This is a genomic window from Salinivibrio sp. MA440 (assembly GCF_001996265.1).
Lineage (GTDB): Bacteria > Pseudomonadota > Gammaproteobacteria > Enterobacterales > Vibrionaceae > Salinivibrio > Salinivibrio costicola.
The window spans coordinates 1-57,671 of the sequence record NZ_MUFI01000017.1 but is presented as its reverse complement, the minus strand read 5'-3'; the positions used below and the strand labels follow the sequence as shown (position 1 = coordinate 57,671).

Genomic DNA, 57,671 nt, shown 5'->3' with positions numbered 1-57,671 from the left:
CAGTAAGTACGAGTGTCAATGACATTAATGCGGCAAGAAAGATATTTTTTTTCATGGTGATAGATAGTGTTTATATAAAAAGGGACACTATCCTAATCAACTTATTAGGCAAATTGGAATCTTTCTATTACATTTGCTTTCTGTTTGGTGATCGAGGTCATGTATTTTTGACACCAAAATGACATATCTGTTTTTTTTTGAAAATGTCATGGTGGTTAAAATATAAAAAAGGCGCCCCTGAAGACGCCTGATCTCATTCCATCTTTATCGACACAGCGATTAGATGCGGATGAAGTCCATGTGTTCAACTTTTGGCTTGAACGGGTGACGTTGGATGTCTTGTGGCTTCACTTTTACTTCTTGGCCATCAATAACCAGGATGATGCCTTCGTAGAATTCAGGCTTATCCATTTGGTTAACCACAACAGGGTGGTTCAGTGCGATAGATACAGGCTCTTGGTTGCCACCGTAAACAATCGCAGGGAATTTTTTCTGATGACGTAGGCGGCGGCTCGCACCTTTACCCTTTTCTGTACGTACTTCAGCTTCGAATTTAAACATAATTAATAACTCTCTTTAGAGTGAAAAAATAGCACTGAGCGTAGCGACCTAACTCAGTACCCAAAAACGAGCGCGGATAGTAGCACTGGTTGCGCGCGAAAACAAGCGTCATCGGTGCGCAGAAGGCCTGCTTGCGCGTGTTAGTCGGCTTCTGCAAAGGCTTGCCCACGACTTTGTGCCAACATCGCCTGCAATCTGTCTTGGCTAATAAAACTATCGACATCAAAGATCTTCTGGCGCAGATGCCAAAAACGGCCTTGTTTGCGTGCAATGACAAAATCAGGCGGACGAAATCGATGTTGTGACGCTGTCACTTTAGTGGGCGCGGTATCGGTGAAGGGACGATGGCGATCGACTAAATGTGGGCGAACAAACCGCGCTAAAAAGTCGTGTTTCTGTTTCTTGGTCGCAAGTGGCCAGACTTCGTGTAAATCGTTGCCATCGTTGGTGTGATAGGTCACTTTTAACTGCGGTTTTTGGTAGCGATTTTTGCCCGCTGTGAGGGTCATATCGGCACACGCCACCACAAGCGCGTCTTTGAGTTTGAGTGCCTCACGCAGTTTTTTATCTGGATCGATTAACGGCGCGTCGCATTGGTGGCAGCGGCGGGCGGCAATATCGTTATCGGCGCCGCATTCATCGCAAAATTTAGCGCGAAACCGATAGCCGCAGATTTCACGCTCCCCGGTCTCGTCTTCAAAATACCCTTGGCATTGGCGACCGTAATGCTCAAGTAAAAAGCCATTGTCATCCAGTTTGCCCCAAAAGCTATTGTTAAACCCGCACGCAGGGCAAGGAATGGTGACTAACTCGCTGTCGCTATCGGGTTTAGGCATACCAATTTCGGGCTGATACAGGTCGTAAACATTGCCGGCATAATCAAGGATAAGACAGTCTTTTTTTCCGGGCGCTAATCGCAATCCACGACCGGCTATTTGCTGATAAAGGCTCACTGATTCCGTGGGACGTAATATTGCAATTAAGTCCACATGAGGGGCATCAAAGCCAGTGGTCAACACCGATACGTTCACTAAGTACTTCAGTGCTTTTTGTTTAAACGCCTCTATAAGGCGATCACGTTCAAGACCAGGGGTGTCGCCGATGATCAGCGCGGCGCTGTCTTTAGGAAGATAAGTGATGATTTCTTTGGCATGGTTAACGGTCGCAGCGAAAATCATCACCCCTTGGCGCGGGCGCGCATACTCAAGGATTTGTTCGACAATTTGCGGGGTGGCACGCGGGGCATTGGCGACGACCTTATCGAGATCCGCGTCACGGTAGTAGCCGCTGGCAGTGCGTGAGACTTGTGAAAAATCATAGCTAAGAAGCGGTGCATCCAAAACATGGGCCGGGGTTAAAAACCCTTCATCCAAAAGATGGCTGATGGGCAGTTCGAAGACGCAATCGCGAAAAAAACGGGTGTCAGTGGTGCGGACTTTACCACTAGTGTGGTACTGATAAATCCAACCTTGCCCCAACCGATATGGCGTAGCGGTTAACCCGAGTACTTTTAGACCGGAATTGACATGTTGTAGGTGCTGAATAACACGACGATAACTGCTGTCTTCGTTGTCAGGAACGCGGTGGCACTCGTCGATCACCAGCAGCGAGAATTGGTCGGCAAAGGCGTCGAGGTTGCGCACGACCGATTGTACCGAGGCGAACACGACCTTTTCATTTGATTCCTTGCGTCCTAAACCAGCGGAGAAAATACCGCCGGTGAGCCCATAGCCTTCATACTTGGCGTGGTTCTGCTCGACAAGCTCTTTAACATGCGCCAAGACCAGAACTCGGCCTTTGGCAATACGCGCTAATTCAGCGATCACCAAACTTTTCCCGGCGCCCGTGGGCAGAACAGCAACGGCAGGCGATGTATGACGGCGAAAATAGTGCAGGACGGCTTTAACAGCGTCAGACTGGTACGGACGTAAGGTATACATAATCAAAAAACGGCCTAAGTGAGGCCGTTTAGTTTACTGACTTGTTCGCTCAGGTACAGACTATTTATACCCAACCGATAAATTTATCCCTAACCGATAAATCACGGTCCATTATAGCCGTTTCGTGAAAATACAATGCTGACGGCGTGGTTGGTAATCAAACTGCTCGTAAAACAGGCGAGCGCCTTTGTTACCAATGTTCATTTCTAAAATCACGGCCACACACTGCCTTGTTTTGGCTTGCTTTTCTACCTCAGGGATCACTTGCGAACCCACGCCTTGACGGCGCCAGGTTTGCTGAATGAAAAACTGATCGATTACACCGACGCTACCGCCATTTTCGACACTAAAACTATAGGCTAAGACGATAAACCCGATCGTATCCGTTCTTCCTTCGTGCTCAACATCAATCAGAAATACATCGCCACGCTCGGGTTGTGACAATAATGTGTTAAAGGTAGAAACCACCGGCTCGCGATCAAACGGCAAGGCCTCATGCTCATGTTGTTCGCGCGAGAGTGTGAATAAGGTTTCCAGGGTATCGACGTCAGGGCGGCGAAGAGAGACAATCATGGTGTTTCCTTTTTATCACTGATTGGTCAAGACGACCGTATCATACTCGCCAAGCCGGTAGGCTCAATCTCGGTGCGTTTTTCGATTAGCACGATGTGACAGACTCGGCGTCTCAACAAAAAGCGTTTGGTAGTGCTTGCATTATGACTAACGCATGTCACCGACAATGAGAGTGAGTGTATCTTATTGCTTTCAGTTTTGCCGCCAAATCTAGCGAAACTTGATCTGTGTCTTCGTGGCGATGTGACGTATAATCGTCGCAAACATAGGTGTAATGAATGGTAATATGCGGATAGATAAATTTTTATGTGAAACCCTAGGGGTAACACGAAAGCAAGCTGGCCGAGTGCTGAAAAGTGAAAGCGTCACCATCGATGGTGAGATCGTAAAATCTGGCGCCATCAAAGTTGGTAAAACCGCGGATGTGCAATTTGAGGGACGATCGTTAACCTTGTCTGGCCCACGCTACTTTATGATGCATAAACCTGCGGGCGTGGTGTGTTCACACGAAGATGCCTTTAATCCCACGATATTTGTTTTGCTCGATGAAGTGAACGCAGAAAAGCTGCATATAGCGGGTCGCCTGGATGCAGACACAACAGGCTTATTGTTACTGACCGACGATGGCCAATGGTCTCACCGTATCACGTCACCCAAGCATCAGTGTACAAAAACGTACCGGGTGTGGTTAGCCGATCCGATCAGTGCAGATACGGCTAGTCAGTTTGAGCAGGGTGTGATGTTACGCAGTGAGCAGCAAGCGACATTGCCCGCTAAGCTCGAGCAGGTGGGTGAGTATGAAGCCTTATTGACGATTCAAGAGGGTAAATATCATCAAGTGAAACGTATGTTTGCCGCAGTCGGTAACAAAGTAGACGCCTTGCATCGCGAATCTGTGGGTGCGCTTGAGCTCGATGACACGCTCGAGCCTGGCGAATATCGCCCTCTCACCGATGAAGAAATTGCCTTGTTAGCATAATCTTGTTGGCATAATTAAGTGTGACACCTTAGATCCCACCTAGGGCAACGATCGACCCGAAAGCACAGTTCTCGCTGTGCTTTTTCAATGTGAGCGAAGTAATTTTTTAAGCGGGTTTTGAACATTGTTTTTAAAGACTGGTGTTAAAGATTGGTGATGAAAAGAAAGACATTCTTTCCCACTACGCAATAATAAATTGTTACACTTTGACCGATCTCACGTTATTTCCCTTTTTCCTGTCTTTTACGTTAAGGAGTGTTATGTCGCAATCATCGGCTGTTACGTCGTCCCCAGCGCAGTTAAGTTGGCTGTTAATCCTGGTGCTTGGGGCCATCGCGGCATTGACCCCATTGGCGATCGATATGTATTTGCCCGCCATGCCGGCCATTGCCGCGGATTTAAACGCGCCCAGTAGCGCGGTAAAGTCGACGCTGGTGGCCTATACCGCTGGCTTTGCGATTGGACAGCTTTTCCACGGCCCAATTTCGGACAGTTATGGCCGTAAACCTGTGATGCTTGGTGGCGTTGCGCTCTTTTTTATCTGCGCTGTGGTCAGTGCGATGGCCCAAGATATTGATGTATTAATGATTGCGCGTACTACACAAGGCTTTGCCGGTGCAGCGGCGGCAGTGATCATTCAAGCCTTGGTGCGCGATATGTTCGAGCGCGAAGAGTTTGCGCGTACCATGTCGTTTATTACGTTGGTGATGACGATTGCACCTTTGGCAGCGCCAATGATTGGCGGTTATCTGCTGACTTGGTTTGACTGGCGTGCGATTTTTTGGGTCCTGGCAGGATGGGCCTGCTTTGTGACCTTGTGCATTATTTTTCGGATCCCCGAAACGTTACCGCGAGAAAACCGTCCGCCCATGCGGATTGGTGCCTCGTTGCGTAACTATGCCCGCATGCTAAAAACCCCCTTTGCGGTAGGGATGATCTTTTGTTCTGGGTTCTCGTTTGCTGGGATGTTCTCGTTTTTAACCGCGGGCTCGTTCGTCTATATCGACTACTATGGCGTCAGCGCCCAGATGTTTGGCTATCTTTTTGCGCTTAATATCGTTTGCTTGATTGTGATGACGTTTATCAATGGGCGCTTGGTCCGCAAAATGGGATCACATTGGATGCTGCGGCTCGGGTTGGGTATCCAGCTGGTGGCGGGCATTGCCATTGCTGTTTTTCAATGGTTAGACATGGGGCTTTGGGGCACGGTGATCCCGGTGATGACGTATGTCGGTGTGATTTCAACCATCGGCAGTAATAGTATGGCGTGCTTGCTGGCGTGCTATCCACAAATGGCAGGTACTGCATCATCATTGGCGGGTACCATGCGTTTTGGTATTGGATCCCTAGTCGGTGCAGGCGTTGCCGTGGTCTCTGATGGAACACCTTGGGGGATGATTGGCGCCATCGCGATTTGTGCGATACTCTCTGCCGTTTTCTACTGGACGCTAGCACGTAAAGAACCATGAGTTATGTCATCACCATTCAAACCGTTATGGCTGCGGCCTTCGATGAGTTAGCTGCCGCCATCGATGCTAAAAAAGTGGCTGATGCGCCAGCCGCTCGCGAGGTGTTTTTAGGTCGTTGGGTGGCGCAAGCGGTTAAGAAACAGCGTTTTCACCACAGCGTAAAAGCGGATTTGCAACGTTGGACGCAGCGTGCCCGTAGTGCCGGCACTCAAGCCGGATTAGAGGCCGAATTTCGACACATTCAGCAACTCTATACGCAGTGGTTTCCGGTCGATGAGCCGGCAAGCCCGGTCCAGCACACCCAATTACAACAGATGATTGATAGTGCCCGCGAGGCGGGTTGGATGCTGCACACCCAGACGCCGATTGATCGAAAGGTCAAGATTGTCTCTGAAGGACAGCATTCACTGGTGGTATGTCCTGAGGCAACTCAGGCGGCATTCAATGCAGAAGGGCACTTAGCTCATCCTCTTAGCATTTATGTGCGTGGACCAGAAATTGATGTAATGAATTGGGCGCATCAAGCCAAACTAGCACCCACGAAAGTCACGGCCTATAAGTCGATCGTTAAATATCATGCTGAATATCGACTTTGGCCCGACAATCATGCGGATTGCTTAATGGTGATGCCGCGGCAATCTATGGTGAAAGAATACCGCTGATGAGCATTGAGAAACCGTCTGAGGGCGGTTTTTTCTTGTTTGAAAGCCACGTAAACTAGGCGCGTTGCCTTATCGGTTGGAGTCTGTTGTGAGCGCTGTTTCTCGTCCTTTTTTTGATGTGGTGTTTTTAAAACGCTTACTGTTAATTGCCATTCCCATTGCCCTCCAAACCATGATGTTTTCCAGCCGCAGTTTGGTCGACATCCTGATGGTCGGTCAGTTAAGTGAGGCTGATGTCGCTGCGATTGGGATTGCAGGGAAAGCAATGTTTGTTTCCACCCTGTTAATTTTTGGGGCGATGACCGGTGGCTCTATGTTGGTCGCGCAATACTGGGGCGCGGGCGACAGGCAAGGATTTCGAGAAAAAATTGCGCTGACCGTGACCCTAACTAATGCCACTGCGGCGTTAAGTGCCTTTGTTTTTTGGGTCTATGCGGACGTCATTATTGGCTTTGCCAGTGATAACCCAACGGTGATTGCCTTGGGGCAAGACTACTTGCAGATCGCGGGGTTATCGCTGTTTTGCTTGGCCAGTGTGTCAGGGCTGGCGGCGGGGCTGCGTGCCATGCATAAACCGGGGATCAGCACTTTTTTTAGTGGCGTGGGGATCAGTGTGAACATCCTACTCAACTGGGTGTTTATCTTTGGTCACTTCGGCGCGCCAGAGCTCGGATCAAAAGGGGCCGCAGTGGCAACGGTTCTCAGTGGTATTGTGGAAGTTGTCGCCTTGTATACCTATTTGTACCGTCGCCAACACCTTGTTGCCTTTTCCCTTGCTGAATGGCGCACGTCGCTCTCACTGGTGGCAGTAAAACGCTTTTTGGCGCTTTCTTTGCCGACTGCGTTTAACTTTTTAATGTGGTCGTCCGGCTTGTTCATTTACCACGCCATTATTGGTCATGTGAACGAAGCAGGGCTAGCCGCGATAGCGGTGATCACTCCGGTTGAGTCGTTATCGCTCTCTTTTCTGATTGGCACAGCCAATGCCGCCGCGGTGTTAGTGGGGAACAATCTGGGTGCTAAACAAACCGATACCGCCTACCATCAAGCATGGCAAGTGGCGGTGTTTAATTTGATTGCAGGCGTCTTTATTGCCACAGTGATGCTGCTGATTAAACCTTGGGTCTTGGGTTTTTTCCCCGCATTGACTGGTGAAACGGCACAAATTACTGAATATTTCTATTGGGCAATGTGTGCGCTGATTGTGGTTAAAACCATCCCAATGGCGATGATCGTTGGTGTGCTGCGTGCCGGTGGTGATGTGCGCTACTGTTTGGGGCAAGACTTTGTTGCGCAGTGGTTGATCGGTATTCCCGTGGTGCTCGCTGCTGCCGTGGTGTTTGAATGGCCGGTTTATTGGGTCTATGCGTTATTGGCGACAGAAGAAGTCGTCAAATGGGTCGGCTCTGTCATTCGAGTTAAATCGGGCGTATGGCTAAACTATCTTGTCGATGATGCCCGTTGATTGAAAAGAAGACGCAATGGGAAGCTGTCTACCTAGTTTTGCCCTTTTCTCAGCCTCTTAATTGGGGTACATTGCCAAATTAGTCAAACAGTGTGACCTAGTTCTCGTTTATTGCTGTTTTAAAACACTATGAGGGTGTGCATTGGCATGTTAGCAATTAAAGCGCTGTGCAAGGGATATCAGGACGGGGGCGATTTTCATCCTGTGCTTCAAGGCGCGGCGATGTCGCTGTCTTCCACCAGCCAGCTTGCGCTGATGGGAGAGAGCGGCTCAGGCAAGAGTACCTTACTGAACTTAATTGCTGGGTTGGATAAACCCGACAGCGGTGAGATCTGGCTGGATGATACCCCTTTACACGCGTTAACCGAACGAGCGCGTACTCAGTTCCGTCGTCAGAACATTGGTCTTATCTTTCAGCAGTTCAACTTGCTTCCTACGCTATCGATTGCCGACAATATCCGCTTTTGTCGCCAGTTAAAAGGGCTCAAAGACGATGCGAATTTGTGGCGGCAAATTGTCTCTCAGCTTGATTTAATGCCGCTATTAAATCGGTACCCGGAAGAAGTGTCAGGCGGGCAGCAACAGCGTGCCGCGATCGCCCGTGCTTTATACATGGCCCCCAAATTATTGTTGGCCGACGAACCTACCGGTAGCTTGGACGAGCGCAACGCGGATGCGGTCATGCGTTTGCTAACCACGTTGACACGTCAGCAAGGCTCGAGCCTTTTATTGGTCACGCACAGTGATACGGTTGCCAGCTACTTACAGGGCAGCATTGGGCTGCAAGGAGGCGTGCTCAGTGTTCGGGCCCGTCGCTAATGCACTATGGGGGCACTATCGCCGCCATCCTTTTCAGATTTTGCTGGTATGGCTAGGGCTAACCCTTGGGGTCGCTCTGCTTGTTGGCGTGTTATCGATTAACCAACACGCCCAGCAAAGCTATCGGGAAGGTGCCAAGCTGTTTAGTAATCCTTATCCGTTTAGCATTCATCACACCCAGCGGACCCAACGTGTGCCGCAGGCGTTTTATATTGATTTACGCCGGGCAGGCTTAACGCAGTGTGTTCCTGTTGATCGCTTGCAAGTCGTGACACCGTCACTTGATGATCTCAATCTTATGGGCGTTGATACCATTGCCATGTTGCCGCTGTTAGCTGAACGTGGCGGTGATAAAGGGCGTGCAAACAAGGGGATATCACCGGTCAATGCAATCACGCCGCCTTATCCGGTTTATGTTGGTGAGGCGATGGCGAACCATAAAGGCTGGAAAGATGGGCAAATGATTGATCTGCTTGATTATCCAGCTATTGGCCCCTTGCGAGTACTCGACAACGATGCCCTGAGTATGGGGACGTATTTAGTTGCCGATATGGCGTTGCTACGTACCTTGTCCTCACACGCCGGTATCGCCGACATCCTGTGTGGGTCTTTAACGCAAGCGGAGCGCCAGCAGATTCGCAATGTGTTACCACCTGCACTGACATTGACCAAAACACAGGCCACACAGTTAGGGCCGCTCACCCGTGCTTTCCATCTTAATTTACTTGCCATGGGATTACTGGCTTTTGTGGTGGGCCTGTTTATTTTCTATCAAGCGATTTCGCTTTCAATGACACAACGGCAACCGCTGGTGGGGGTGCTACGCCAACTCGGTGTTGATGGACGTCAACTCTCTTGGGTTATGCTTGCTGAGATTCTCGTATGGGTTGTGCTTGGCGTGATGAGTGGCAATGTGCTGGGCTTGATGCTAGCCAATCAATTACTCCCTGCCGTCGCTACCACCTTGTCTGACTTGTATGGCGCTGATATTGACTTGGTGATGCATTGGCAATGGCAATGGGGATTGGCGAGTCTGTTGCTCGCGATCTTAGGGGCGATGATGGCATCAGCCTGGCCGCTGGTGCGCTTACTTAACACATCGCCGGGGCGCTTATCCCAAAGAATGACACTAATTCGAGGGACACACCAAGAGTATGCGGTGCAAGCGATCATCGCGATACTATTGGGCGTAACAGCTTGGGGCGTGTCTTACTGGGAAAGTAGCCAATGGCAAGGCTTTACGCTGATCGCATTAACCATGTTAAGTGCCGCCCTAGCGTTGCCCTATGCCTGTGGCTGGTTGTTTCATACCTTGGCGCGCGGCTATGCGGGCGCACGTTGGCGTTGGTTCTTTACCGATGCGGCGGCCAGTTTAAGCTACCGAGGTGTTGCCGCGATGGCCTTTATGCTTGCTGTTTCTGCGCATATAGGTATGGAAACCATGGTGGGGAGCTTTCGCACCAGCACCGAAACTTGGCTGCAGCAACGGTTAGCCGCGGATGTGTATGTTCGACCCGGCAATGCTTTGCTACCCAGAATCGAATCCTGGCTTGAACAACAAGAAGACGTGTCGCAATTTTGGGCCACTTATCGACGTGAGTTGGTCGCGCCCCAAGGACGCCTTGAGGTGTTATCGGTTGGTGATCGAGCACTAGAAAAGCAATCGTTAGCCGTCAAATCGGCCCAACCCCAATATTGGTCGCAATTACACCAGCAACGTGCGGTGCTTTTAAGTGAATCACTCGCCGCTAAATTTGACGTAAGTGTCGGTGAAATGGTTAATCTGCCCGCACCGATGGGCGAACGCTGGCACGTGGCAGGGATCTATTACGATTACGGTAATCCTTACGGACAGTTGGTGGTTTCAACGCATAGTGAGGCGGGCGAATGGCTAGCACAAGGACGTCCATCGTTGGCGGTGGTACTCGATAAAGAAGCTCCAAGTGATCATTTTGTTGATCAAATGAATACACGGTTTAGCCTGAGCAATGGTCAGGTGCAAAATCAAGCCGACATTATGCGTTATGCCATGCGCATTTTTGATCGAACGTTTACTGTCACCGAAAGCTTGTGTGTGCTGATGTTGATCGTGGCGATTAGCGGCTTGTTTTTCGCAACGTTAGCCACGGAGCTATCGCGGCAACGCCAGTATAGCTTGTTGCGTTATTTGGGCCTATCAGGGCGAGAGCTCATTGCTCTGGAGGGCGGGCAATTGGTGATCCTTGGGTTAGTCAGTGCCCTTATCGCGATCCCGCTTGGCTTGGTGTTAGCGAGCATGTTAATTCATGTTGTTCTCAAAGCGTCCTTTGGTTGGACAATGACTATGAATTTTTTCCCAATGACGTATGCAACGACCATTAGCCTTTCAATGCTCGCCTTGATGGTGGCCGGGGCGTGGCCGGTTTACCGTATGCTTAAGCGGACAGCCGCCGCGTCGTTACGTGATGCGCAGTAGGAGAGTCGCCGTGAGATCAAGTCAGCGAAAGTTAAGCCCTATTGGCCGTGTAGTGTTTGGCTTAATCGGAGTGATGGTGTTGGGGGTCTTGATTGGGTTGGGAAAACAGCCTTCATCGTCGACCGACTTAGCGGATGGCTTTGATGTGTTTGGCCAACAAAGTGGCTTTGCCGCTGTTACGCCTGATTATACACCTCTTTATCCGCAGGATATGGCCTCTCATCCTGCATTTGCCACGGAATGGTGGTATTTGACAGCCACACTGACGGATAATGCGGGACAAGAATACGGTGTGCAATGGACCCTATTTCGCCGTGCGCTGAGTCCTCGCCACCAAACAGGATGGGCAAACCAGCAGCTTTATATGGCGCATGTTGCTATTACGCGTGCCGATCAACAGTGGGAAGCCGAGCGTTTTGCCCGTGGTGGTATTGGTCAGACTGGCGTGACGCTGTCACCATTTCAGGCTTGGCTGGATGATTGGCAATGGCAGGGGGGCGATCAACCTTTACCGGCGCAAGTCCGTGCATCATGGTCCGATAAGGATGCAACATTGGGGTTCGCACTCCAGGTGGCTGACGGTGGCTTGCGCGTGAAACAGGGCGAGCAAGGATACAGTATTCGCCATGCCAATGAGCCGTCAGCGTCTTATTACTTTTCTTTGCCACAATTGACCATTGAAGGTCAGCTTACCATCGACGGTGAGACAATACCCGTTTCGGGAAAGGGGTGGTTCGATAAAGAATGGTCTAGCGGTGCGATGGCATCGGATCAAAGCGGATGGGATTGGTTCGGGCTTAATTTAGACGATGGTCGCGCGTTAATGGTCACCCAAATCCGAGGCAGTCAGCCCTTTATGTTTGGCTCATTAACGTATCCAAATGGGCGCATTGTGGTCTTAGCGCAATCGGATATTCGGATGTTACCTATTAGCCATGCCAAAATGCGCGAGGGGATCAGTTTGCCGATAGCCTGGCAGATACAAGTACCAGACGAAGGGATTAACATCACTACGCAGCCACTCAATGCGCAAAGTTGGATGGCGCTGAGTGTGCCGTATTGGGAAGGGCCAGTGCGCGTGCAAGGAAGCGCAACAGGCCGCGGGTTTATGGAAGCGACGGGCTATTAATTGAGGCCAACCCAGGCCTGGGTTTGATGTGGGCGCCATATTGGCTGACGCTCGACGGTAATCACGCCAGGCTGGTTATCGCCTTGAGCGGCAGACACCGCAAGGCTTAAGGCAGCATCGCTGATCGCTTCAAATTGCTGCGGCAAAGACTGCACACCAAAAGGCAGAAAGTCTAAGATACGGCTATCACCAAAAGTGGCGAAATACAGGGCGGTGGGGGCGATGCCGGTCTGACGAATCGCATCCAGCACACCCTCGCAAAGGGTAAACGATGTCGTTAAAAGCGCATCGGGTAAATCCCCAGCGTCTATCCATTCGGTCATTAATCGCTGTCCTTCTGAACGGCTAAAGGCATTGCCATAGCGTACTTGTCCCTCGACGTGCTGTGCGTGTAATGCCTGAAAAAAACCTTGCTCACGATCTTGAGATATCGCCAGAGCCGGTACTGCACCGATTAACCCAGCTTGATAGACATCGGTTGGGCTGATCAAGCGATCTGTCAGCTGATAAGCCCCTTTCGCATCGTCCGTTAAAACGTTGGCAAATTGTGTGGCATCTAAGCCACGGTCAATCGCGATAATCGGGGTGCCTTGCTGCTGTAGTTTCGGATAAAAGGCATTATCGGCCGGTAAACAAGAGGCCACAATTAAGGCATCAATCTTTCTGGATACTAGCGTCTGTGCAACCGTTTTTTCTCGCTCAGGATCGTCGTCTGATCCCGTAATAATCACCTGATAACCCTGATCATGCGCTTTGCGTTCAAAGAGTTTGGCTAACGTTGCATAGCTGGTATTAGCAAGATCCGGAACCACTAAGCCCAGTGTATGGGTCGTGCCTGCTCGTAATGCCGTCGCTGCGCGGTTAGGTTGATAATTATGTTGCTCGACCACCGCCATCACGCGTTGACGTGTTTGCTCGCTGATCCGGTAACGGTCGGCTTTACCATTAATCACATAACTGGCTGTTGTGCGTGACACCCCAGCAAGGCGGGCTATTTCATCTAGCTTCATAAACGAATCCTTAGTGCGCCGATCGTTATTGATGGCTTTGTGAATGCGATCAAAGTTTGCACATACCCGATCAATAATAGGCTTGCATTATAAGCTAAAACGATTCAGCCTTAAAGCTGAAAGGTTTCAGCTTTGGATGTAAATCGCGTCACCATCACACGAATGTTATTTATTGCGTCGTGTTTCGATAATCGTGGCTAGAATGAATCGACAGTAACGATGAGATTCATTTCATCGATAACGCGGGTAATTGCCGCCAAAAGCTGAAACGATTCAGCCAAATGGTATAGCGAAAGACTGTACACAAAAAAACATTATTAGGGTCTGAAGTAACGTGAATGAAGACCAATCCCTGATCCCGATATACCGTCATGACAGCGTGGTCTGGCGTGACAAAAACGATTAACCCGTGCACTTGGCACTGACCCTTTGCACTTGGCATTGACCCTTTGCACTTGGCATTGCCCCTTTGCACTTGGCATTGATATAAGAGGAAAGCCCTCATGCTGGCACTTAACGCACAAGATATTCATATGCAGCAACATGCTGCCTCCAAGCAAGACGCGATTAAAGCCATTGCCGGTTTGCTGACGCAAAAAGGACTGGTAGAGGCCGGCTATCAAGACGGCATGTTAGCGCGAGAAGCACAAACCAGTACCTATTTGGGCAGTGGGATTGCCATTCCACACGGCACAACCGGTACCCGTGATCAGGTTAAACAAACGGGGGTGCAGGTTTTTCATTTCCCTGATGGTGTGGATTGGGGAGACGGAAATCTTGCTTATGTGGCCATTGGTATTGCCGCTAAGTCTGATGAGCACCTTAGTATTCTACGCCAGTTAACCCGTGTGCTATCTCAAGAGGGCGTTGAGGAAGCATTGCAAAAGGTTGAGCGTGCTGAAGAGGTCGTTGCGATCCTCAATGGTGAAACAACCGGCGCACAAAGCCTAACCTTTAAACCAGAGATGATACTGAGCGGCTTTCCAGCTTCAGACATGACTACCCTCCAAGCGGTGGGAGCCGGCCTGCTCAAAAACCATCATTGTATCAATCACGAGGGCGTGAGCCAGTTAGTGGCAGGCAATCCTATTCATTTGGGTCAAGGGCATTGGCTGCTTGGGGTTAATCAAGGCGTTGAACAAACAGGCGTATCCGTTGTGATGCCAGCAACGTCATTGACGCATCACGCGCAGTCTGTCAACGCACTTTGGTGCATAGCAGCGAATAATGCGGCCCATCTTCCTGTCTTGAAAACCTTAACGCAGTGGAAAGCCGACGATCAATTGGCGACCTGTATTGACCTCTCGCCACAGGCGCTGGTTAACGCATGCAGTCCCCAGACGTCAACAGGGGCATCGCCAGCGGCGGCGTCGACCGATGAACGTCAAAAAGCGACCGATAAAGCGATTCAAGAAGGTGAAAACGGTACATTTACCATCACCAATACGCATGGTTTGCATGCACGTCCAGGGGCAATGTTGGTCAACACTGCGAAAAAATTTGATGCGGATATTCAAGTTGCCAATGCGTCGACCCAATCAGACTCGGTTAATGCGAAGAGCTTGATGAAAGTGATTGCCTTAGGGGTAAAACATGGCCATCAGTTGCACTTTACCGCGCAAGGTTCGGATGCAGCGCAGGCGATTTCTGCACTCGGGAATGCCATTAAAGACGGATTAGGAGAACACGCATGAGTGCCATCTTAACCGTCACCTTTAATCCAGCTCTCGATATGACAGGAAGTGTCGGGGTATTGCAACCGGGTGATGTCAACTTGGTGCAAAACTATACCCTGCATCCTGCAGGAAAAGGCGTTAATGTTGCACGTGTGTTAAGCGATTTAGGGGCCACTGTGTCGGTCTCTGGCTTTCTCGGTGCAGACAATCAAGACCCATTTTCCCAGCTTTTTGCTGAACAGGGCGTTGCCGATCACTTTTTGCGCGTGCCAGGGGTAAGCCGTACCAATGTCAAGCTGGTAGAAAATACAGGCCGGGTAACGGATTTAAATTTTCCCGGCATGGCGGTAGACCCGACCCATATTGATGCGTTGACCGAGACCTTGCACGCACTGGCACCAAGCCATGAATGGATCGTATTGGCGGGCAGTTTACCGCCAGGTGTCACCACTGAACAGCTGGTGATGTGGATTAGCACCTTGCGAGAAGCGGGCAAAAAAGTGGTCGTCGACACCAGTCAACACGCGCTTCGTGCTGCCATTGATGCAACGCCTTGGTTGGTTAAGCCCAATGAAGCGGAGTTAGCACAGTGTCTTAATGAATCTATCAGTAATGAGCAATCTGTTTTATTAGCGCGTGGTGAACAGCTCTTTAACCAAGGGATCGCTAACGTGGTCATTTCGCGTGGGGTTGATGGGGTATTGTGGCGCGATCATCAAGGCTGGTTAAAAGCCGTAGCGCCGGCCCAGCAGGTGGTGAGTACCGTTGGTGCGGGGGACTCCTTGGTCGCGGGTCTGGTCTCTGGCTGTCAAGCTGGGCTGAGTAAAGAAACGGCACTTCGCCAAGCCGTTGCCATATCGGCGCTTGCCGTCACTCAAGTGGGAGTGGGGGTGAGCAATCATGAAAACGTGAATCAATTATCCGAACAAATCAGCGTGTCGCCTGTTGAGTTGTCAGTGCATGCGCAATAAAAACCAATCCATAAGTGGGGTAGAAGGTATGAATCTGGTCATTGTTACGGCATGCCCTAGTGGTGTCGCCAATACCGTTATTGCGGCGGGGCTTCTCGAGCAAGCCGTCGATGCAAAAGGATGGACGGCACAAATAGAGTGTCAGTCGAGTGTCCAATCGACAAAAGTATTGTCAGCCGCAGAGATAGAACACGCCGATCGCGTGCTGCTCGTTGGCGATCCGAATGAGACGGCGCGCTTTAATGGTAAACCTGTTTACCAGGCAAGCCTTGATGAAGTCATGGTGGACGCACAGGCCGTGTTGACGGCGGTATCGAATCAGGCGCAGCCTTATGAGGCTTCCGTATCCAGTGAAAGTGGTGACAAACAGCCGGTTCGTATTGTCGGGATCACGGCGTGTCCGACGGGCGTTGCCCATACCTTCATGGCCGCTGAAGCGATTGAAGAAGCCGCGAAGGCGAAAGGGTATCAGGTTAAGATCGAGACACGTGGCTCGGTGGGGGCGAAAAATAACTTAACTGACCGAGACATTGAACAAGCGGATCTTGTCTTTATCGCGGCGGATATTGAGGTCGATCTCAGTCGCTTTGCCGGTAAACGTTTATATAAAACCAGTACTGGGAGCGCGTTGAAAAAAGCGGCACAAAGTTTGGATGATGCTTTGGCGAACGCCCATGTTCACCAAGCCGGACAAACTAATACCGCGAATAGCGCTGCAAACCAAGGTGAACGGAGTGGCGTTTATAAACACCTTATGACCGGGGTGTCACACATGTTGCCTTTGGTTGTGGCCGGGGGGCTAGCCATTGCGCTCTCGTTTGTGTTTGGTATTGAGGCGTTTAAAGAAGAAGGGACGCTTGCAGCGGCCTTAATGGAAATTGGCGGTGGTAGCGCGTTTGCGCTGATGGTCCCGGTACTGGCGGGCTTTATTGCCTTTTCTATCGCGGATCGTCCGGGCCTGGCACCAGGGCTTATCGGTGGTATGCTTGCAGCCTCAACAGGCGCGGGTTTCTTAGGGGGTATTCTGGCTGGTTTCATTGCCGGTTACAGCGCTAAATTCGTTGCGGACAAAGTCAGCTTACCGGCTTCAATGGAGGCGCTCAAACCCATATTGGTGATCCCGTTATTGGCCAGTTTATTTACCGGTTTGGTGATGATCTATGTGGTAGGTGGCCCCGTTTCGGTGGCGATGGAAAGTTTAACAACCTTCTTGCAAAGCATGAATTCAACCAATGCCGTCATCTTAGGCGTGTTACTCGGCGCCATGATGTGCTTTGATCTCGGTGGCCCGGTGAATAAAGCCGCGTATACGTTTGGCGTTGGATTGATTGAAAGTGGTACCTACATGCCAATGGCTGCCATTATGGCTGCAGGAATGGTGCCGGCATTAGGAATGGGTTTATCGACTTTCCTTGCCAAACGCAAGTTTAACGATGCCGAACAAGAAGCAGGTAAAGCGTCATTCGTTTTAGGACTGTGCTTTATTTCAGAAGGCGCGATTCCGTTTGCAGCGAAAGACCCGATGCGTGTTATTCCATCGTGTATTGCCGGTGGCGCATTAACGGGGGCGATCTCAATGTTGATTGGCGCGAAATTAATGGCGCCGCACGGTGGATTGTTTGTCTTGCTCATCCCAAATGCGATTAGCCCTGTCTTGCTTTATCTCGCTGCTATTACGGCCGGTACCTTGGTGACAGGTTTAGTCTATGCGTTGATTAAGCCGGTGAGCCAAGCATCACCATCGATGGCAACCCAGTCGTCTTAGTCAGACCTAAAACGCGCACGTAAAAAAGGCCCTTGATGGGCCTTTTGTTGTTTATGATAACGCTGTGTTGCTTATGATAACGATTCCGGCTGAGGGACCACAGGATAGCGAACCCCCATCATTTTCTCCATACAATGGATGACCTGACAGCTGTATCCAAACTCGTTGTCATACCAAATGTACAGTACGCAGCGGTTACCCTCGGCAATCGTCGCCTGGCTATCTACCACGCCAGCAAAGCGAGATCCAATCAAATCACTCGAGACGAGTTCGGTGGATTGGGTATAATCGATTTGGCCTGAAAGCGGCGAGTAGAGCGCGACGTCTTGCAGGTACGCATTGATTTCATCTTTGTTGGTGGCGTGATTGAGGTTGAGGTTTGCAATCGCCATCGAGACATTCGGGGTTGGGACACGCACTGAGTTGCCAGTGAGTTTTCCTTTTAGTTCCGGCAATGCTTTTGCTACCGCGCTTGCTGCGCCCGTCGACGTCAGTACCATGTTGAGTGATGCTGAACGACCACGTCGATCGCCTTTGTGGTAGTTGTCTATTAAGTTTTGATCATTGGTAAACGAATGGACGGTTTCAATATGACCACTATCAATGCCAAATTTATCCTGCATGGCTTTGAGCACTGGGGTAATCGCATTGGTGGTGCAACTGGCGGCGGAGATAATTTTGTCATCGTGACCAATGACATCATGATTGACACCGAACACCACATTTTTAAGCGCGCCCTTACCTGGGGCGGTTAGCAAGACTTTGTCTGTCCCTTTGCTATCAAGATGCTGACCGAGTCCTTCTTCATCACGCCACATCCCCGTATTATCGACCACTAAGGCATGGTGAATGCCATACTGGGTATAGTCGACCTCAGTTGGGTTATTGGCATAAATGACTTGAATGAAATTACCATTGGCGATCAGAGCATTACGGGTCTCATCCACAGTAATGCTGCCATTAAATGGACCGTGCACCGAATCACGACGCAATAAGCTGGCGCGTTTTTCCAAATCGCCTTCTTTGCCACCACGGACCACTATCGCACGTAAACGTAATGGATAGCCTGGCCCACTTTTCTCAACCAGTAGACGTGCGAGTAACCGGCCAATACGGCCAAAACCATAAAGCACCACATCTTTGGGCTCGACGCTGTTGCCAGTGCCGATTAAGTGATTCAATTGGCTATGAAGAAAATCAGTAATCCCATGCTCACTGTCATGTGATTGCCAGTACGTCCACGCCAGCTGGCCAATATCAATTTTACTCGGGGCCAGGTCGAGTTCGGCCATCGCTTCGATTAAAGGGAGGGTTTGGCTCGGGGCTAATGTGTCGCCAGTGTAACGACGTGCGACGCGGTGAGCTTTAATAATATCAATGGTACTAGCGTTGATAAGCTGACGGCCAAAGAGTTGAATCTCTACGCCTTTTTGGCGATAGAGCTGGCTCAACAGCGGATACATGGTTTCAGAGTGAGTTTGACTGGTTTGCCAGTCGAGTAGGTAGTGTTCTGGACTCATGAATCGACCTTTTCACGAATGATTGTGGGTGGGCAGGGTGCCCAGTAGGGTAATGGACTGATCATTGCCAGCCTTATTATTTTGTTGCGCAGTCTAAATGACCCAGAATTATTCACCTACTAAAAATAAGTCCTAAAATTCAACCACTCATAGACGATTAAGAACGAGTAATAGAGCGGGGAGGTTGTGATCAATGTTGTAACTTATATGAAACAAAAGCGATAAATTCAATATTATTGTGAGCGGGAAAAGATGAAATGTTATTTTGTTTTTTGTCGAAAATTAAGTGGGTGAAATACAAAAACATCGCGAACAAGCAACAATAATGGCTACTTGTTCACGAATTGAGGCGTAACTCGCTGATTTTTAAGTTCGATGTTAATTTATATGGGCGTTCGTGCTCAGATCCCGAGTTCATCTAACAAGTCGTTACTGCCATTGTCTTTCTTTTCATTTTTATCGTTAGGTTTTCCTTCCAGCTGACGCACGGTTTCTGCCTCTAAAATAGAATCCGGGTCGACTTCTTCGCCTTCTTCAAAATCTTGCAGCTGAATGAATTCAGTGCGTTCCATCGCGAGTTCTAGATAAAAAATATGATTATTTTCGGTGGTAAAGCTGACCCGGCGCGCTTGAGGTTTATCAATATTGCTGTCGACAGACACGGAAATATTTTTGTTCACCGCCATCATCTTCGGCTGGTTTTGCGTGATAGACGTCTGAATTGAGCGCTTAATCTTGCCTGTGAAGTCACCGATGATTTGGTTCATCAGTTCGCCAAGTACATCACCGACTTCATCCGCTGTATGTTGAGTGGCAAGCTCTTCTTCGGGGATCCCCATATGCTGCATATAGTTGCGATAAATCTCTAACGCCGCTTGTGAGGAGAAGTTAATCACGACGAGTCCCGAAAAGCCGCCATCAAATAATACAAAGCACCCGATATCCGGCTTAAGACTGGTTTTGACTATTTTTTGCACCATTGCGGCATGATGCACGGGAGAGTCCGTGGCTTTGGTTAACACTGCTGTGGCAGATTGACACAGTTTGAGCAGGATGTCCTCGGAGGTGACAACTTTGGTTTTTCTCATTATTCACTACCGTTTTGGTTGCTAATACTTACCTTGAGTGTGGCACCGGAACGCGAGGTTTGTACACCGATTTTCTAGATATTCGGATAAGGGATCACACCGATTCATTATTTTTGATGTTGGACACATTAAGTCTCAAGCGTGTCGAGCGCACGAGTCAGACGTATGATCGCCGTTTGCATCTGCGCTAACGCTTTGACAAGTGCTTGTGTGTCCTGTGTGTTGGCAGCATGTTCGGCGTCAAGGCACGCTTGATGCAATTCTGTTGCGCCAATACTGCCTGTCGCGGACTTCTGTTTATGTGCTGTGTCTTTGATATCTTGCCAATCTGTAAACGGCGGCGCTAACTGGCTCAGCGTGTTGATGCTCGGTAAACTGCGTCGGCGAAATATCGCAATGATATCAAGATAAGCGTGTTTCTGGCCGGCATAGAGTCGTTCGATAACACTTAAATCTAAAACGGTTAGCGAGCTCTCGTGTTGCACAGAGAGGGTAGACGTTTCCTCTTGCGCCTTGTCGGTGGTTGAATGGGAACCTTGGTGAAGCCAGTGACTTAAGCGGCTTTCGAGCTGCTCTAACTCAATGGGCTTGGTGATATAATCATCCATACCCGCTGCAAAACAACGTGCGTCTTCACCACTGAGTGCATTGGCAGTAATAGCGATAATAGGGACGTATCCCGTGGATGACTGCTGCTCTCTCAATGCGGCTGCGAGTGCATAACCATCTTTATTGGGCATATGGCAGTCTGTTAAGACCAGATCAAAGCGCGTGCTTTGGTAAGCCTGCAATGCTTGTTCACCATCATCAACCATCACAACGTGATAACCGAGATAATGGAGTTGTTGTGTCAAAACGCGTTGATTAGTGGGGTTGTCTTCGGCAACCAGTATATGTCCACGTATCGATTTGCCATGGCGCTCTCTTGCTTGCATATCGGGGATAATATTTAGCTCGAGAGATTCCCCCAACATGCTAACCTCTGGGCTGTCTAAGCCTAAACACACACGGATCCCATGCACTAAGCGGCGATAAGTGAGCGGTGAGGCAAAAAGCTCGACCAGGTATTTGTTAGGATGGGTATTCAGTGACAGCTTCTCTCGTAGTGCAATGATGTGTTTCACCCCAAGCGCATCAAAACGCGTCTCGTCACTTGTATCTTGAGTGATCAAGAGAACATGTCTGGCAGCGACAAGCGCAGGCGTGCTTGACGCCTCCTTTTGTAGGATAAGCGTCTCGTTTGGATTAGCTGTCGCATGTGCAATACCTAAATGATTGAGATAGAGGTTGATGGCGTGTTTTAGCTCGCCGTCGGGTAAATCAAGGTAAATAAACAGTGTGTCGATATCGTCACGACTAAGTGGCGCAGGATGAGGTGCACCCAATCTGTCAGTGGTGTAACTTAAGCGAACTTGAAATTCGGTTCCTTTATCCTGTTCACTCTCAACCGTTATCTCACCATCGAGTAAATCGATAATATTTTTACAAATCGCTAAGCCGAGTCCGGACCCACCATACTCACGCGTAGTGGATGATTCTGCTTGGTTAAAGGGTTGAAATATGGTGTCTAATTTGTCGGGGCTGATGCCTATACCATTATCCGCTATTGTGACGTTCAATCCTGTTTTTTCCGGTGTGCCTGTGTCGAACGGTGTGATTTTGACATCGACTTTTCCCAGCTTGTCACGGTGACTGCCAGAAAACTTAATTGCATTGCCCACAAGGTTATAAAGGACCTGTTTAAGCCGGTTAGGATCGCCAATCAGTGAGTCAGGCAGTTCAGGATCAATAAATAGTGACAATGTCACATTTTGTTTTTTGGCATTGTGGCTCACCGTGTCCATTACTTGATCAACCGTTTCAGAGAGAGAAAAGGTAACCTGCTCCAGCTGCAGTTTTCCTGATTCGGTGCGGGAGAAATCAAGAATATCGTTAATAATCGAAAGCAATGAAAGGGCTGATTCTCTTACTGTGCTCAGCAACCCGTGTTGGGATTGGGTTAGCGAAGAGCGACGCAGTAGATCCAACATCCCGATGACCCCGTTCATGGGGGTGCGTATTTCATGGCTCATGGTGGCAAGAAACTGCGCTTTAACCCGAGATGCACTTTCAGCTCGTTCCTTTTCTGCTATCAACTGCTCACGTGCTTGGTTGCGCGAGATAATGTGGGCTCGGAATATCACTAAGCTCTGCGCAATCTTTCCGACTTCATCGGTTCTATCTTGAAAATGACTAGACGGTGGTGTCATGTCACCCGCGACCAGTCGCTGCATCGAATCTGCCAGCGCGGCGATTGGCTGAGTAAAAGACTGATAAATATAAAAATACATGCCGCTACTGACAAACAAAATAAATAACAATAAATAGCCAAGATTCAATTGATTCGAATGAAGAATAGATTGTAAGTCGGTCATTGAGCGGGTAACTTCATTACCTGTGCCTTGTGCAAAACGGGAAAGTGCATTCTCTAGCGCATGATACTCATGATCGCTGAGCGTGCGCACTGCCTTCATGGCAGCGACTTTGGCGTTCGGTTGGTAATTGTTAAAAATGGCAATACCGCTGCGCTTAAAGCTAGTAAAGTGATTGTTTAATCGCGCAATTTTTTTGAGTGAGGCAGGGTCATTAAGCTCGAACTGTGTTAATGACAAATATTGCTCAAAGGTAACCATATCTTCCATAAAGTATTGACGGCTACTCGTGCGACCTTCTAAATACTGATTTAGCTCGGTAAGCATATCGCCGTTTTCATCGACGAGCTCGTCAAGGTATTGTAATACCGCTAAGTTGTCAGGTTGCTTTAACTCCTGGGTGGCTTTGAGTTCGGCAACGAGGTTATCAATTGGGCGAGCGACATCAATGGATAATCGCATCAATTGCTTGCGTGCCCATTGCTCAGCCACCGGATCAAACTCGGTTAATACTTTTTGATGTGCGATGCGTTGAAAGCGTTCGTAGAGTTGACTGACTTTTTCGAGTTGTTGTTTTTCATCGGGTTTGATGGTTTTTAGTTTTTTTAGCGCGTTTTCAAAGTCTTGTTGATTCTCTAGAAACACTGATAGCGATTCGTGCCGTCCCATGACATATTTAAGCATGCTAGCATTCATGTCGCTCACCGAACGTAGCATCTGCATCGTAATAATGGCGCTAGGAATTTCGTGATGGGTAGCGCGCTCTACATCACGATTGACACGCTCTTGCATGATATAGCTTGAAACCGATAATCCGAGCACCATCAGCGTGATAAACGTCATGATTAATCCGATTTTGCTGACAATGCTCTTACTAAATGGGCGCGGACGGTTTACCTTCATGGTTTTTTCCTACATCCTTGTGAGCGATTGATTCGGGCGTATCCGTGAAAACAGCTCAGTGTGTGGTTTATTTTCATCACTGCAAACCAAAGCTATACTGCAAAGAAGAGTGGGTCAGCAGTTTGCATGAGTAAAGTGTGGCATGGATAAGCAAGAAAGGCTTACCATTCACAGTTTTGCCACTGTATGTACACGAGCAATAAGCCAGTACGTGTTATTGCGCATGCTATCTTATACTATAAGGCGTGTGGAATCGTATGTAAGGTGCATCGAATAGTACAAGATGCATCGAATCGTATAAGGTGCATCGAATCGTATAAGGTGCATGGAAACAGTATAAAGCACGTGATGTGCTGTGAAGCGTGACTCGCTTTCTAATTTCGTCCTCTGGGGGCGCACATCGCGGATGTTCGCGATACAATAGCGATATATGAACAGTCTAAGGACAAGTAACCATGGTAGTAGATTCAGACGGGTATCAGGCACTGATCGAGCACTTTGCGTTCAATCTCACCGTCTTTGAGCAACCCGGTGAAGCCATTGGCGATGAAACCATTGCAGATATCGTGCACGATCTCGTCGCCTCTAACATCATGACCATTTGTGAGCAGAACCCTGGGCTCTCATCCGCGTTAAGGTTTACCATACTCCGTGAAGCCGATCGTGTGGTTGAAGATATGGAAGAAGTCTTAGCCGGGCGATGGGAGCAACCTGTCACGGCGGAGCAAGTGGGCTTTTTAGAAGAGTATGTGGCGCTAGTCAAAAATTTATTTGATGGCGCCATGGTTGAATTTCGTTAGTACTCAGCCACTAATAACCTAGATACTTTGATGTCAAAAATAGCGATGTCAAAAATAGAGCAGAATCACGCGATTCAGCGCCTTTATAAAGCACGCCTCTCGCGTGCTACCCGCCCTTATCTAGCCCGTGGTGCCGGGGTTGATCGTTGTCAGCAGTGCATGCTAGTTCGTCATTATTGTATCTGCGCCCACCGAACGGCTCACAAGACACACGCCGCTTTTATGCTGCTGATGTATGACGATGAGGTCTTGAAGCCAAGCAATACCGGCCGGCTGATTGCTGACTGTATCGCCGATACCTATGCGTTTATTTGGTCACGAACAGAGCCGGACCCTGAGATGTTAGCGCTTCTGTCCCATCCCGATTATCAACCTTTTGTGATTTTCCCGTCTCAATACACGACGCCTGAGCGTGTCGTGAGTGTCCCGACTGTGGGCGTGTCAGGTAAACGTCCGCTGTTGATTATTATCGATGGGACCTGGCGAGAAGCGAAAAAGATTTTCAGAAAGAGCCCTTGGCTTGATCGTTTTCCGGTTTTAAGTATTCAACCTCAGGCATTATCACGCTATCAAGTGCGTGATGCTCACGGCGAGAATCAGCTTGCAACAGCAGAAGTGGCTGCAGAGGCACTGATCGCAAATCAAGAGCAAATGGCAGCCGCATATTTGAATCAATGGTTTGATGTATTTAGCGAGCGCTATATGGCAGGTAAACGACAAAAGGCGTTGCCAGAGCGAGACGCGTTGTCCCTGCTGCTTCATCGTCAGGCTTAATGTGAAAGACACAAAAATGCCGATGGCTAACGTTTGGTTAAAAAACTACGAAACTTGGCCAGAATCACGGACTTGACGCTATTTTTGGTGGATAATCTGGTTATATAACGACAAACAAACACGAAGGTGACTTAGCCATGTATTACGGCTTTGATGTGGGCGGCACAAAAATTGAGTTCGGCGCGTTTGACAAACAACTCAATCGTATTGCGACCGAACGTCATCCAACCCCCACGCAGGATTATGCGGCGTTGGTTGAAACCATCGTCCAATTGGTAGAAAAATACGATGTTAAATGGGGAGGGCAGGGAACCATTGGTATTGGTATTCCTGGCTCACAAGCAGAAGATGGAACGGTTTTAACCGTCAATGTGCCTGCAGCCAATGGACAATCGCTACGTGCAGATTTAGAAGCACGCCTTGGTAGAGAAGTCCGTATCAGTAATGATGCTAACTGTTTCGCGTTATCGGAAGCCTGGGATGAGCAAGCGCAGTCGGCGAAAACAGTCTTGGGTTTAATTCTTGGCACTGGCTTTGGTGGTGGTTTAGTCATTAACGGTAAGGTGATTAATGGTAAAAACCAGATGGCTGGCGAGGTTGGTCATATGCGGATGCCGATTGATGCTTGGTTGCGTCTTGGTGATCACCCACCGATGTTTGATTGTGGATGTGGCAACAAAGGATGCTTAGATAATTACCTATCAGGGCGCGGATTCGAACAATTGTATGGCCACTTTTATCAGCCTCTATCAGCGATTGAGATTATCGAAAACTACCGAGCGGGTGAATCCGATGCAGTGGCATTTGTAGCGTGCTTTTTTGATGTGTTGGCAATGTCTTTAGGCGGTATTTTAACTGCGTTCGATCCTGACATGGTTGTGCTTGGCGGCGGCTTATCTAATTTTGATGAGCTTTATGACGCCATTTCCGAGCGCTTACCTCAGCATTTACTGTCAGCGGCAAATGCGCCTGATATAGTCAAAGCACAGCATGGCGATGCGGGTGGAGTGCGTGGCGCGGCATTCTTGCATCTGACTTAATGGCTCAATGAAACTAACCTAATGCCTCAATGAAACCCTGCTAAGAAAAAGCCGACATCTTGATTGTCGGCTTTTTGACTCTTAGCCTTCGCGCGTCGCTACTTGTTCGACTTTTGACAGTGATTAATTGCGTCGTCTAATAGCTCGAGTGCCGTTTTATCGGTGGGTGGTAGGTCTGCATTTGATTGCGCGATAGGTGTGGTTCGCTCACCCCAGCGAATCAGTCCTGCGCCCCAGGTAAGCCCAGCGCCAAATGCCGCGGTGAGCAATTGACTGTGCGGCTTGACGACGCCTTGTTCTACCGCTTCGCACAAGGCGATAGGAATTGTTGCGGCAGACGTATTACCGTAATGCTGGATATTGATAAATGCTTTATCCAGTTCAATACCGGCATGCTCACACAAGGTTTCAATAATCCGTTTATTCGCCTGATGAGGAACAACAAGATCGATGTCGTCGGCGTTAAGTTGATTGCGGGCAAGCACTTGATTTGCCGCAGAGCCCATACCTTTCACCGCGCGTTTAAAAATATCGCGACCGATAAAGTCAAACGAAAAATGCCCATTGTCGGGATCAAAACGATCCATAGCGGTGCCAAATGCCGGGATGGCTAATACGTCTCTTCCTGCTGAATCACATCCGAGTTGCGCATCCAACAAGCCTACTTCTTGATCGCTTTTGCTCACCACGACTGCCCCCGCTCCGTCACCGAATAACACGGCGGTATCGCGTTTGCTCCAATCCAAGTACCAAGTAAGGTGTTCTGCACCAATAATCAGTGCGTGCTGGTAATGGCCAGCTTGCAACATTTTGGTAGCCGTTTCTAATCCATAAAGGAATCCAGTACAGGCGGCATTCATATCGAAAGCGGCTGCATGTAGGGCGCCAATATTTCCTTGAACCTTTGAAGCGATGTTAGGAATTAAGGTATCTGGCGAGCATGTCGCGACAATCAATAAGTCTAACTGGCTCGCGTCGATACCTGCAGCCGCCAGGGCTCGATGGGCAGCAACGGTTGCTAAGTCCGAGGTTTCTACATGACTCACTCGACGCGCCTCAATGCCAGTGCGCGAGCGGATCCATTCATCATTGGTTTCTAAGATGGTGCTGAGGTCATCATTACTCAACACAGCAGGCGGGAGACATTTACCCCAGCCAGTAATTTCTGCAAATGCCATAGTCGTTTACGGGTTATTAAGCGTTGCGCTAGTGTAAACCTGAAACTCAATTGAAACAATTTTGATAGACGAGAAGACGCGAAAAACACTACCTGGCGCAAATGCCAGGTAGTGAGCGAGATTACCAGAATAAACGGGTAAAAATGGCAAGAACCACAATACAAACAAGGTTTAAGTACATGCCAACCCGCATCATATCACGTTGTTCAATATGCCCAGATCCAAACACAATGGCGTTAGGAGGGGTGGCAACGGGAAGCATAAAGGCACAGGATGCTGCAATGGCAATTAACGCCGATAGTGCCACGGGGGACACGCCTAAGGCTTCAGCAATGGTCGCGAAGACGGGAACTAACAGTGCGGCGCTGGCGGTGTTACTGGCAAACTCTGTGAGGAATATAACAAACGCGACGACACCAAGCATGGTAAAGAACAACCCGGAGCCGGTCAGCGCGCTACTGAGGTGATTCGCCAAGAATACACTGGTGCCTGTTTCTTTGAGTACGTTGCTTAAGCAAATACCGCCACCGAACAATAATAGAACGCCCCAATCTGCGGTTTTTTCCACTTCCTTCCACTTTACCACTCGGGCAGCACCCAGTAATACGATCGCAGACAGCGCGACGATCGAGTCAAATTTACTGAGACCACCGAGCATAGCATTTAAGGGTTTACTGAAGATCCACGCCGACACCGTAAGCGCAAAGATAGCAATGGTGATTAAACGTGGCGTGGTCCACTCAAAGCCGCGTTTGTCGGCATCAAAGCTGTAGTTAAGATTCGGTTTGGTTAAAAAATACAACACAACAACAGCCACTGGCAGTAGGATAAGCGTGACAGGCAGTCCGAGCTTCATCCAGTCTGCGAAACTGAGGCCTGCTTCTGCAGCGGCGATGGCATTTGGTGGGCTACCGACAATGGTCGCGATGCCACCGATACTGGCACAGTAAGCAATCCCCAACAGAACGAAAACATAGGTGCCATGATCTTTTTGATTATTCACCTTATGTAAGATACCGAGTACCAAAGGAAGCATCATTGCTGTCGTGGCTGTATTACTGATCCACATCGATAGACCGGCGGTAACACCAAAGAGCATCATGACTGCCACTGACATTTTTCCTTGGGCGATGGTTAATACTTTATTGGCAATCGCTTGATCGAGCCCTTGAGCTTGCAATGCCGCCGCTAATGCAAACCCACCTAGAAACAGAAAGATAATAGGATTAGCAAAGTTTGACAACGCCGCCGGTGTTTCAAACACACCGAGACCCACTGCCATGATCGGCACCAATATCGCTGTCATGCTGACATGGATGGCTTCGGTGAGCCAAAGCACGGCGATAAAGACCAGTAAGCTGAGGCCAGTTGTTACGTCGGCGGCAAAAGGTAAGCTGTGATATAAAACGAAAAACAACGCAATATCAGCCAATAAAATCCAGGCTTTTCGATCGAGCTTCCAGGAGTGTAAATAAAGGGATTGCAGGTTCATAGGGCGTCCTTTTACAAACGTTATCAGGTATTGTACTCATTTATAATATTTGTGTGATTCGCTTGATAACGGGGATTTATAAGCAAAAACAAGCCATAACAGATTACCAAGCGATGGCTAATATACGCTTTATTGGTCAGGGTGTTAATCGATTGCAGGCAGGTTTTTAAACAAATGATTAAAACAATGTAAAAATTGTGATTCGGGCAGCATCGATGGCAGAACGCTTGGTCATAACGTCAGAAGGGAGTTATCGGTTTGAGAGGCCATCTATCGGTGCTTTAGGTCCGGTAAATTTTGGTTTCACATTGAGAATAAAACTGTCTAGTACCGCTTTAGTGCGTGCCAGTATTTCTCTGGCGCGGATCTTGGTACCGGCCCAGCCTCTGGGGCTTGGTACCGCGTAACAGATGGCATCAATATCGTTTACATCCGCAAGAAACAGCGCACGTTCACAATGAAATTGCTGCGTGATGACGGTAAAACGAGCAAGACTAAAAACCGTCTTGGCGCGAACAACGGAATCGAGTGTCCGAAAGCCGGCATAGTCAAGATGGATCGCCTCTTCCGCGATGCCCCTCTCGCGTAAATCTCGTTTCATCGTCCAGGGTTCGTTATACGACCGATGAGCGTTGTCGCCGCTAAGAAGCAGGTGGTCAATCTTTCCTGCATGATAAAGCGCCTCAGCCGCTTCAATGCGATAGGTGTAATAAGGATTTGAGGTTTTGCCGATATATTTACTGGTGCCGAGTACGAGCCCCACTTGTCTTTTGGGCAAGACATCGACATCTTTATAGACACGCCCTTTGGCGTTAAGCGTGATTGCGATATCGCTAGCCGCCATGAGAATAACAGTAAGGGCTGTGAGTATAGCCGATGTGATTATCGCCTGACGAACGAGGCGCCGGAGAGCCATGGTGCGTTGTATCCCTTTTTTGACGGACAGCACTCGATAATAGCGGGTGCGGCAAGTAGATGGAATGGTAGCAAAAAAAGCGCCTGAGTAGGCGCTTTTTCTGTCAGTCTTTGGTTAAAATGAGGTGCGTTTGTAAGCGCGGTATTCAGGTGACCAAAAACTCTCCTCGATGCGCTTTTTCAGTGCCTCATCAGAGAGCTCGGCGGCGACGCCTTCAATAATCGCTTCTTTAGCCACCTCAAACGCAATGCGTTTTGATACTTGGGTAATATCCTCCAACGGTGGGAGCAGGGCGCCGATCCCTCGCTTCGCCAGAGGAGAGCATTCGGATAGTGCTCGCGATGAGGCCATTAGCATGCCATCGGTAACACGAGAAGCCCCGACGGCTAATACGCCAAGCCCGATGCCTGGAAAAATATAGCTGTTGTTACACTGTGCGATGGGGAAGGTTTTGCCATTATCTAAACGGACGGGCTCAAATGGACTTCCTGTGGCAACTAACGCTTGACCATCGGTCCAACGCAAAATATCAAATGGCGTCGCCTCGACCCGGCTCGTGGGGTTAGATAAAGGAAAAATAATCGGGCGTGGACAGGTGGCATGCATTTGTTTAATGACATCTTCAGTGAATAACCCTGGTGCCCCCGATACGCCGACGAGCACGGTGGGTTTCGCGTTTCGAACCACGTCTAATAGTGAGATGTTGCTATCTTCTAGCTGCCACTCCGATAGAGCCTCGCTTTTTTGTACCAGCTTTTGCTGGAAGTCGAGCAAGTTTGGCATTGCATCGACTAATAGACCCCAGCGATCGACCATATACACGCGTGAGCGAGCTTGTGCATCTGAAATGCCCTCCGCGACCATTTGTGCAATGATAGCTTCTGCAATACCACAACCGGCAGAGCCCGCGCCTAAAAAGGTGATCCGCTGTTCAGACAACTTGGTGCCAGCCGCTTTACACGCGGAAATTAATGAGCCCACGGTGACTGCTGCCGTCCCTTGGATATCATCATTAAAGCAGCACACCTTGTCTTTATAGCGTTCTAGGATTGGCATGGCATTTTTTTGCGCGAAATCTTCAAATTGGATCAATGCTTCAGGCCAGCGGCGCTGTACTGCTTGGATGAACTCTTCAATAAATGCATCGTACTCTTGGCCGCTAATCCGAGTGTGGCGCCATCCCATATACATGGGATCGGAGAGCCGTTGTGGGTTATTAGTTCCTACATCCAGAACAATGGGAAGCGTATAAGCCGGACTGATCCCACCGCACGCGGTATAGAGCGATAGCTTTCCGATAGGGATGCCCATGCCACCGATCCCTTGGTCGCCTAATCCCAGAATCCGTTCTCCATCGGTGACCACTATCACTTTGACATTGTGACGAGACGCATTGTTTAAAACATCATCAATACGATCGCGGTTTGGATAAGAAATAAATAACCCGCGTCCGCGGCGATAAATATTGGAAAAGTTCTCACACGCCGCCCCAACCGTGGGGGTATAGATGATAGGCATCATTTCGGTGATGTGGTTCGATACCAGTCGGTAAAACAGCGTTTCGTTGGTATCTTGAATATTTCTAAGATAGATATGCTTATCGATATCGTTTTCGAAGCGTTGGTATTGCTGATAGGCGCGCTCGGTTTGTTCTTCAATGCTTTCTATCGCGTCTGGCAATAATCCTTCAAGGTTAAAGAACTTACGCTCTTCAACACTGAATGCGCTGCCTTTGTTTAATAGTGGCGTTTCTAGCAGAGCTGGCCCCGCGTAGGGGATATAAAGAGGACGTTTTTGATTATTCATGAATGATCAGACTCGATGGTTCTTTTCGTTGGGTCGATGACGAATATTGGGCGTTATCAGTGCCTTCGTGGCGTTTTTATGTCCTTTGCCGAACGCTTTTTGTGCGTTAGGTAGCGATAGCCCCAGGCGATTTGCAATAAAGGGTAAAGTTTAGGCATGAATGGTGACCTAATTCAACTTTTTTACCTCAATGTGCGGTGTGGGTATTAGCAAAGTTGCGCAAGAGAAGAGCGAGGGGTCTACACTTTGCCTGTAGGCCACAACGCAGTGCGGTTTAAACTTGCTACTCGGTGACCGACAGCAATTGATTGAAAGCTAATAATAAAGATGTTGGCTGTACACATTTAATGGAAGGTAAAAAGAGGTAGTCCAATGAAGTCACTTATTGCCGCCAGCTTGCTGGTTTTTTCGACCACGACTCTCGCTGCTAATTTAAGCGATTTAGATTATATTACAGAGGTGTATCCCCCGTTCAATTATGAAGAGCGTGGTGAGTTAAAAGGGATTGCCGTTGATTTTCTAGAGGCTGCGACTAAGGCGGCGGGTGAGCCAATTAGCCGTGATCAAGTGAAATTGCAACCGTGGGCGCGTGGTTATGCGACCGCGTTGTCTGAACCCAATACGGTCCTTTTTTCAACCACACGCACCGCAGAGCGTGAAGATAAGTTTAAATGGGTTGGGCCCATTACCGATACCAAAGTGGTGGTTTGGGCGCCAAAAAGCAAAGAGATAACAATCAATAACGCGAGTGACTTTGCTGACTACAAAGTTGGCGTGGTACGAGATGATGTGGGTCAACACCTATTAGAAACGATGGGCGTTGGCAAGAAATCAATTCGTTTATCCCCGAAACCGGACTTGTTGGCAAAACAATTAGCCGCTGGGCGGATAGATATGTGGGCTTATGAAGAAAATGTGAGTGCGTATATCATGAGCCAGAGTAATATCGATACCAGCCAGTTTGAGGTGGTGCATGTGTTAAATGAATCACAGCTTTATTACAGTCTAAGTAACAATACACCAGACAGCTATGTTGAAAAACTGCAAGCAGGCGTTGACCAGGCGATCATGGATGGCACGCTCGATGAGATAAAAAATAACTACAAGTAGCGCGGGGCATCACAAAGAATAAAAACGGGCGCTTCAGGCGCCCGCTTTTAGATAGTTCGAGGCTTAAACCGTTAGTCGCGGAAGTTCTCAAACTGAAAAGGTTGCTCAAAATCACTGTCTTTGATCAATTGAATTACAGCCTGTAAATCGTCGCGTTTCTTACCGGTAACACGGACTTGCTCACCTTGAATTTGCGTCTGGACCTTCATCTTGGCATCTTTGATCGCTTTGGTGATCTTTTTCGCCACTGGCGTCTCAATGCCATTTTTGAACTTCACCTGCTGTGAAAAGCTCTTACCGGAATGGACCATTTCCTGAATATCCATCGCGCGGGCATCAACACCACGCTTGGCCAAATTGCTGCGAAGCATATCCATCATTTGATTCACTTGAAAGTCAGCCTCAGCAATCACTTTTACCGCTTCTTTATCCAAGTCAAAATTGGCTTCCACACCACGAAAATCAAACCGTGTTGCCAGTTCACGATTGGCATTATCAACGGCATTTTTGAGTTCCACTTTGTCAATTTCAGACACAATATCAAATGAAGGCATAGTCTCATCCTAGTTAGGGGCATGCTCTGGACATGCCCATGTTCAATCAATGGTTATGTATTTTTTCGCGCCATGACAGCGTTGGCAAGTTGAGCCAAAACCTTTTCGGTATCTTCCCAGCCGAGACAAGGATCGGTAATCGACTGACCATAGGTGCGTGAATCGGCACTCCCCATTGCTTGATTACCTTCTTGTAAAAAACTCTCAGCCATAATGCCAGCGATCGCTTGCTCGCCACCATGGATTTGCGCGGCAATGTCTGCACACACCTCTAATTGACGACGGTGCTGCTTTTGGCAATTACCATGGCTAAAATCAACCACAAGCTTGGTAGGTAAGCCAAAACCTGCCAGCGTGTTCGCGGCTGCCTGTACATCATGCGCGTGATAATTCGGCTGGTGTCCGCCGCGCAAAATAACATGGCCGTCAGGGTTGCCGGCAGTGCGATAGATTGTCATGGCGCCATGTTTGTCCGGCGAGCAGAACAAATGCGATTCACGGCTCGCACGAATCGCGTCGACGGCAATAGTAATATTACCGTCGGTGCCATTTTTAAACCCAACAGGGCTTGAGAGCGCTGACGCCATCTCGCGATGAATTTGGGATTCGGTCGTTCGAGCGCCGATCGCGCCCCAGCTAATTAGGTCAGCAATATACTGACCGGTAATCATATCGAGAAACTCGGTCGCCGTCGGTAAACCCATTTTATTGATATCGAGCAGTAACTCACGCGCGGTGAATAGCCCCGCACGAATGTCGCCGCTACCGTCGAGGTGGGGATCGTTGATCAAGCCTTTCCAACCGACAACGGTGCGCGGCTTTTCAAAATAGGTGCGCATCACCACCAATAATTGATCTGTGTATTGATCGGCTAGGGTTTTGAGCTTTGCTGCGTAATCACGGGCCGCGGCTGGATCGTGAATCGAGCAAGGGCCGACGATCACGAGTAGTCTAGGGTCTCGGCCATTGAGAATATCGCTAATCGCACGTCGTGCGGTGGTTATGTGGTGAGCAACACTGTCAGTAACGGGGTGGGCAGCTTCCACCTCTGCAGGCGTAGGCATGGTATCGACCACACGGGTTCGAAGCTCGTCGGTTTTCAGTGGCATAGAGGACAGCCTTCCTCACATTTTTATCTGTTGCGAAGCCAGTAAGATAGCAAAAAAAGCGGCCTGTGAAAGCATCAATGTGATATCTGTTGGATTTTTTCTTCCAGAGCGGCAAGGTGTCACGCCTACCAACAGGTTACGCGTGACGATGATTGACGGATTGAATGAAGGTTATTATGTTACCCTGTCACTCAATCCCTTGATCAATCTGTGTGTTTAATACTCAGCACTAGGATGAACAACTCAAGGTGAGATCTTTGTCTTCTTCCGCGGGCCGTTGTGCGAGATGGGCCAATGCCGGATGTGCATCAAAGGGAGCGGCTAATACAGTGATAAGATCGTGCGTAGGTTGCATGTTACCTTGTTCTGCGGCATCAATGGCTTGCTGAGCCAGAGAGTTACGCAAAATAAATCCAGGGTTTGTTGCTCGCATACGGTTTAGTCGTTCAAGCGAATCAAGATGATGGATACGTTGATGGTAATCGCTTAGCCATTCACTCAAGCTGTCGGTATCGGCAATCATGTCTGAAAACTGACTGAGGCTTGGTGCGGTGAGTAGGGCGTCGTTTTCAATCTCGCTGAGCCGGCGAAAGAAAAGGGTATAATCGACCCCTTCGCTCTCAAGCAATGAAAAGAGCGCATTAAATAAATGGCTATCACCCTGCTGTGCGTCCGATAAGCCCAATTTATCACGCATTGCTTTGCTGTATGCCACTTGCAAATGATGTTCATAGCCGCCAAGAATGTCGTTGATCACCGCGCTGTCGAGAAGTGGCGTGAATGCGTAACCCAATGCGGAGAGGTTCCAAAGTCCAATGGCGGGTTGTTGGTTGAAGGCGTAGCGTCCGGTGTGATCCGTATGATTGCAAATATTGCTGGGATTGAAATCATCTAAAAATGCGTAGGGGCCATAGTCAAAGGTTTGGCCCAGGATCGACATATTGTCGGTATTCATCACGCCATGGTTAAAACCAACGGCTTGCCATTGAGCGATCATTCCAGCGGTGCGCTCGACAATTTCTTGCAGCAATGCCGCATACGGTTGCTCGGCTTTGGCAAGTTCAGGGAAATGACGCGCAATTACATAGTCGGCCAGTGTACGCAGCGCGTCATGTTGTTGGCTAAAAAATAAATACTCAAAATGACCAAAACGGACATGGCTTTCTGTCACCCGCAATAACGTTGCTGCGGTTTCCATTCGCTCACGCATGACGGGCGTGTCGCTCGTGGCCATGGCGAGGGCGTGCGTGGTTGGGATGCCAAGTCCGCGCATTGCTGCACTGGCTAAGTATTCACGGAGCGTTGATCGTAACACGGCCCGACCATCACCATGGCGACTATAAGGTGTTTTACCGGCCCCTTTTAGATGCCAATCCCACAGTGTGCCGCTGTTATCACGCCACTCGCCCAGTAATACGCCACGCCCATCACCGAGCGCTGGATTGTATTGACCAAACTGGTGCCCCGTGTATTTCATGGCAAAAGGCGTGCGGCCGGCCAAGGGTTGCTCTGCCGATAATAACGCGCGAAAGGTATCGCTTTTGATGTCTGCATCGGTTAAGCCGAGTTTTTCCGCCAAGGTGGCGTCATAGGTTAAAATTCGCCCGTTATCTAGCGGCGTTGGTGTAACGGACTTACCGAATGCGCTGCCCAACTGGCTAAAACTAAACCGAATGTGTTCGCCATTAAATACTGCCATGTTTCCCCCTTATTTGCTTTAGCCAGCCTAACAGGGTTACGACGACTAACAAGAGACAGAAAGTAAGGGTATTTTTTCTGCGACGCGTCGGATCAACAACGCATCTTACGTGCAAATTGCGTATACTTGGGGGCATTATTTTTTATCGTGTTGAGACAATGATTAAACTAGGCCAATTTAATACGCTTACTGTGGTCAAACAGGTAGACTTTGGGGTGTTTCTGGATGGAGATGACTACGGCAATATTCTCCTCCCCAAGCGTTATGTACCGCAGAATACTCAGCTTGGCGACGACCTTGATGTGTTTATTTATTTCGATTCTGAAGATGACATCATAGCGACCACCGAAACGCCTTATGTGCAAGTGGGTGAGTTTGCATCCTTGCGTTGTGTTGGGGTGAACTCAGTGGGCGCGTTTGTTGACTGGGGGTTGAGTAAAGACTTGCTGGTGCCATTTAGTGAGCAACGCACGCGTATGGAAGAGGGCAAACCGTATGTTGTGCGCGTTTATACCGACAATGCATCAGGGCGCATTGTGGCGAGTCGTAAATTTAATAAGTTTATTAGCGACGCACAGCCCAAAATGCAACAGGGAGATAAAGTCACGGTACTGATCACGGATAACACCGATCTGGGCTATAAGTGTGTGGTCGACAATCAACACTGGGGACTGATTTATCGCGCTGAAGCGTTTGGTAAGTTGTTTATTGGCAAAAAACTCAGCGCCTACGTCAAACATGTACGCGACGATGGCAAAATGGATTTATCGCTACAAAAACCAGGTAAAGCCCGGGTCGATGAGTTAGGCGATAAAATCTTACGTACGCTGGAAAACAAAGACGGCTTCTTACCGCTGAATGATAAAAGTTCGCCTGATGCTATTTTTGCTTTGTTTCGTACGAGCAAGGCAACCTTTAAAAAGACACTGGGTGGCTTGTATAAGCAGCGACAAATCCGGATCGAACACGATGGCATTTACTTAACTAAGTTCGATTAACATGACAAAAAAATGCCCGGTACGTCCTGTTCCGGGCTTAGGGAAAAGGCTCATTGGAGCCCGATGCCAATTTAACTTTGTTTCTTATAGTGTAGTTTGTCATTAGTGATTTTCCAGCGCATGAAGAAAATAATGCGGGCGTGGAAATGAAGATAAAAGGGTATCGCGACAGACGCGCGATACCCTGGGGATCATGGCTTGGGAATCGTTGTCCGCCACGCTTTCCATGCGGTTTTTCCTTCATCATGGAGTAAAAAATGCTGTTGATCCTGAGCGATAGGCTGAAGCGGCTTTTCCTCAGGGGTTGAGAAAGCAATCCCGCCTTTTAGCAAACTATCAATGGTTCCGCTTTTTAAATCGGCACCGGTTAATCCTATCGAGACATCCACGCCTGATTGATTCCAAAATACAGAGTTCTCGCGTACTAAATAGGCATAGTCGGGAGCAATGTGTAACTCGAATAAAACGCGATCAGCGAGTTCACCCAGTGTTATTTTAGCGACAGTGCCTACTTCTATTTCTCGATACAACACAGGCGTACCTCGGGTCACTGAATGGCGCGCATCGCTTTCTAATATCAAAGTGAGTCCTTGCGGATACTTTGGCGTCTCATGCAGGACAAACTGCTGGGAAAACTCACCTTGGCCGGGCTCGACGGAGATATAAGTTCCAAATAAAGAGTCTAAGTTTTCGGTCTTGGTCAGACTTAGTACAGGTTGCGTCAACCAAAAGTAACTCCCTTGACGCGCCAATGCGCGTTTATATTTCGGGTAGACCCTTGCCTGTATACGCACCTTCTCCTGGCTGAAATCTGGCGACATGTCGATCACTTCACCCACATCGACGCCTTGATAGCGAATCGCACTGCCTACTTTTACCCCATTGGCTTGGTCGACTGTCAGCATAATATCAACACCATATTGGGCTGCGTCTTGTTTGGAAGGGTAGAGCTTCCACTCTCCGTTGCGTTGATTACTGATCCCCGGCATGTCGCCAAACGCGATGCCACCATTGAGTAGCGAACGGACCGAGCCTGTATTAATTTCAACGCCACGTAAATTGGCTTTGATATCCAGTCCGGATTGGTTCCAAAACACTGTATTGCGATGAATTAAGTGCTTGTAGCGGTTATTGACAGCGATGGCGATGGTGACGCTCTGACCGTTTAATTGGTAACCCTCCACTTGACCGACAATAAAGTTACGATACATCACGGGGCTACCTTCACTGATACTGGGTAAGCGGTCAGCGACAAGCGTAAAGCGCGTTTGGCCTTGTGCGCTTTGGTTGGCATGTTTTGCTTGAATGGATGACGTGTAAAGCGGATAGGTATCGTTGGCGCCTTTCGCCCCCTCGCTGGTGAAGCTAAGCGCCGGATCGGCAATTTGTTCCATTGCAGGCACAACCACGTCGAGCCCTTTACCCGTTAGCTCACCAGTAATGCCGCCAAGGATGAAAAATTGCGATGCTTGTTTGACGAGGTGACGATATTGCGGGTCGATCACCACATCTATCGTGACATTGTCACTTGCATTGAAGCCGATATGGTCAATAAAGCCGACCTCTATGCCGCGGTGTAACACTTTTGTATGTTGAGAGAGACCATAGGCATCGTCTGCGGTCAGGGTGACGGTTAAGGCATTGTCTTGTTGTTTACGTTGTTGATGGCGGTTGGCAGCGGTGAATAGATGGTCCGATGTAACGGAATCTGCGTCCGCAGAACCTGGCTCAATCGATAAATAATTGCCAAGTACGAGGTTACCGATGTTTTTCAAGCCATCAAAGCCAATTTGTGGTTGCTCGATTTTTATACGCGTGTCTTTGTTCAGTAGCCAGGTCATACTGGGATCGAGTTTGGCGGTGGCGATAGGACCAGGATAATTGTCTGTGATCTCAATACGCGTAATTTCACCCACTTCTAATCCTTGGTAGGTGATCCGTGTGCCTCGGCCCGGCAGACCGTGATCAGCGGGTAAAGAGATGTTTAATGTTTGCCCCCGCGCGGCATGCGCGAGACTCGAATACAATTGAAATGGCTGATTCGCATCCGAACGAGGGCTGTTATCGGGAGAGTCGAACGCAATGCCTCCCGCAATTAAACTTGCCACGCTATCTAATTCGAGTTCAACGCCAGAAGCATCGATTCGTGTTTTAAGCCCACTGACCGACCAGAAACGTGTCTGCTCTTTTAGTAAGTGTGCGAATTGGGGTTCAATCAACGCCGAGAGCGTCACGCCTTGCGCGTCACTGTCGAGCCGATAGCTATAAACCTCGCCGACTTGAATTTTACGGTAATAAAGGGGAGAGCCGACATTAAGAGAACCCAGGGTCGGTGCTCGCAGTTTCACCGTCGTCCCCGCCTTTTCGGCCATATCTGTCGGTGGCTCGTCGCGTGCGGTAAATGTCAGGCGAGGCTCACCTTTTCCTGGCTGCAAAGCAATGTAGTTACCGGATACTAAGGTTTCTAAGCCACTGATCCCAGTGATGGAGGCGCGAGGCTTGACCAGCCAAAATTCGGTCCCGGAAGTTAAAAGCTGTGTGGCTTCTGGATAGATATTGGCATCGACATAAATACCATCAAGATCGTCAGCCAAGGTAATATTGCGCACCTTGCCGACCTCCAGCCCTTGATAGCGTATAATGGTCCGCCCAGCTTCTAATCCTTGTGCATCACTAAAAAGGATCTGGATCCGTTGCCCGGCTTCATTGATTGACTGAAACACCAACCATGCGGCTAAACCTAGCGCCAGTATAGGGAGTATCCATAGTGGAGACAGGCCATAGGTGGTTTTAATTATCGGTGAGGGTAGGTCTTGTTTGTCGCTCATGATGATCCCATATCAAACGCGTATCAAGAAATTCGGTGGCGAGCATGGTTAATACCACGACAATGCCAAACGCGATGGCGCCCGGCCCGGGGGTAAAGTCCATAATGCGACCACGATCAATTAATGCCACCATAAATGCAATGACGAATAAGTCCATCATTGACCATTTTCCGATCCACTTAACCCCACGATATAGCCACATATGCTGACGAGGTGTAATGGCAGTGCGGCGCCGAAAACTGATTAGTATTAATCCTAGCCCCAAGATCTTGGCCACTGGAACGATGATGCTGGCGGTGAAAATGATCACGGCAATACCAGGCATGCCATTATTGATTAAGCTCGCCACCCCAGAGAAGATGGTGTCTTCAAGCCGAATACCGTTAGAAAATAAAATTGAGATCGGATACACGTTGGCTGGAAACAAAAAAATACTGGCTGTGATCAAACATGCCCATGTCTTTTGCTCACTGCGAATGACACGCCGATAAAGAGGCTGGTGGCAGCGCTGGCACGCGCCTTGGTCTGCGGTCTGTGTTAAGCCACAGTGACCACAACGAATGAGTGTGGACGTGTTATCCGATGGTGTCGCAGCTAAAGAAAATGTATCCCAGTATCTTTGTGTATTCACTCTGACCAGCAGCACAGAGAGCAAGATCTGGATAACCGCGTAACAGGCGAGGCCGATGGAGAAATGCAGGGAGGCATAGTCTTGAATTTTAAAACAAGCGATGGCCAAACTGACCATCAAAACATCCGCCATGACCCAATGACGACTATGGTCAACTACCTTGACCGCAAGACGAAAGCACCGAATCGCTTGACGTCGTCGTGCAAGGTGTAAAGTGAGTAAAGCGCTGGTAAAGATAAGTGGCCCTAGAGAGGCACAAATCACCACGAGCGCAGCCACAAAAGGAAAGTCGGACCAAAGGCGCGCAGCACCAGTCAATACGGAGGCGTTGATCGTTGAGCCTAATAAATCTATCGATAGCAAAGGTTGGAGATGGGCTGGCAAGAAAAGGATAAGTATCGTCAAGGTTAACGCGATTTCACTATTAAATGATAAGCGTCGACCCTGTGCGAGTTTGGTCGCGCAGCGTGGGCAAATGGCAAGATGGTCATAACCCGTTTGACAGCCTTGTAGCACCCGGTCACAACCCGGGCACCTTATCTGACTTGGATAAGATACCGATAGGGTGTTGTCTGGTGGTTGCCTTCTCACGATTATTTCCCTGCTACCTGTTGGAGTTGTCCATATAAGGTTTGATAAACACCGGGTGCATTCACCAGTTCGGTGTGTGTCCCTTGTTGACTGACCTGACCTTCATCGAGCACATAAATCAGATCGGCTTCTTTAACCGCTGACAGCCGATGCGCAACAATCAGTGTCGTACGACCGGCTAAAAAGGTTTGCATTGCTTGATGCAGTGCGCGTTCAGTGGCGGTATCGAGTGCCGACGTGGCTTCATCTAAAATCACCAGTTTAGGGTCGCCGAGCAGCATACGCGCAATTGCAACACGCTGGCGCTGACCGCCTGATAAGCGCACCCCTTGGCGTCCCAGTGGGGTCTCTAAGCCTTGAGTCAGCTGATTCACGACGTCGCCCAGCTGTGCGCGCTCCAACGCTTGCCAGAGCGTCGCATCATCAAACTCACGCCCCAGACTTAAATTATTTCTTAAGGTATCATTAAACAGTATGGGCTGTTGCAATACCACGGCAATTTGATGACGAAGCGCATCCATATTGATGGCATGAATGGAATGGCCATTAAAGCGAATATCACCCTGTTCTACAGGGTAGAGCCCTAACAACAGCTGAATGAGGGTTGATTTGCCGCCCCCACTTGCGCCGACGAGGGCCACGCGTTGTCCGGCCGGGATTTGCATGGTGAGACCATCGAGAATCGCTTTGTCATCATACGCAAAGTGAAGATTATCTATCTCAACATCGATTGCTTGCGGGTTACCCCTCCCTGACATGAGCTCGCCTGGATCGATCCCTTCTGGACGCCGAGTTTCTTCGGGTAATTGCAAGACCTCGTTAATCCGAGTTATCGCTGCTTTGGCGCTATACCACGCAAACTGTATCCCGAGTAGCTCTTGAACTGGCCCGAGCATAAACCATAGATAGCCAAACACGGCAAACATCAAGCCGATAGAAAGATCACTAAAAAAGACCATGCCCATCGCGACTGCGCGAAAGAGTTCAAAGCCGACTAAAAACATTAAGAACGAAAGACGACCCGCCGCCTCAGATTGCCACGCGTATTTATCGGCGCTCACTTTAATATCATTGGCACTGTCATCAAGTTGCTTTAAATAGGTCCTCTCTCGGTTAGCGGCGCGAAGTTGATATAATCCGTCTAGAGTATCGACCAGTCGCTGTTGGAACTGTTCAAAGGCTCGGTTTTCGCGCGTTTTAAGGTGTTTTACGCGTTGGCCGAGGGCACGACTCAGCGCCACCACAATGGGATTAATCAATAAGATAAACAAGCCTAATCGCCAGTCAATCCAAAGCAAAACCACCGCTGTCCCGGTGACAGTGAGGATCCCGATAATAAATTTACTCAGCGTGGTCCCGATAAACTTATCGATGGTTTCCACATCGGTGACAAGGTGAGAAGTCAGCCCGCCACTGCCACGAAGTTCGTACTCTCGCATGCTGATACGGCCGAGTTTTGCAATCAGGTGCTGACGGATTTTATAGGTGATGGCTTTACCCACCAGCGTAAATTGGCGACCTTGTAAGATGTTCAACCCTTGGCTGATAGTGCGCATCAATACCACGATCACTAAGACGGCAGCGATATAGTACGCAGCCTGTTGCCAGCTTTGTGGCAGTATTGTGTTAAGTACCGACAGCCCCCAATCGGGTTTGTCGAGTAGCACCTCGTCGACCAATAATGGCATCAATAGCGGAATCGGCACACTGATGAGCGTGGCAGCAATGGCGACCACGTTTGCCCAGATTAGCCGCGTTCGATGAGGTCGTGCTTGGTCAAGAAGCCAGCGCCAAGTGATCATAAATCAAGATACTCAATTGAAATGTCTTTAGATTCTTTCTATTGTAATGGTCTTGTTGATTGAGATGCAGTGATTTATGGAAAACAAAGCGGATTTTTATCGTTTGTTAACGCAACAAGCGGTGGCTTTATGTGAAGGTGAGCCTAACCTTATCGCTAAGCTTGCTAATGTGAGCGCCTTGCTAAATAGCCAACTTGACGATATCAACTGGGTGGGATTTTATCTTGATGACGGTGACGAGTTAGTGCTTGGACCATTTCAAGGCCAACCCGCGTGTGTTCGTATTCCTTTTGATAAAGGTGTATGCGGTGCGGCTTATCGACAAGATATTGTCATGCGAGTTGAAGATGTCCATGCTTTTGAAGGACATATCGCCTGTGATGCCGCCAGTAACGCTGAAATTGTTCTGCCAGTGCACGTCAACGGACAACGGCATGCGGTACTCGATATTGATAGTCCAAGTATCGGTCGATTTGACCAAGAAGATGAGCATGGACTGGCTACCTTGGTCAAAGAAATGCAAAAACACTTATGATTTCGCCAATCTTGGTAGTTTTTTAATATCAGGTATCTATAATACGCACCACTTTCATACTTAAATACACGTAGATACGCTGCTGCAGTTTGCTGCAGCAGGCCAGGAAAAAACATGGAAAATACTGAAAAGCTCGCGAACAGCAAAGAAGTCATTGCCTATATTGCTGAACGTTTCCCTAAATGTTTTACTGTTGAAGGCGAAGCCAAGCCATTAAAAATTGGTATTTTTCAAGATCTTGCGACTCGTCTAGACGGCGACCCCAAGGTAAGCAAAACCCAATTGCGCGCCGCGCTTCGTCAGTACACGTCTTCCTGGCGTTATCTGCACAGCGTGAAACCCGGTGCGTCACGCGTCGATTTAGATGGCAATGCGTGCGGCGAGTTAGAGCAAGAGCATATTGATCATGCGGCTCAGGCTCTAGCAGAAAGCAAAGCACGGGCCGCTGAGCGTCGTAAGCAACAACAGGCGAAAAAAGCGGAGTCTCAGGCGAAAAACGGTGAAAAAGCGCCAGCCAAAGGCAAAAAAGCGGCAGCGCAATCGGCAAAAGGCCGTACAAGTAAACCAAAGCCCGCTAAAATGACTAAGAAAGAGAGTGAGCCACGTCGCGAACTCAGCGCCAACGACGTTGTCGTAGGCAAAGACGTAAATGTGAACATGGGCAATGGTAATTTACCTGCGACCATTGTTGAAATTAATAAGGATGAGGTGCGGGTTCGCCTAACTAACGGATTAACCATGTTAGTAAAAGCGGAGCACCTCAGCGCCTAAAGGAGACTCCTCGACGCATGTTTTGTCGACGCCGCGTTTCGGCGATTGCTGCCAGCCTCATGCTGGCAGCATCTGCCCAGGCCGTAGAGGCCGATTTTCAACTCAGTGAGTTACCTTCACTCTCTGCAGAACCTCAACACGAAACCGCTTCTAAGCGGGTAACCTCTCGTTTTACCCGATCGCACTACAAGCAGTTTACGCTCGATGACGCGTTCTCAGCGGCTATTTTTAAACGCTACCTTGAAACGCTCGACTACAACCGTGTCTTTTTGACTCAGGATGATGTCGACACGCTATCGCGTTGGGAAGATCGTTTAGATGACCAATTAAAGGCGGGTGAAACAGAAGCCGCGTATGCGATTTATAACCGGGTTCTCAAAAAGCGCTTTGAACGCTATCAGTACGCTTTAAAAGTACTCGATAAACCGTTTGATTTTTCCGCAGATGAGAGCATGGTACTGGATCGTACTGAGCGACCATGGGCGGCAAATCAAGCGGAGCTTGATGCGATTTGGGACAAGCGAGTCAAAAATGACGCATTGAACTTACGCCTCACGGGGAAAGAGGATGATGCGATCCGCGACACCCTAGGGAAACGGTATAACAGTGCGTTAAAACGCCTCACACAAAGCCATAGTGAAGATGTGTTTCAAGTCTACATGAACGCCTTCGCCCGTGAGGTTGATCCGCATACGAGCTACTTATCTCCCCGTAATGCCGAACAATTTCAATCGGAAATGAACCTGTCTCTTGAAGGAATTGGTGCCGTTTTACAGGTCAAAAACGAATATACCGTCATTCGTTCTCTGGTTGCTGGTGGCCCTGCGTCCAAGTCAAAACAGTTGTCACCAGGTGACCGCATTATTGGTGTTGGCCAGGAAGACGAATCGGTTGTCGACGTTATTGGCTGGCGTCTGGATGACGTGGTGGAACTGATCAAAGGCCCGAAAGGGAGCGAGGTTCAACTCAAAATTCTTCCTGAAGGCGCTAATGCTAAAAGTTACAACGTTACGTTAACCCGCGATAAAATTCGTCTTGAAGATCGTGCGGTGAAGTCGGAAGTGATCGCGCGCGGCGAAGATAAAATTGGTGTACTCACGGTACCGGGGTTTTATGTCGGCTTAGCCGATGATACCAAAAAAGAATTGGCAAACTTACAAGAGAAAGATGTCAGTGGCATCGTTGTCGATTTACGTAATAACGGTGGCGGGGCGCTGAGTGAAGCAACGGCGCTCAGTGGTTTGTTCATCGACAAAGGCCCGATTGTGCAAGTAAGAGACAGCTACGGTCGAGTGAAAGTCAACGCCGACAGTGATGGCAAAAGCTATTACGATGGCCCAATGACCGTGCTGATAAATCGCTATAGTGCCTCTGCGTCGGAAATTTTTGCCGCTGCCATGCAGGATTATGATCGAGCGGTAGTGATTGGCGAACAATCGTTTGGTAAAGGAACAGTGCAACAGCATCGTTCGCTCAACCATATTTACGATTTGTTCGATAACCCACTGGGTTACGTGCAATATACAATCCAAAAGTTTTATCGCATCAGTGGCGGCAGTACCCAAAATAAAGGTGTCGTACCTGACATTGCGTTTCCATCGCCTGTATCGCCTGATGAAACCGGTGAAAGTATGGAAGACAATGCATTGCCTTGGGATCGTATTGAAAAAGCGGATTATCAGGCACAGTCTTTGCCTGAATCAGTGATTGATACCCTCGCGCAACGTCATCAAGCAAGGATTGCTGACGATCGAGAGTTCGGTTTTATTCGTCAAGATATCGCGCGCTATCAAAAAGAAAAGGACGACAATACCTTGTCTTTAAATGAGAAAGTACGACGTCAAGAGATGGATGACGAAGATGCAGACCGCTTAGCGCGTTTAAATGCACGTCAAGAAGCCATGGGTGAGCCTCGCTTCAAGTCACTCGATGATGTACCTAAAGAGTATGAAGAGCCCGATGCCTACCTAGACGAAGCCGCCAGTATTACGCGAGATCTGGTTAATCTCACGACATCGCTTAACAAGTCATCTCTTAACGAGTCATCTCTTAACGAGTAGTGAGCCCGAAAAAGACACGACTGTGATCACGATAAGCCTGGGTCATCCGACCTGGGCTTTTTTTCACTCAAAATGAGAACTAGGTCTAATCTTAGTAATAAGGCATCACCATCAGTAGGGGGAAGGTATGCGTTATTTCTACGGGATCACACTTGCCATGTTTATGGCATGGCCAGTGCATAGCGAGGATTTAGGGCGCTTTGACGTGCCTTTGCTGCTGGGGCAATGGTACTGGTTTAGTGAAGCAAGCGAAACATCAACCCTCCATCCTTATAAAGCAATTAATATCTCCTTTAACTCCCACTATGAATTTCGTATCGATATGTTACGTCGTAACGGAAAGCTGGAAACAGCGGCCGGCCAATATAGCGTTACTCAGCAAACACTGAGGCTTTATGATGAGAATGGCACGGATCAGGTACATGCTTATCAATTGAATCATCACCAGTTGCAATTACAGGGGGCTATCTTTACGAAGTTGCTTCCAGACAACCTGAGTGGTTTGTGGCGTTCAAACAGTATTGAAGGTGATGATGTTAGCGAAGACGTAGACGGTGTGTCGCTAAAGTTGCGCCCAGACTTTTTGTTTGCGATGCAAGTAAGAGGCGATAGTGGCCGTTCAGTGACCCATCGAGGCGTCTATTTGGTCGAGGGGGATCACTTAATGTTGATTTACAAAGAAGGGCGTCACTCGTCGCAATACCAACTGGCCGCTGATACTTTGCGATTAACCAATGATGTATTTGGTATGGAAGCGGTATTACAACGGCAACGCCAAGAATAGCAGCGCCAAGAATCGTTTAGCCCGTAAAAGTTGGTTATCGTCATGGCATTTTACGGGCCCAATCCGTGATTCACGGCGACAAATTAAATGCGGCCTTTAGCGCCGATAAATGCGCCTCGTCCTTACAAATCGCCTTGTTCGGTTCATCCGATATTTTGGCTACGGGTTTGCCTTGGCAGCTGGTCAGCTTGATCACCACATTTAGTGTTTTCACATTGGGTAGATCACAAGTCAGTTGTGTGCCAATCCCAAACGACGTACTCGCCTTACCCGCAAAGTGTTGATAAATATGAATGGCTTTAGCCAGTGTCAAGCTATCTGAAAAAACGAGTGTTTTATCTTTAGGATCGATATGGTGGTGGCGATAGTGCGCAATGGCTTTTTCGCCCCAGATGATGGGATCGCCGCTGTCGTGACGTAAGCCACTGAATGCCTGAGATAGAGACGCATCAAGATCGCGCAAAAAGGCATCCATATTGATACAGTCGGTAAGGGCGACCCCAAGACTATTCGGATACTCGCGTAGCCATACATTAAGCGCGAGCTGTTGAGAATCTGCTAGATCGCCCGCCAGTTGTTGGTGGGCTTGAAACCACTCATGCGCTTGTGTGCCAACCGGAGGAAGCCCTAGCTGCTTTGCTAACCAGCAATTCGAGGTCCCCTTTAGCGGTGGATAAACGGCGTGTAAACGCGTGACGATAGCCTGATGGACATCGCGCGAAAAACGACGGCGTGTACCAAAATCAACCAGATGAAAGTCATCCGAGTAGCCATCGGCCGGTAAGTGTGCCAGTTTGTCGTCAAGGCGTGCTAAGGCATCCGCGACTCCCAATTCTGGATAGCAAGCGCGATTGCGTAGCTCACAGATAATCGCAAGCAGTGGCACTTCCCACAGAATAACGTCACACCATGGCCCATTGATATGCACAGCAAGTTGTCCCTCTTCAATGGACACCGTCACCTGTTGAGGGTTGAGCTGGAAGTGCGAAAGGTAGACGAGAAAATCGGCCTGATACAAATCTAACGAGGCGAGATAATCAATCTCGTCCGCTTGGAAACGGAGTGTCCCCATGTGGTGAATATGGTCGATAAGCTGTTCGCGCAGATAGGCAAGGTTTTCATCACTGCGGCAATAAAAGTCCGCACTGACATGAACGTCAGGGTAATGATGAAAGACAGCCTGCTGCATATTTAGTTTATAAGCATCAGTATCCAAAAGCGATGTGATGATCGGATTGTGCATGCGTGAGGAACGCCTTACGGGTTGCAAAACGAAATTGGCTTCATAGTACCGTAATTTTCAAAAAATTTAACCGTCGTCACATTATATTTCCGCATGGATTGGCAGGCTTCGTTGACATTTTGTTGCGCTTTTAACCACTACCGTTTGTTTTTAGTACAGCGACGTGTCTTTGTCTGTCTCCCATTGAGCGGGCGTTAATCCTTTGTCGCCACCGCGTTAAATGTAAACGCAAACATTTGATAACAAACTGTTAAACCTATAGTCATCTTTGCTCAGCCGCGGTATGGTATGGCATGCACATCGTCCTAAAGGCGAATGAATACAATTCGTTGGCTGAGGTACACCCGATAAAAAGGAAATAACATGTCTCAACAACCTACCGCCAAATACCGTGATGACTACCGCGCACCGGACTTTACTATCACGGATATCAATCTTGAGTTCGATCTTGATCCGAATAAGACCCTGGTGACAGCAGTCAGTCAGGTAAAACGTCTTAATGAACGCGCGACGGATCTCGTACTCGATGGTGATGATCTGACTCTGGTGCGCCTGGATATTAATGGTGACACCTGGACGGCATACAGCGAAGAAGCGGGTAAATTGATTATTCGCGATGTCCCCGCCGCCTTTACTTTGACCATTCAAACCCAGCTAGATCCGGAGAATAACTCTGCGTTAGAAGGGTTATACATTTCTGGCGGTGCGTACTGTACCCAGTGTGAAGCAGAAGGCTTCCGTCGTATCACCTACTACTTAGACCGTCCTGATGTACTGGCGCGATTTACCACCAAAGTGATTGCGGATAAAGCGACGTACCCTTATTTGCTTAGTAACGGTAATAAAATGGCGGCGGGTGATCTTGATGACGGCCGTCACTGGGTTGAATGGCACGATCCCCATGCTAAACCAAGCTATCTATTCGCCTTGGTGGGCGGTGATTTTGATGTCTTGCGAGACACGTTTGAAACGCGCTCGGGGCGCAATGTCGCGTTAGAAATATTCGTCGATAAAGGCAATTTAGATCGTGCCGACCACGCCATGGTGTCACTGAAAAACGCCATGAAGTGGGACGAAGAGCGATTTGACTTAGAATACGATCTCGATATCTACATGATTGTTGCCGTCGACTTTTTCAATATGGGCGCGATGGAGAACAAAGGCCTAAATATCTTTAACTCCAAGTATGTGCTTGCCAATGCAGAGACGGCAACCGATACCGATTATCTGGGTATTGAAGCGGTGATTGGCCACGAATACTTCCACAATTGGACAGGCAACCGTGTTACCTGTCGGGATTGGTTTCAACTTAGCCTCAAAGAAGGGTTAACGGTTTTCCGTGATCAAGAGTTCTCTTCTGACTTGGGGTCGCGCTCCGTCAACCGCATCAGCAATGCACGCATCGTGCGTGGCCCGCAATTTGCTGAAGATACAAGCCCCATGTCTCATCCAATCCGCCCTGAAAAGGTGATTGAGATGAATAACTTCTACACCCTAACTGTGTACGAAAAGGGTAGTGAAGTCATTCGTATGATGCACACCATTCTCGGTGAATCTGCTTTCCAAAAAGGGATGAAGCTGTATTTTGAACGCCATGATGGTACCGCATCGACCTGTGATGATTTCGTCCAAGCGATGGAAGAGGCATCAGGCATTGATCTTACCCAGTTCCGTCTGTGGTATAGCCAGTCAGGTACACCGGTGCTGACCGTTTCATCCACCTATGATGCGGCTACCAAGCAACTGGCGCTGCATGTGGCACAGCACACGCCGGCGACGGCTGATCAGCAAGAAAAGCAGCCGCTGTATATTCCGCTCGATATCGAAATGTACCGTCAAGATGGCAGTGTGATTGAGTTACAGCGTCACGGAGAGTCGGTTTCTAACGTATTGGCGGTCACACAAGCAGAGCAAACCTATCTGTTTGATCATGTCGATGAGCAACCGGTCCTATCGCTACTACGCGAATTCTCAGCACCGGTTAAACTCGAATATGATTATCAGGACGATGAGTTGGCGTTCTTATTGCAGCACGCTCGGAATGACTTTGCGCGCTGGGATGCGGGCCAAAGCTTACTGGCTAAGCATATCAAAGCGAATGTAGCGCGTGTGCAAGATGACCAAGCGATCGATGTGCCCTTATCCGTGGTTGATGCCTTCCGTGGTGTGTTGCTGAGTGACAATACCGATCCTGCCTTGATTGCTGAAGTGCTCAATTTACCTTCAGAGACAGAGGTAGCAGGTTGGTTTGAAACGGTCGACGTGGATGCTATTCACCAAGTGATGGCAGCGTTTAAACAGCAGTTTGCTGATCATATGGTGGATGAGCTTGCCGCTGTGTATCGTCAGTATGCACAAACGGATTATCAAATCACACACAAAGCGATGGGTGAGCGTGCCTTGCGTAATGCCTGTTTGAGTTACTTGGCCCATACAGAAAATGGCAATGGCTATGTTGAGCAGCATTATCAAGAAGCGCACAATATGACAGATACCATGGCAGCCCTGAGCGCAGCAAACAGTGCACAATTGCCTTGCCGAGAGCCGCTGATGAAAGGCTTCAGTGATCAGTGGCAGCATGATGGGTTGGTGATGGATAAATGGTTTATGCTGCAAGGCGCCAATCCAGCCGACAATGCGTTAGAGCAAGTAAAAGCGCAAATGTCGCACCCAGCATTTACGTTGAAAAACCCTAACCGTATACGGAGTTTAATTGGCGCATTTTGTAATCGTAACCCGGCACGTTTTCATGCTAAAGATGGTGCAGGGTATCGATTCTTAAAAGAGATCTTGGTGACGTTAAACCAGTCTAACCCGCAAGTGGCGTCGCGCTTGATTGATCCGCTATTGAAACTGGCGTACTACGACTCAGCGCGTCAACAGCAAATGCGTAATGTACTGCAAGAGCTCGCCGATATGGATAACTTGGCGAACGATTTGTATGAAAAAGTGGAAAAAACACTTGAGCAGTAACCAATAAGTTGGGATAAAATCAAGACGGACGACAAGTGAACCTCAAAAGCCGCCTGGTTGGGCGGCTTTTTAACGAATAAACTTATGAGCGGATTAAAAAGTGAAACATGGAGTACTTTTTTAGCGTCTATATTGCCTATTCTGAGTATCAGCATTACTACAGTGGTGCAGCTGCGAATGTGGTTGTGACCACGGACCAAGGGCTGCGCTTACAAATCCCGGCGTCTCGCTTTCGACCTTTTCTTTCACAGCTTGGCATTAGGGGGCGTTTTAAACTGACGACGGACGCGCACCACCGCTTTCAATCGTTAATGCGCGTTGCTTAATAGGCGTTGGTTAAAGCCTCATCCAATCTCTAATTAAATAGCCACACCAGTCACATTCTCGCGAAAATCGCGTAAATCCAGCCGTTTATCTATAACGTTTTTGCTATCCAAGCCTTACACTAGACAGTGCGTTTGTTAACGCAATGTTTACCTCTGATGACGACTCACAATGATAATGTTCTAAAAAGGACAACGGAGTGCCAGAATGACCTCGCGTGACCCTATAGTACCAGTGTTACTTGAGAAGGTTTATCAACTCATCGCTGATAAACTCGATGATCCTCAACAACCACTTGTCGATGCGTTAGCCAAAAGGATATTGGGTCAAGTATCTGATGACGATTTGCAGGAACGCAATGAGTCAGATCTTTATGGTGCAGTAATGAGCTTATGGCACCATCTCAACACGTTTGAACAAGATAAAGTCTTTGTTAAAGTTTTTAACCCAAGCCTGAGCGGAAATGGATGGCAATCAACCCATACGATTGTTGAAATCCTCGCTCCAGATGCCCCCTTCCTTGTCGATTCTGTGCGTATGGCCCTTAATCGCTTAGGTATCACAACGCACTTGATGCTGAATAGCCCGATCAAAGCGCGCAAGAATGAGCAGGGAGATGTGGTCGGCATTGGCAGTGAGGACGGCCAATTCCAAAGCACGTTCCATATTGAAATCGACAAGATGTCAGATGACTCAGAGATGGCAGCACTTGAATCTGAGCTCTCTGAAACCTTGACCGATGTCGTAATGGTGGTGAACGACTGGAAGCCAATGCGCGCGCAAATGCTTGAGCTATTAGCATCATTAAAAGAGACTCAATTACCGATTAATGATGAGCGCCGCCAAGAAGCCGTCGAGTTCCTAAGTTGGATCACGGACAATAACTTTACCTTTATGGGCTACAAGTGCTTTGATCTGGTTCCGGTTGAAGGCGATTACGAGCTTCGCGCAAGCAGTGACTGTGACGCACTAGGTTTAGCTAAAAAGCACAAATCCCCCCAGGCTCTGCGTTTATCCGAAATGCCTGAGTCAGCCCGAGCAGAAGCGCTGAAAAAAGAGCTGTTAGTGCTTACCAAAAGTAATGCGAAATCTCGGGTTCACCGTCCGGCTTATGTCGATTATATCGGGATCAAAAAGTTTGATAGCAACGGTAATGTGATCGGCGAGCACCGGTTTACTGGGCTCTATGCATCGTCTGCTTATAACCAGTCGACCGCTAGCATTCCGGTGCTGCGTAATAAAGTACGCCGTATCCTTGATAACAGCGGTTTTTATCGCGAATCACACGCGTGGAAAGCGCTGGCTAATATCCTAGAAAACTACCCGCGTGATGAACTGTTCCAAGCGACAGAAGACGAAATGCGCAATGTGGGAATGGGCGTGGTACAAATGCAAGACCGCGACATGCTCCGTGTATTTGTGCGTCGTGATCCGTTTGGTCGTTTTTTCTCGTGCATGGTGTATATCACCCGAGAGCGCTATAACACCGAGTTCCGTCGTCAAACCCAGCGTATTTTTCAGCAATACTTTGGATCAGATCAGACGGTTGAATTTACCACTTTTTTCTCGGAAAGCCCGCTGGCGCGGACGCATTATATTGTCCGAGTGGAAAATAATAACTTCGATATTGATGTGAAAAAAATCGAACAAAACCTCACAGAGGCAGCGTCATCGTGGGATGATCGTTTACAAGAAGCCGTGATTGCTAATTTTGGTGAAAATCGTGGTACACCGATCGCGAAACGGTATTTGCGTGCGTTTCCGCGTTCTTACAAAGAAGCGATGTTACCAGGATCAGCAGTGGCGGATATTGAGCGCCTAGAAGGGCTCAGTGATGACAATAAACTCGATATGTTGCTCTACAGGCCGCAAGAAGTTAGCCATCAATCTAATGCCATTAGCCTAAAGCTTTTCCAAAAGGGGGAGCCGATCCATTTATCGGATGTGATGCCGATGCTAGAAAATCTAGGGCTGCGTGTGATCGGCGAATCGCCTTATGAGGTTGAAACCAGCCAGGGGGATGTGTATTGGATTCTCGACTTCTCTATGTTGCACAGTGCGGGAGCAGCGTTTGATCTTGGTAATGCGCGCGATCGCTTCCAACATGCATTTGCCGACATTTGGCATGGCCGCTTGGATAATGACGGTTTTAACCGCTTGGTATTAAACGCGGGGTTATCCGGACGAGAAGTCACGATTCTACGCGCCTATGCTCGGTATATGCGCCAGATTGGCTTTCCTTTCAGTCAGGCGTATATCGAGGATACATTAGCTTCGCACCCGCATCTTGCTGGGTTCTTGGTCAGGTTGTTTAATCGACGTTTTGACCCTGCGGGTAAGCCAAACAAGCGAGAACGAGATGCGATTATTCACGAGATTGAAGAGGCACTCGACAATGTTGAAAGTTTGGATGATGACCGTATTATTCGTCGATACATGGAAATCATGCTCGCGACCATGCGCACAAACTTTTTCCAGAAAGATCCGGACAATGGCCAAGACAAACCCTATCTATCGCTAAAACTGCAAGCATCGGATATTCCGGATATGCCTAAGCCGGTTCCCGCGTTTGAGATCTTTGTTTACTCCCCCGATGTAGAAGGGGTGCACTTACGCGGTGGTAAAGTCGCGCGTGGTGGACTTCGTTGGTCCGATCGCCAAGAAGACTTCCGTACCGAAGTCTTAGGCTTGGTGAAAGCGCAGCAGGTCAAAAACACCGTGATTGTGCCAGTCGGGGCGAAAGGGGGCTTTGTCTGCAAGCGTCAACATCAGTTAACTGAGCGGGATGCGATCATTGCTGAGGGTAAGCGATGCTATCGAATCTTTATCCAAGGGTTACTTGATATTACCGATAACATTGTCGAAGGCACCTTGACGCCGCCTGACCATGTGATCCGTCATGACGACGATGACGCCTATTTAGTCGTCGCGGCAGATAAGGGAACGGCAACTTTCTCTGATTTAGCGAACAGTGTCTCAGCGCAATATAACTTTTGGCTGGGAGATGCTTTTGCGTCCGGTGGCTCGAATGGGTATGACCACAAAAAAATGGGGATTACGGCCGCAGGTGCTTGGGAATCGGTAAAACGCCACTTCCGTGAAATTGATATTAACTGTCAAACCACGGACTTTACCTGTGTCGGCATTGGCGATATGGGCGGCGATGTGTTTGGTAATGGCATGCTGCTTTCCAAGCATATTCGCTTAGTCGCAGCGTTTAACCACATGCATATCTTTATTGATCCCGATCCAGATGCCGCAAAAAGCTGGGAAGAGCGCCAACGTCTCTTCAATTTGCCGCGGTCAACTTGGGAAGACTACAATACTCAGTTGATAGCCAAAGGTGGGGGGGTGTTTTCTCGCCGTGCGAAATCAATCACCTTAACGCCGGAGATACAAAAGCTGCTCGGCACCCGTAAGCAGACGATGGCGCCTAACGAGCTGATTAAACAGATCGTAAAAGCCAAGGTTGATCTGCTTTGGAATGGTGGTATCGGCACCTATGTTAAGTCATCGAGCGAAACCCATACCTCGGTAGGTGACCGTGCTAATGATGGTTTGCGTGTCAACGGCAATGAAGTGGGTGCTCGTATCATTGGTGAGGGCGGTAACCTTGGCATGACCCAATTAGGGCGAATTGAGTATGCGCTTAACGGCGGTCGAGTGAATACCGACTTTATTGATAATGTCGGTGGTGTCGATTGCTCGGATAACGAGGTCAACATCAAGATCCTGCTTAATGGGCTGGTGGCGGCCGGTGATCTGACCATGAAAAAGCGCAATGAGTTGCTGGAGCGAATGGAAGACGAAGTGTCTGACATCGTGCTCGAGGATGCTTATAGTCAAAGTGAGTCGATCTCTGTCACCCATAACCAGCAGGCCGCTCTGTTAAAAGAGCAGATCCGGTTTATTCACTATTTAGAGAAAGAGGGTAAGCTCGATCGGGCGCTTGAATATCTGCCAGACGATGAAACCTTGTCTGAACGTAACTTGCGTGGCACCGGTTTAACGCGCCCAGAAATTGCTGTTTTGGTTGCCTACGGCAAAATGGTTCTCAAAGAGCAGCTGGTTGTTGATGATGTCACGCAAGATGCTCACTTCGGACAGCTACTCCCTAGTTACTTCCCTAAAGAGTTACAACGTCACTACCGAGGCGAGATGGAATCTCATCCACTGCGTGGTGAGATCATTGCCACCGCACTGGCGAATCAAATGTCGAATGACATGGGTTTTAACTTTGTGACCCGCATGCAAGATGAGACCGGCGCCAGTGTGAGTGATATTGCTAAGTCTTATGCCATTGCCAGAGAGGTGTTTGGTTTTGAGCAGCTATTTGATGATGTGCGCGAGCTCGATAATCATGTGAGTGCCAAAGTGCAGTATGACATCATATTCCGCTGTCGCCGAATGTTACGCCGTGCAACCCGTTGGATGTTACGTAACAAACGCAAAGGAGAGAGTATTGAGGCCCAAGTTGGCTTTTATCGTCCTGCATTGCAAAACTTGGTGGATCACCTCGAACAGTATTTGGTTGAGGGTGAGATCACCGAGCACGATCAACAAGCGGAAGCATTGATAAAAGCGGGCGTACCTGATGCGCTTGCGAACAAGGTTTGTCGCCTGACGAGCGTGTTCTCGGGATTAGATCTTGCCCAAGTGTCAGAACAACTCGACAAGCCATTCGAGCTAGTGGCGCGCTTGTACTATGTACTGGGTGATCGTTTATCACTGCACTGGTTCTTGAAGCAAATCAATAACCAGCCGGTTGATAACCACTGGCAAGCGCTTGCCCGCGCCTCGTTCCGTGAAGATCTTGACTGGCAACAGCGCTTATTGACCGCTCGCATCGTTTCAGAGATGGATTCACAACACGATGCCGAGACAGGGTTAACGCAGTGGATGGATGATCATGCTGTAATCCTGAGCCGTTGGCAAAGCATTGTCGATGAGTTCAAAGTCGGTTCTATGCATGAGTTTGCCAAGTTCTCTGTCGCGCTGCGTGAATTGTCGTTACTAAATTTAAATTGAATTAGTGCGCCAATAACGCAATAATCTAGCCCCGTTTATAACGGGGCTTTTTTATTAGGAGGGATAATGCTATACCGCCTCGCCAGACCGGCTATCTTTCAGTTAGATCCAGAAAAAGCACACGACTTAACCATCAAAACGCTTTCCCGTTTCCATCACACACCGCTTCGCTTTTTATACTCTCAGCATCTTCCTCCTCGCCCAGTGACTGTCATGGGACTGCATTTTACCAATCCAGTGGGCTTAGCCGCAGGGTTAGATAAAAATGGTGAGTGTATAGAAGCGTTTGGCGCCATGGGGTTTGGCTTTGTAGAAGTGGGGACGGTTACCCCACGCGCCCAACCAGGTAATGATAAACCGCGTCTCTTTCGCCTTAAAGCGGCGGAAGGAATTATTAACCGAATGGGGTTTAACAATCATGGTGTTGAGGCCCTGATTGAAAACGTGAAACAGGCGAAAAATTTTACGGGTGTGCTCGGTATTAATATCGGTAAAAATAAAGATACACCCATTGAGCAGGGCACCGATGACTACATTGCCTGCATGCAAAAAGTATATCCGTATGCTGATTATATTGCGGTTAACATTTCCTCACCGAACACTCCCGGGTTACGAAGTTTGCAATATGGCAACATATTTGACGAGTTGCTCAGTGCGTTAAAAAAGGAACAAGGTCAATTAGCCGAAACACACGGCAAATATGTCCCCCTTGCAGTGAAGATTGCACCTGATTTAAGTTGTGATGAGATCCAACACGTCGCTGATAGTTTGGTTCGCCATAACATTGATGGCGTGATTGCGACCAATACGACGTTAGAGCGTTCGCTGGTGGATGGGATGCCGCACTACCGTGAAGCTGGTGGATTAAGTGGCCGGCCGGTACAGTTGAAAAGTACGGAAGTGATTCGTCAACTTCATCGCGCACTCAATGGAGCAATGCCGATCATTGGCGTTGGCGGTATTGACTCAGTGACAGCGGCACGTGAAAAGTTGGAGGCTGGAGCTGATTTAGTGCAACTCTATTCAGGACTTATTTATCAAGGTCCAGGCTTAGTGAAGCAAATCGTTCGTCATATTTAATATTGACTCAGTGACAGCGGCACGTGAAAAGTTGGAGGCTGGAGCTGATTTAGTGCAACTCTATTCAGGACTTATTTATCAAGGTCCAGGCTTAGTGAAGCAAATCGTTCGTCATATTTAATTTAAAAAATACAGTCTTAAGGCGAAAA

Annotated in this window: 43 protein-coding genes (1 of these 43 running past the window's edge); 24 read left to right on the top strand and 19 right to left on the bottom strand. The window is 48.7% G+C overall.

The features are described from left to right. From BZG80_RS07310 to BZG80_RS07295, 4 genes are all read right to left on the bottom strand, one after another. On the bottom strand, positions 1-55 hold the 5' end (the start) of the coding sequence (locus BZG80_RS07310) for a complement resistance protein TraT (protein ID WP_077660710.1). 671 nt of this gene lie to the left of the window's left edge; 55 of the gene's 726 nt are visible here — the first part of the coding sequence; its start codon is at positions 53-55; its stop codon lies beyond the left edge, outside the window. Between the two features lie 224 nt (positions 56-279). After that, positions 280-561, bottom strand: coding sequence for a 50S ribosomal protein L25 (rplY, locus tag BZG80_RS07305; protein ID WP_021023262.1), 282 nt, complete (start codon positions 559-561; stop codon positions 280-282). 140 nt (positions 562-701) lie between these two features. After that, entirely contained in the window at positions 702-2,501 is a 1,800-nt protein-coding gene (locus tag BZG80_RS07300; RefSeq protein ID WP_077679057.1) for a DEAD/DEAH box helicase, read from the bottom strand. Positions 2,502-2,612: 111 nt separating this feature from the next. Then, positions 2,613-3,074, bottom strand: a complete 462-nt coding sequence (locus BZG80_RS07295) for a GNAT family N-acetyltransferase (protein WP_077460586.1) — start codon at positions 3,072-3,074, stop codon at positions 2,613-2,615. Positions 3,075-3,360: 286 nt separating this feature from the next. Here BZG80_RS07295 and rsuA point away from each other — a divergent pair, with 286 nt between their 5' ends. From rsuA to BZG80_RS07260, 7 genes are all read left to right on the top strand, one after another. Further along, on the top strand, positions 3,361-4,053 hold the full coding sequence (gene rsuA / locus BZG80_RS07290) for a 16S rRNA pseudouridine(516) synthase RsuA (RefSeq protein ID WP_021023259.1): 693 nt from the start codon (positions 3,361-3,363) through the stop codon (positions 4,051-4,053). A gap of 260 nt (positions 4,054-4,313) precedes the next feature. Next, positions 4,314-5,522: a Bcr/CflA family multidrug efflux MFS transporter gene (locus tag BZG80_RS07285; RefSeq protein WP_077460584.1), complete on the top strand. Its 1,209-nt coding sequence runs from the start codon at positions 4,314-4,316 to the stop codon at positions 5,520-5,522. Then, complete coding sequence (locus BZG80_RS07280; protein WP_077679056.1) at positions 5,519-6,184, top strand: DUF2913 family protein; 666 nt, start codon at positions 5,519-5,521, stop codon at positions 6,182-6,184. Before BZG80_RS07285 ends, BZG80_RS07280 begins: the two co-directional genes overlap by 4 nt. Positions 6,185-6,272: 88 nt before the next feature. Next, positions 6,273-7,649, top strand: coding sequence for an MATE family efflux transporter (locus BZG80_RS07275; protein WP_274533704.1), 1,377 nt, complete (start codon positions 6,273-6,275; stop codon positions 7,647-7,649). Between the two features lie 147 nt (positions 7,650-7,796). Further along, positions 7,797-8,468: an ABC transporter ATP-binding protein gene (locus BZG80_RS07270; RefSeq protein ID WP_021023255.1), complete on the top strand. Its 672-nt coding sequence runs from the start codon at positions 7,797-7,799 to the stop codon at positions 8,466-8,468. After that, the gene (locus BZG80_RS07265; RefSeq protein ID WP_077679054.1) at positions 8,449-10,923 is read left to right on the top strand and encodes an FtsX-like permease family protein; all 2,475 of its coding nucleotides are present in this window, start codon (positions 8,449-8,451) and stop codon (positions 10,921-10,923) included. The genes BZG80_RS07270 and BZG80_RS07265 overlap by 20 nt, the downstream gene beginning before the upstream one ends. 10 nt (positions 10,924-10,933) lie before the next feature. Further along, positions 10,934-12,052, top strand: a complete 1,119-nt coding sequence (locus tag BZG80_RS07260; RefSeq protein ID WP_198532929.1) for a lipocalin-like domain-containing protein — start codon at positions 10,934-10,936, stop codon at positions 12,050-12,052. Here BZG80_RS07260 and cra read toward each other — a convergent pair. Then, positions 12,049-13,062, bottom strand: a complete 1,014-nt coding sequence (cra, locus tag BZG80_RS07255) for a catabolite repressor/activator (RefSeq protein WP_077460580.1) — start codon at positions 13,060-13,062, stop codon at positions 12,049-12,051. The genes BZG80_RS07260 and cra overlap by 4 nt on opposite strands. Positions 13,063-13,565: 503 nt before the next feature. On the opposite strand from cra, the gene fruB reads away from it, so the two are divergent. The 3 genes from fruB to fruA are packed head-to-tail and all read left to right on the top strand — an operon-like array spanning position 13,566 to position 17,474. Beyond that, positions 13,566-14,756 (top strand): fused PTS fructose transporter subunit IIA/HPr protein, encoded by a 1,191-nt coding sequence (fruB, locus tag BZG80_RS07250; RefSeq protein ID WP_077679052.1) that lies wholly within the window; start codon positions 13,566-13,568, stop codon positions 14,754-14,756. Next, the gene (pfkB, locus tag BZG80_RS07245; RefSeq protein WP_077679051.1) at positions 14,753-15,709 is read left to right on the top strand and encodes a 1-phosphofructokinase; all 957 of its coding nucleotides are present in this window, start codon (positions 14,753-14,755) and stop codon (positions 15,707-15,709) included. Before fruB ends, pfkB begins: the two co-directional genes overlap by 4 nt. Positions 15,710-15,737: 28 nt before the next feature. Next, positions 15,738-17,474: a PTS fructose transporter subunit IIBC gene (gene fruA, locus BZG80_RS07240; RefSeq protein WP_077679063.1), complete on the top strand. Its 1,737-nt coding sequence runs from the start codon at positions 15,738-15,740 to the stop codon at positions 17,472-17,474. 71 nt (positions 17,475-17,545) lie between these two features. Here the strand turns inward: fruA and BZG80_RS07235 are convergent, their stop codons facing one another. From BZG80_RS07235 to BZG80_RS07225, 3 genes are all read right to left on the bottom strand, one after another. Continuing rightward, entirely contained in the window at positions 17,546-18,994 is a 1,449-nt protein-coding gene (locus BZG80_RS07235) for a glyceraldehyde-3-phosphate dehydrogenase (protein ID WP_077669069.1), read from the bottom strand. A 401-nt stretch (positions 18,995-19,395) separates the two neighbouring features. Next, on the bottom strand, positions 19,396-20,082 hold the full coding sequence (locus BZG80_RS07230; RefSeq protein ID WP_077460575.1) for a DUF3334 family protein: 687 nt from the start codon (positions 20,080-20,082) through the stop codon (positions 19,396-19,398). A 128-nt stretch (positions 20,083-20,210) separates the two neighbouring features. Further along, positions 20,211-23,396 carry an ATP-binding protein gene (locus BZG80_RS07225; protein WP_077679050.1) on the bottom strand — a complete coding sequence of 1,062 codons (3,186 nt, stop codon included), beginning with the start codon at positions 23,394-23,396 and terminating at the stop codon, positions 20,211-20,213. Between the two features lie 455 nt (positions 23,397-23,851). Here BZG80_RS07225 and BZG80_RS07220 point away from each other — a divergent pair, with 455 nt between their 5' ends. The 3 genes from BZG80_RS07220 to nagK all read left to right on the top strand — a co-directional run bounded on the left by BZG80_RS07220 (position 23,852) and on the right by nagK (position 26,010). After that, complete coding sequence (locus tag BZG80_RS07220; protein ID WP_021023245.1) at positions 23,852-24,196, top strand: DUF3802 family protein; 345 nt, start codon at positions 23,852-23,854, stop codon at positions 24,194-24,196. 30 nt (positions 24,197-24,226) lie between these two features. After that, positions 24,227-24,970 (top strand): tRNA-uridine aminocarboxypropyltransferase, encoded by a 744-nt coding sequence (locus tag BZG80_RS07215; RefSeq protein WP_241833877.1) that lies wholly within the window; start codon positions 24,227-24,229, stop codon positions 24,968-24,970. Between the two features lie 137 nt (positions 24,971-25,107). Further along, positions 25,108-26,010 carry an N-acetylglucosamine kinase gene (gene nagK / locus BZG80_RS07210; RefSeq protein ID WP_021023244.1) on the top strand — a complete coding sequence of 301 codons (903 nt, stop codon included), beginning with the start codon at positions 25,108-25,110 and terminating at the stop codon, positions 26,008-26,010. A 98-nt stretch (positions 26,011-26,108) separates the two neighbouring features. Here the strand turns inward: nagK and BZG80_RS07205 are convergent, their stop codons facing one another. The 4 genes from BZG80_RS07205 to BZG80_RS07190 all read right to left on the bottom strand — a co-directional run bounded on the left by BZG80_RS07205 (position 26,109) and on the right by BZG80_RS07190 (position 31,402). Continuing rightward, positions 26,109-27,188 carry a ketoacyl-ACP synthase III gene (locus BZG80_RS07205; RefSeq protein WP_077679049.1) on the bottom strand — a complete coding sequence of 360 codons (1,080 nt, stop codon included), beginning with the start codon at positions 27,186-27,188 and terminating at the stop codon, positions 26,109-26,111. Positions 27,189-27,309: 121 nt separating this feature from the next. Continuing rightward, the gene (locus tag BZG80_RS07200; RefSeq protein WP_021023242.1) at positions 27,310-28,680 is read right to left on the bottom strand and encodes an SLC13 family permease; all 1,371 of its coding nucleotides are present in this window, start codon (positions 28,678-28,680) and stop codon (positions 27,310-27,312) included. Positions 28,681-28,930: 250 nt separating this feature from the next. Continuing rightward, positions 28,931-29,596 carry a SanA/YdcF family protein gene (locus tag BZG80_RS07195; RefSeq protein WP_021023241.1) on the bottom strand — a complete coding sequence of 222 codons (666 nt, stop codon included), beginning with the start codon at positions 29,594-29,596 and terminating at the stop codon, positions 28,931-28,933. A gap of 114 nt (positions 29,597-29,710) precedes the next feature. After that, positions 29,711-31,402: an NAD-dependent malic enzyme gene (locus BZG80_RS07190; RefSeq protein ID WP_077679048.1), complete on the bottom strand. Its 1,692-nt coding sequence runs from the start codon at positions 31,400-31,402 to the stop codon at positions 29,711-29,713. A gap of 372 nt (positions 31,403-31,774) precedes the next feature. On the opposite strand from BZG80_RS07190, the gene BZG80_RS07185 reads away from it, so the two are divergent. Further along, complete coding sequence (locus tag BZG80_RS07185) at positions 31,775-32,512, top strand: substrate-binding periplasmic protein (protein WP_021023239.1); 738 nt, start codon at positions 31,775-31,777, stop codon at positions 32,510-32,512. A 71-nt stretch (positions 32,513-32,583) separates the two neighbouring features. Here BZG80_RS07185 and BZG80_RS07180 read toward each other — a convergent pair whose 3' ends face one another. The 3 genes from BZG80_RS07180 to BZG80_RS07170 all read right to left on the bottom strand — a co-directional run bounded on the left by BZG80_RS07180 (position 32,584) and on the right by BZG80_RS07170 (position 35,874). Beyond that, positions 32,584-33,066: a YajQ family cyclic di-GMP-binding protein gene (locus tag BZG80_RS07180; RefSeq protein ID WP_021023238.1), complete on the bottom strand. Its 483-nt coding sequence runs from the start codon at positions 33,064-33,066 to the stop codon at positions 32,584-32,586. Between the two features lie 53 nt (positions 33,067-33,119). After that, complete coding sequence (locus tag BZG80_RS07175; RefSeq protein WP_021023237.1) at positions 33,120-34,175, bottom strand: 3-deoxy-7-phosphoheptulonate synthase; 1,056 nt, start codon at positions 34,173-34,175, stop codon at positions 33,120-33,122. Positions 34,176-34,404: 229 nt separating this feature from the next. Further along, positions 34,405-35,874, bottom strand: a complete 1,470-nt coding sequence (locus BZG80_RS07170; RefSeq protein WP_077460568.1) for a protein adenylyltransferase SelO — start codon at positions 35,872-35,874, stop codon at positions 34,405-34,407. Positions 35,875-36,032: 158 nt separating this feature from the next. On the opposite strand from BZG80_RS07170, the gene BZG80_RS07165 reads away from it, so the two are divergent. Further along, the gene (locus tag BZG80_RS07165) at positions 36,033-36,872 is read left to right on the top strand and encodes a CvfB family protein (RefSeq protein WP_077669076.1); all 840 of its coding nucleotides are present in this window, start codon (positions 36,033-36,035) and stop codon (positions 36,870-36,872) included. A gap of 191 nt (positions 36,873-37,063) precedes the next feature. Here the strand turns inward: BZG80_RS07165 and BZG80_RS07160 are convergent, their stop codons facing one another. From BZG80_RS07160 to BZG80_RS07150, 3 genes are read right to left on the bottom strand one after another with little or no spacing between them, the layout of a single operon-like run. After that, positions 37,064-39,700 (bottom strand): PqiB family protein, encoded by a 2,637-nt coding sequence (locus BZG80_RS07160; RefSeq protein WP_077679047.1) that lies wholly within the window; start codon positions 39,698-39,700, stop codon positions 37,064-37,066. Next, positions 39,663-40,922: a paraquat-inducible protein A gene (locus tag BZG80_RS07155; protein WP_158011533.1), complete on the bottom strand. Its 1,260-nt coding sequence runs from the start codon at positions 40,920-40,922 to the stop codon at positions 39,663-39,665. Before BZG80_RS07155 ends, BZG80_RS07160 begins: the two co-directional genes overlap by 38 nt. A 2-nt stretch (positions 40,923-40,924) precedes the next feature. Then, positions 40,925-42,724, bottom strand: a complete 1,800-nt coding sequence (locus BZG80_RS07150) for an ABC transporter ATP-binding protein (protein ID WP_077679046.1) — start codon at positions 42,722-42,724, stop codon at positions 40,925-40,927. Positions 42,725-42,800: 76 nt separating this feature from the next. Here BZG80_RS07150 and BZG80_RS07145 point away from each other — a divergent pair, with 76 nt between their 5' ends. The 4 genes from BZG80_RS07145 to BZG80_RS07130 all read left to right on the top strand — a co-directional run bounded on the left by BZG80_RS07145 (position 42,801) and on the right by BZG80_RS07130 (position 46,874). Beyond that, positions 42,801-43,259, top strand: a complete 459-nt coding sequence (locus tag BZG80_RS07145; protein WP_077575989.1) for a GAF domain-containing protein — start codon at positions 42,801-42,803, stop codon at positions 43,257-43,259. Positions 43,260-43,373: 114 nt separating this feature from the next. Next, entirely contained in the window at positions 43,374-44,030 is a 657-nt protein-coding gene (gene proQ, locus BZG80_RS07140; protein WP_021023230.1) for an RNA chaperone ProQ, read from the top strand. Positions 44,031-44,047: 17 nt separating this feature from the next. Then, positions 44,048-46,090, top strand: a complete 2,043-nt coding sequence (prc, locus tag BZG80_RS07135; RefSeq protein ID WP_077679045.1) for a carboxy terminal-processing peptidase — start codon at positions 44,048-44,050, stop codon at positions 46,088-46,090. 127 nt (positions 46,091-46,217) lie between these two features. Next, entirely contained in the window at positions 46,218-46,874 is a 657-nt protein-coding gene (locus tag BZG80_RS07130; RefSeq protein ID WP_077575991.1) for a hypothetical protein, read from the top strand. Positions 46,875-46,944: 70 nt separating this feature from the next. Here the strand turns inward: BZG80_RS07130 and pncB are convergent, their stop codons facing one another. After that, the gene (gene pncB / locus BZG80_RS07125) at positions 46,945-48,117 is read right to left on the bottom strand and encodes a nicotinate phosphoribosyltransferase (protein ID WP_077575992.1); all 1,173 of its coding nucleotides are present in this window, start codon (positions 48,115-48,117) and stop codon (positions 46,945-46,947) included. 363 nt (positions 48,118-48,480) lie between these two features. Between pncB and pepN the strand changes: the two genes are divergently transcribed. The 5 genes from pepN (at position 48,481) to BZG80_RS15745 (ending at position 57,643) form a co-directional block, all read left to right on the top strand. After that, complete coding sequence (gene pepN / locus BZG80_RS07120) at positions 48,481-51,090, top strand: aminopeptidase N (RefSeq protein ID WP_077679044.1); 2,610 nt, start codon at positions 48,481-48,483, stop codon at positions 51,088-51,090. A 107-nt stretch (positions 51,091-51,197) separates the two neighbouring features. After that, positions 51,198-51,416: a DUF2835 domain-containing protein gene (locus BZG80_RS07115; RefSeq protein WP_021023225.1), complete on the top strand. Its 219-nt coding sequence runs from the start codon at positions 51,198-51,200 to the stop codon at positions 51,414-51,416. A gap of 205 nt (positions 51,417-51,621) precedes the next feature. Beyond that, the gene (locus BZG80_RS07110; RefSeq protein WP_077679043.1) at positions 51,622-56,442 is read left to right on the top strand and encodes an NAD-glutamate dehydrogenase; all 4,821 of its coding nucleotides are present in this window, start codon (positions 51,622-51,624) and stop codon (positions 56,440-56,442) included. A 66-nt stretch (positions 56,443-56,508) separates the two neighbouring features. Continuing rightward, the gene (pyrD, locus tag BZG80_RS07105) at positions 56,509-57,522 is read left to right on the top strand and encodes a quinone-dependent dihydroorotate dehydrogenase (RefSeq protein WP_077460557.1); all 1,014 of its coding nucleotides are present in this window, start codon (positions 56,509-56,511) and stop codon (positions 57,520-57,522) included. Positions 57,523-57,532: 10 nt separating this feature from the next. Beyond that, the gene (locus tag BZG80_RS15745) at positions 57,533-57,643 is read left to right on the top strand and encodes a hypothetical protein (protein ID WP_445177061.1); all 111 of its coding nucleotides are present in this window, start codon (positions 57,533-57,535) and stop codon (positions 57,641-57,643) included. The last annotated feature ends 28 nt before the right edge of the window (positions 57,644-57,671 follow it).

Bases quoted from the DNA above. Each gene is read 5' to 3' on its own strand.
- rplY (WP_021023262.1), bottom strand. From the start codon at position 561: ATGTTTAAATTCGAAGCTGAAGTACGTACAGAAAAGGGTAAAGGTGCG.
- BZG80_RS07300 (WP_077679057.1), bottom strand. From the start codon at position 2,501: ATGTATACCTTACGTCCGTACCAGTCTGACGCTGTTAAAGCCGTCCTG.
- BZG80_RS07295 (WP_077460586.1), bottom strand. From the start codon at position 3,074: ATGATTGTCTCTCTTCGCCGCCCTGACGTCGATACCCTGGAAACCTTA.
- rsuA (WP_021023259.1), top strand. From the start codon at position 3,361: ATGCGGATAGATAAATTTTTATGTGAAACCCTAGGGGTAACACGAAAG.
- BZG80_RS07285 (WP_077460584.1), top strand. From the start codon at position 4,314: ATGTCGCAATCATCGGCTGTTACGTCGTCCCCAGCGCAGTTAAGTTGG.
- BZG80_RS07280 (WP_077679056.1), top strand. From the start codon at position 5,519: ATGAGTTATGTCATCACCATTCAAACCGTTATGGCTGCGGCCTTCGAT.
- BZG80_RS07270 (WP_021023255.1), top strand. From the start codon at position 7,797: ATGTTAGCAATTAAAGCGCTGTGCAAGGGATATCAGGACGGGGGCGAT.
- cra (WP_077460580.1), bottom strand. From the start codon at position 13,062: ATGAAGCTAGATGAAATAGCCCGCCTTGCTGGGGTGTCACGCACAACA.
- fruB (WP_077679052.1), top strand. From the start codon at position 13,566: ATGCTGGCACTTAACGCACAAGATATTCATATGCAGCAACATGCTGCC.
- pfkB (WP_077679051.1), top strand. From the start codon at position 14,753: ATGAGTGCCATCTTAACCGTCACCTTTAATCCAGCTCTCGATATGACA.
- fruA (WP_077679063.1), top strand. From the start codon at position 15,738: ATGAATCTGGTCATTGTTACGGCATGCCCTAGTGGTGTCGCCAATACC.
- BZG80_RS07235 (WP_077669069.1), bottom strand. From the start codon at position 18,994: ATGAGTCCAGAACACTACCTACTCGACTGGCAAACCAGTCAAACTCAC.
- BZG80_RS07230 (WP_077460575.1), bottom strand. From the start codon at position 20,082: ATGAGAAAAACCAAAGTTGTCACCTCCGAGGACATCCTGCTCAAACTG.
- BZG80_RS07225 (WP_077679050.1), bottom strand. From the start codon at position 23,396: ATGAAGGTAAACCGTCCGCGCCCATTTAGTAAGAGCATTGTCAGCAAA.
- BZG80_RS07220 (WP_021023245.1), top strand. From the start codon at position 23,852: ATGGTAGTAGATTCAGACGGGTATCAGGCACTGATCGAGCACTTTGCG.
- BZG80_RS07215 (WP_241833877.1), top strand. From the start codon at position 24,227: ATGTCAAAAATAGCGATGTCAAAAATAGAGCAGAATCACGCGATTCAG.
- nagK (WP_021023244.1), top strand. From the start codon at position 25,108: ATGTATTACGGCTTTGATGTGGGCGGCACAAAAATTGAGTTCGGCGCG.
- BZG80_RS07205 (WP_077679049.1), bottom strand. From the start codon at position 27,188: ATGGCATTTGCAGAAATTACTGGCTGGGGTAAATGTCTCCCGCCTGCT.
- BZG80_RS07200 (WP_021023242.1), bottom strand. From the start codon at position 28,680: ATGAACCTGCAATCCCTTTATTTACACTCCTGGAAGCTCGATCGAAAA.
- BZG80_RS07195 (WP_021023241.1), bottom strand. From the start codon at position 29,596: ATGGCTCTCCGGCGCCTCGTTCGTCAGGCGATAATCACATCGGCTATA.
- BZG80_RS07190 (WP_077679048.1), bottom strand. From the start codon at position 31,402: ATGAATAATCAAAAACGTCCTCTTTATATCCCCTACGCGGGGCCAGCT.
- BZG80_RS07185 (WP_021023239.1), top strand. From the start codon at position 31,775: ATGAAGTCACTTATTGCCGCCAGCTTGCTGGTTTTTTCGACCACGACT.
- BZG80_RS07180 (WP_021023238.1), bottom strand. From the start codon at position 33,066: ATGCCTTCATTTGATATTGTGTCTGAAATTGACAAAGTGGAACTCAAA.
- BZG80_RS07175 (WP_021023237.1), bottom strand. From the start codon at position 34,175: ATGCCACTGAAAACCGACGAGCTTCGAACCCGTGTGGTCGATACCATG.
- BZG80_RS07170 (WP_077460568.1), bottom strand. From the start codon at position 35,874: ATGGCAGTATTTAATGGCGAACACATTCGGTTTAGTTTTAGCCAGTTG.
- BZG80_RS07165 (WP_077669076.1), top strand. From the start codon at position 36,033: ATGATTAAACTAGGCCAATTTAATACGCTTACTGTGGTCAAACAGGTA.
- BZG80_RS07160 (WP_077679047.1), bottom strand. From the start codon at position 39,700: ATGAGCGACAAACAAGACCTACCCTCACCGATAATTAAAACCACCTAT.
- BZG80_RS07150 (WP_077679046.1), bottom strand. From the start codon at position 42,724: ATGATCACTTGGCGCTGGCTTCTTGACCAAGCACGACCTCATCGAACG.
- BZG80_RS07145 (WP_077575989.1), top strand. From the start codon at position 42,801: ATGGAAAACAAAGCGGATTTTTATCGTTTGTTAACGCAACAAGCGGTG.
- proQ (WP_021023230.1), top strand. From the start codon at position 43,374: ATGGAAAATACTGAAAAGCTCGCGAACAGCAAAGAAGTCATTGCCTAT.
- prc (WP_077679045.1), top strand. From the start codon at position 44,048: ATGTTTTGTCGACGCCGCGTTTCGGCGATTGCTGCCAGCCTCATGCTG.
- BZG80_RS07130 (WP_077575991.1), top strand. From the start codon at position 46,218: ATGCGTTATTTCTACGGGATCACACTTGCCATGTTTATGGCATGGCCA.
- pncB (WP_077575992.1), bottom strand. From the start codon at position 48,117: ATGCACAATCCGATCATCACATCGCTTTTGGATACTGATGCTTATAAA.
- pepN (WP_077679044.1), top strand. From the start codon at position 48,481: ATGTCTCAACAACCTACCGCCAAATACCGTGATGACTACCGCGCACCG.
- BZG80_RS07115 (WP_021023225.1), top strand. From the start codon at position 51,198: ATGGAGTACTTTTTTAGCGTCTATATTGCCTATTCTGAGTATCAGCAT.
- BZG80_RS07110 (WP_077679043.1), top strand. From the start codon at position 51,622: ATGACCTCGCGTGACCCTATAGTACCAGTGTTACTTGAGAAGGTTTAT.
- pyrD (WP_077460557.1), top strand. From the start codon at position 56,509: ATGCTATACCGCCTCGCCAGACCGGCTATCTTTCAGTTAGATCCAGAA.